This is a genomic window from Xanthobacter dioxanivorans (genome assembly GCF_016807805.1).
Lineage (GTDB): Bacteria > Pseudomonadota > Alphaproteobacteria > Rhizobiales > Xanthobacteraceae > Xanthobacter > Xanthobacter dioxanivorans.
This window is the reverse complement of the sequence record NZ_CP063362.1, coordinates 6,005,579-6,060,114: the sequence shown is the minus strand read 5'-3', so window position 1 is coordinate 6,060,114 and position 54,536 is coordinate 6,005,579. Positions and strand designations below refer to the sequence as shown.

Here is a 54,536-nt window from a genome sequence, read left to right as displayed (position 1 = left end):
TCGTGGCCGATGTCGTTCCGGATCTTCGTCTGACGCCGACGGCACAGGCGCGGGTCGATCCCGCCGAGCCTCTGGCAACGGCGCCGATCGGCTGGCGCATGGTGACGCTTCTGGGCGTCGTGGCGTTGCTGGACCTCGGCCGCTCCTCGATGAGGGGCCGCCCGGCCTTCACACTGGACCAGATGGTGGCCTGGACCGAGGAGCCGCGCCCGCGGGTGAAGGAGCGACCCGCGCCGATGGCGGCTTCCTCGTGTGCGAAACCCCCGGGCCGATCGGATGCGGACGATCTGGCGCTTGCCCGGTCCATCCTGGCCCGTGCGGAATGGAGTGCCGCTCAGGGGCAGGATCCGCGCCCGCAGCGCCGAACTCTCAACACCCTGTCCAACAAGGCCCTGGCCCGGCGGCCTCGGGCCGATGCCCCGGCTCCGTCGGCAGTGCGGTTGGCGGCAGGGCGTGGCGCCGCCCAAGGACCGGCGCACAGCGCCACCAGGGCCGCAGAAGTCCCGCGGGTTCCCCGCGCGCGCGGGGCTATCAGGAGCCGCGGGCTTGTCGCCGGCGCCAGCGCGCTCGGAGCGGGCACGTTGCGATCTCAGGCATCGTCCCGCGGCTGCGGCACCACGCGCCCCAGCCGGCGCGCCTGGTCGAGCAGGGACTTCACCGAGGAGGCCGCCCACTGCCGCCCGCCACGGGGCGTGCGCTCGCGCATCCGCTCGAGCTGGGCGGCGATGTCGCGCAGGCTGAGATCCGGGTCGGCGATGGCGATGCCGGCGACCAGCGTCATCAGCCGGTCCTCGGGCGGGCGCCGGGGCGAGCGCTGGAGCAGTTCCGCCTCCGCCATCCGCTCCTGCACCAGCCGATGCACGGCGCGCCGCAGCTTCTCGATGGTCCAGTTCTGGCCACGATGGTTCAACACCCGCACGACGTCGTCCCAGCTGTGCTGCGGCCGCATGCGCCGCACGATCGGCAGCCAGGTCGAGGCCGAGGCGATCAGGTCGCCCACATAGACCTGCTGGCGTGCCGCCGCGGCGGCGCGGATGGCCTCTGGTCGCCGCTCGCGCAGGCCAGGGTTGCCGGCGCGCTTGCCGCGCGCCTTGGCCGCCTTCATGCCGGCTTTGGTGCGCTCGGCGATCAGGGCGCGCTCGAGCTGGGCGACGGCGCCGAGCACCTGCAGCGAGAACATGCCTTGTGGCGTCGAGGTGTCGATCGGGTCGCGCAGCGAGCGGAAGTGAGCCTGACGTCCCTCCAGGTCCTCGATCACCGCGAGCAGGTGGCTGACCGAGCGGGCGAGGCGGTCGAGCCGCACCACCACCAGGACGTCACTGGCCCGATCTCGCGCATCAGCTTGGCCCGCACCGGCCTGGTCCGCGAGGCGCCGGAGCCGTGCTCCTGGTGGATGGTGTGGCAGCCGGCGGCGCGCAGTTCGTCGACCTGGGCATCGGTCGCCTGCTCGTCGGTCGAGACCCGGGCATAGCCGACCAGGCGCCGGGCTGGCCGGGGAGGGGAGGGGTAAAGGCTGGCCATGGCGTCTCCAGGCGGCGATTCCGGCCCTTTTGTACAATCACACAGGATTGCAGCAAACGAACCTTTGCAGGCGTGTTTTATCGATCGCGTCAGAGGACCGTGAAGGCGGCCGGCGGGTTTCAGATGGACCAAGGGGTCATCTAACGTCAAAACGGCCGCCTACGGCCTTCTGTGCGGAAAAGGGGCGCTTTCAGGGACCTTGGAGGCGCGTGAGGTGGGATGGTTAGGCAAGGATATCGGTTTTGGAAAAATCGTTGCCGATAAAGAGTAGGCGCTCGTTGGAGCGCTTCGACAGGGCATAGGAAAAGCAATCGGCGAAATTCAGTGCGGCCGGGTGGCGCCCCTTACCATAAGCAAGCCAGGCCTGCGTTGCCAGGTCCGCCAGCTCCGCGTCGACCGGAATGATGTCGGCCCCAATTTTGGTGAGCCACAGGTCGATCTCAGCGAGCGCGTGCTCGCCGCGCCGGCTGACCAGGACCATTCGGGCCTCAAACACGCATGTAGCGGGGACGAGGCGAACAGGGGCGCCGACGATCGATCGCTCGAGCGCATCGGCTTCAGGCTCATTGCGCAGGATCGCAACGATGGCAGAGGTATCGATCACCATCAGTTTGGGATTCCGTGCTCGTCGAAGCCAACGATCTCCTCGTCACTCCTGGTGTCGAGCTCAGGTAACCGCGCCACCCGCTCGCGGATTGCACGCAGCTCGCCGAGAAGACGTGCTTGAGCGGTATCTCCATAGCCCATGCGGTGCAGGCGTTCGCTCAGGGCCTGGTGAATGGCGGCAGTCTTGGTGACGCCCTGGCGGCGGGCGAGCTCGTCGGCAAGGGCGACGGTCGCCGGATTTTTGATGTTCAAGGACATGGGAAGGGTTCCGAATATTCTACCTTTCAGGCCATTTCTACCCTGTTTGGCGCCCTCTGTCAATATGTCCGATAATGCAAGATTATCGGTCGTTTTTGATTTCCGACAGGGCGTGCGGTACGGGTGGATATCGGTAGCTAAAACCGCACGGCGCGGTTAGGCTGCCTCTATGGAACTCGAGCCGATTCCCACCTCTGCAGCGTCGTCGACCGTGCCGCTCGTGCCCGGCTGGGCGGTGCCGCTCAGCCCGGTGACAGACCCGGCCGAAGCCGCGTTCCTCGCCGGTTCGGCGTTGAATTCATTGGATAATCTGGTGCGCACGACGCCGCCTTGGGCCGGGGCGTGGCGGGCCCGGCTGGCGCTCGCGTGCGCCGCCGCGGCCGCGCGCCACTCCGGTCGGGCCGAGGACGAGCGCGCGCTCCGCGACGCCTGGGTGCTGCGCCAGCCGGGCCACGATCCGGGGCCGGCCGGGCGCCTTTTTGCCGGCTGGCGGCGGCTCGCCGAGCGCTCCCCGGGCGTGGACATCGCGGCGCTCCAGTCGGTGTGCGCGCTGCTGGGCGTCGGCTGGAGCGAGGGGTTGGCCGCGCTTCCGGAAGAGATCAACCACCATCTGGCGACCGGCCGGCCGGCGCCGCTGGCGGCTGCGGCGCTCGTCCGCGCCGTCGACACCGCGCAGCCCGGCGCCCGGCTGCTCGGTTGGTGGCTGGCCGACCAGGTCTTGGCGCTGCGGCTGCGCTGGCCGCTGCCGGTGCCGCTATTGATGGCCGCAGCCGCAGCCGGTGGGCTGCGCCGGGCGGGCAGGGGAGGGAGCTTTTCTCCGGAAGGAGACGGTCTCGACGCCGCCGTCTGTGTCGCCGTCGCGCACGGCGCCGCTCGCGCCTGCCGGCTGGCCGCCGAGATCGCACCGCGTGCGGCCCGCCTGGAGGCGGTGGTGCCGAAGCTGCGCGCCAAGGGCGCTGGCGACGCCGTCCGGCGACTGCTGGACGACGACGTCGTGCCCGGTACTTTGCACACCGACGCGCTGTCGCGCTGGGCCGCCCGGCGCCTGTTCGAGCGCCTTGTCGCGCTGGGGGCGGTGCGCGAGCTGTCCGGCCGATCCAGCTTCAAGCTGTTTGGTCTCTGACATGGCTCGCCGCCCGCGCACTCCGGAACCCTTCGACACCGAGCTGGCGCACCTGCCGTCGGAGCTGCGCTGGCGCGAATGGATGGGCCGCGTCGAGGCGGTGATCTTCGCCTCCCCTGAGCCGGTGCTGCGCGAGGTGCTCGCCCGCGTGGTCGGCCGCGACTGCAGCCTCGATCTTTTGATCGACGACATCCGCGCCGAATTGCGCGGCCGGCCCTACGAGCTGGTGGCGGTCGCCGGCGGCTGGCAGCACCGCACCAAAAAGAGCTTCGCAGAGGCGATTCGGGTGGCAACCGGCCTCGGGACCACCGATCCCAAGCCGCTGTCCAAGGCCGAGAGCCTGGTGCTGATGGCCATCGCCTACTTCCAGCCGATCACGCGGGGGGAACTGGGGAAATTCTTCGGCAAGGAGATTTCCCGTGACACCATCGGCCATCTCCGCGGCCTGGACTTCATCGCCACGGGCCCTCGCAGCCCGGTGCCCGGCGCACCCTACACCTACGTGACCACCAAGGGCTTTTTGAGCTATTTCGGCTTCGACACCCTGCGTGACTTGCCGGACATGGAGGCCTTGGAGGACGCCGGGTTGCTGAGCAAGGAGCGGATGCTGGCGGGAGATCTTCTGTCCTTCGGGCTTGCGGTCGAAGCCGAGGCGGATGACGCCACGTTTGACCTCGCCGATCATCCAGCGGACCCGAGCGAGGCGTGACCGGAAGACAGCCCGTGGCGCTTACCAAACACCATCGGCCTCTGGTTAGACCAGGACGCGGAGGGGGCGGCGCGATTTTATGCCGCGACGTTTCCCGACAGCTCCATCGGTGCCATCCACCACGCGCCGGCCGATTACCCGTCAAGCAAAGCGGGGGGCGGATGATACGGACGATGATCTCGCGTCCGAGGACGACGAGGGGGAGTGAGGGCGTCATGAGAACCCAGCCGTTCACCCGGCCGACGATCGTCGCGGCCAATGAGTTCCTGGCCGAGACCCATCCGGACGCACGCGCAGCTCAACCAGATGGTGCTTCGTCTGGGGCTCGAGGCGGACATCCCCGCCGAGGACACGGTCGGGATCGGCAAGAAGTGCGATCGGCTTGGTCGGACCATCCTTGACCGAGCCACTGTGCCGGTGGAGACGCTCGATGGCACGCTCTCGCTCGCCGAAGCCTTTGTGCGTGAGGCCGTGAACTTGGCCGAGGAGTCCTCGGCGAGCGTCCGTCAGAGGGATTTGCTGCGCGGGCTGGCGCGCGATGGCTATGTCGTGGTCTGGGGTGGGTGGAAGGAACCGCCTCGGCTGCGAGCCGCCTTGCCGGAGGAGGTCGATCTGCCCGCGGCGGACGACGAGGTGCGTGGATTGCTGAAGCACTTCGGCTTCACTGTGCCGCTTAGGCATCTCGACGTGGCGATTGAGGCCCATACCCGAGGAGATTGGGAAGCGGCTAACGCGCAGCTGCGGACGTCCCTCGAGGGGCTGTTCAACGATATTGCCCGCCACATCGATCCGGAAAATGCCGGACAGAGACTGGGGGACGTGAACCAACGGCAGATGCTCGCCGATCCCATCGGGTTCCTGGCGGTCGATCGCAAGGAATGGACCGCAGACGGCAAGAATTACGTCGAAGGTCTGTTCAAGATGCTCCATACCGACGGTTCCCACCCCGGCCTGTCCGACGAGGACCATTGCACATTCCGCCTGCACATCGTGCTGGTGACCGCGCGGACCTTCCTTCGACGCCTGCAGCAAGGGCGCCTGGCCTCCACGGGGTGATGGTCGGCGGCGAGGGGGCAGGGGGATCGCCCCCGGCTGCGTATAGCTTGCCTCAGAATAATACATCCCTATATTAGGATGGATTAGATCGGAGGTTCACATGGCGTCGGCGCAGACATTGACGCTCAGCGAAGCGGGCTACGTCCTGGGCCGCTCGCCGTCGACGCTCAACAAGGCGGTCGACAGTGGTGTGATCCGGGCGAAGCAGAGGCGTGTCGGCAAATCGGTACAGCGGCTGCTCGGTCCTTCTGAGCTGCGATACCTGCGGCTGGCGGATGAGCTCGACAAGGATCTGACACCGGCAGGTCGGCGCCGCCTCTACGAAGCCCTGCGCAAGCTATCGTCCGAAACTCACATCTTGCGGCTTGGACAGATCGAAATCGACCTGGCGCGGATCGACAGCGATCTGGAGGGACGGCTGACCCGTCTGCGGCGTCTTCGGGACTGGATCGGGCAAAGCGATGCGGTCTCGGATCCCCTGATCCGCGGCACCGACATCCCGGTTCATCTCGTTGCGGCCTTGGCGCGCGAGCAGACCGTGGGTGAAATTCTTGCGGATTTCCCGTCGCTCAACCGGGACCAGGTGGAGGCGGCCGTCGACTATGCCAAGGCCTATCCGAAGCGTGGCCGCCCCTATGCTTCACACAGCCTGAAGCGGACCTTGGCGGATCTCGCCGATCTTGGCGCTTTCGACGAGGGCGATGAGGCTCACCTGGTGTCGCCCAGGACGGTGCCGTGACGCTTTATCTGCTCGATGAAAACGTGCTACGCGAGTTCGGATCTCACGGCGACAAGAATGTCCGACGCTGGTCGGCGACGGTCGATGATACGAGCTTGCGCCTCAGCGCGGCAACGCTGTTCGAGAAGCGGCGGGGCGCTGAGGCACTCAAACGCCGTGATCCAGATCGCGCCGCCCGGCTGCTCGCAGGGATCGACGCTCTCGAGAAATGGTTCACCGATCGCATCCTGCCGATCGACGCTCCGGTCGTCGCGGAATGGACACGTCTGCTAGGTGAGAAAAACAAGGATCGGTGGGATCTCGCGCTGGCTGCGACTGCTCGTGTTCACGGCCTTGTGCTCGTCACGCGCAATGTGAAGGATTTCGGGGGCCGCGGCGTGCATCTTCTGAATCCGTTCAAGGATCCGCCGGAGTGGATTGACGCTTGAGGCGACGCACAATTCCGGCGACATCCACATCGTGCTGGTGACCACGCGAACGTTCCTTCGCCGGCTGCAGCAGGGCCCAGAAGCGAACCATCGAAGACACTTGGCGCCATGTCAGCGAACTCGTCCAGGCCATCGACCCAACCGAGTGCGCCAACTATCTCAAAAATGCCGGATACGCTTCAATCAAAACATGAAGCGCTCTAGGATTTCAGCCGCCGGATGCCGGCGGCGCCTGTGGTTTCCGGTCGATGATGCCGTTGAGGCATTCTGCGGGACACGCGGGACATGAGAATGCTTCGATCACAGTCTGGCGCGGTCGGAGAGGCCCATAGGCCGGCGCCTCCATGCCGCGCTCAATGTACTTCCGGACGGTCTTGCGATCGATACCGGTCTGACGAGCGATTGCCGACACCGACAGGCCTTGCCGGTGCAAATCCAGGATCATCATCAACTCCCCGAGTTTGATCACCGAAGCCTCCTCCCGCCCATCGGGAGAATGATCGATGACAACGCGCCGCCGGTCTTCCGGGGCGCGACCCGGAAGACCGGCGCAACGCCTCAAACTGGGGAAGATTCAAACGGCACTTATGGGGAGAATTGAGCCGGCAGCGACACTCCGACCGGCTCGCCTCCCAGATGGGCTGGGCGAAGAAGGGCCAGCAGGTCTGCCTCGCTCACCTGATCCGCGACGCTCAGTATGCGATCGACGCGGGAGACTTCGTGTTCGCCCCGGGGCTCAGAAAGCTCTTCGAGGATGCCTGCGGGATCGGACGACGACAAGACGGCCTCGCCGACACCACCCTGGCAGGCCACACGCGCAAGCTCGAGAAGCGGCTCGACCGGCTCCTCGCGAAGGAGCCCGCGTGCGAAGGCAAGAAGCTCCGCAAGGCGATCCTGCGCTTCCGCCAGCATCTCTGGGTGTTCCTGGAAAACCGTGAGATCGAGCCCACCAACAACGGCTCCGAGCGGGGCTTGCGGCCCGCCGCAATGATGGAGTCATTATGCTCCCCCTTTTCAAGTGTCTGGAAACATTGAGACCTGTGTTTCGGATACGGCCTGACGCGGGGGCGTCCCGCGCTTGATGGCATCGATGATCGCAGGATCCTGAAGGTCGGTGGCGCGGATCTGATGCGGGGCGCCGGGCATGACCTGCTCGGTCTTGATGATCCCACTCTGGGCGAGCTTGCGGATCCGGTGATGGGTGACGCCGAGGTTTGCGGCTGCTTCCTGCATAGTGAGCCATTGACCGTCTTTATCGGCGGAACGATAGGCACGGATACCGTTGACGCGGCGAATGGAAGAGACTCGGTGGGCGGTCCAGGTCTTGCCTTGTCCGGTCGGCAGCTTCATGCGGTTGAGCGAGGCGGCGATGTCTTGGTCCGACCATTTGGCGGCCATGCTCGCGATGACCTGCAGGGCCTGCCCGGATGTCTTGCAGCCGTGCTCGCCGGTGACCGGCTTGCGGAAGCGGATCTCGGAATGCTGGCCGCCCTTCCAGTGAATGACGAGCACGACTTCGTTGGTCGTCTGATCGACGTCGGCGATGATCTCGTCGATCAGGGTGCGGACCAGGCGTTGCCTGGTCCGCATGGTGGTCAATGGGGCTTTCCAGGCAAGGGAGAGATCCTCGGCGAGACCGACGAAATCAGGATGCTGCTCCTCGGAGGCGGCGTTGCGCAGTTCGTCGATGCGCCGCTGGCAGTCATGAACGCGCTGCAAGGCGTTCTCCCAGGCTCGTTCCAACTGGGCGGCGATCAGCCGGTTATCGGGATCGCAGGCAGCGTAACGCCGCTCGGCCAATGACGCGTCATACCGAGCCTGTTGCAGTTCGAGTTCGGCGATGCGCTGCTTCTCCTGATTGCGGTCCTTCAGCATGCGCCCGGCCTCCCTTGCGGCCTCGATCGCCGTCGGCTGCACCGCCTGCAGCATCTGTGTTGCGACAATATCATCGATGCGCCGCCCGCCCAGACTGAAGCAGCGGCGATGTCCAGCCTGTAGGTTCGGCAGGTCGCATCTGTAGACTGGACGCGCCGTGCTGGCGCGGGGACGGCCGCCGCCGCTGACATAGGCAGTCTTGAGGCGGCGGCCGCAGCGGCCGCAGCAGATGAGACCCGACAAAAGCGCCTGGCCGCCGCGGCCGGACTTGGCCTCGGCGCTGGCGCGGCCATAGGCGTTGCCAGCCAGCACCGCCTGGTTCTGCTCATACTCCGTCCAGCCGATATAGCCCTGATGGTGCTCTTTGATGAAGACGTCCCACGCTTCCATGGGGGGAATGTCCCGGTCGATGTTTAAAAAGGGCGGGCGGCGTTGCTCACCTTGAGCCGTTAGGCTCGGGGTGTCGAATCCTCGAAGGAAAGCAACGCCATGAAGAAGCCTACCACATCGGCAGCGGTGACGCCGTCTGCGCTTGTCGAGGACGCTGTGGACGAAGTCCGCGCCAGCTTCGAACGCCTGTGCCTGACGGCCGGGCTGGCCACTCTCGCCGGCATGATGGAAGAGGATGCGGCTCGGCTCTGCGGCCCTCGCCATGGCCGCGGTGGTGATCGGGAGGCACATCGCTGGGGCAGAGCCAAGGGAAAGATCGGCTTTCACGGCGGCAAGGTCGAAGTCGAGCGCCCTCGCGTCCGCGCCCGTGACGGCGGCGAGATGGCGCTGCCGAGCTGGGCGGCGGCGGTCGACGAGGACCTGCTCGGCCAATGGGCGCTCAATCTGATGCTGATGAACGTGTCGACCCGCAAGTTCGGCCGCGCCGTCCGCCTGCCCGGCGGCGACATCCCCGTCGAGCGGGGAGCCGGCGTGACCAGATCGGCGGTGTCGCGTCGCTTCGTGGCGCTGTCGGCCGAGAAGATGAAGGCGTGGATGGCCGCCGACCTCTCCGCGCTGGATCTGCTGGTCATCCAGATCGACGGCATTCACATCGATCAGGACCTGATCCTGCTGGCGGCGGTTGGCGTCGACGGCAAGGGCGACAAGCACCCGCTCGGGGTGATGGAAGGGGCGAGCGAGAATGCTGCCGTCTGCCAGGCCCTGCTCGACAACATGGTCGGCCGCGGCCTCGATCCCGCCGTCTGTCGCCTGTTCATCATCGACGGCTCGCGTGCCCTGGCGAAGGCGATCCGCAACAGCTTCGGGCGAAGTGCGCCGATCCAGCGCTGTCAGGTCCATTATGCCGATGTCCGGATTATGCCGACCTCCGGCGTGGAACCGGCTTGGACGGCGGCGATCGCTGCGTAGGACGCGGCATAATCAGAGCGCCTCCAGGAACGCGAGCAGCTTGTCGGTCGGGTGGAAACGCCCGGGCTTGGTATCGGCCGGCGTCGTCCGGGCCAGCGCGCGCTCTTTGATCGTCAGGTCCGCGTGCAAATATATTTGGGTGGTCTCCACGCTCTCATGTCCGAGCCAGAGAGCGATCACCGAAGTGTCGACCCCGGCTTGCAGCAATCGCATCGCTGCGGAATGCCGCAAAACGTGCATGGTGACCGACTTCTGCGTCAGCGTCGGACAGGCTTTGCTGGCGATTTGCATGTATTTGGCGAGCCTGTGTTCCAGCGCATCGCGGCTGAGCGCCTTGCCGGAGCACGTCACAAAGAGAGGCGCCTCAGGTTGCCCGGCGCGCTCGGTGAGCCAGCCGCGCAAGGTGACGACCACCCCCGATGTGAGCGGCGTGATCCGCTCCTTTCGGCCCTTTCCGCGGCAACTGACATGCGCGCCGGCGCCAAGATGGGCGTCGGCGCAATGGAGGCCGATCAGTTCCGAAGCTCGCAATCCGGTCTGCGCGGCGAGGCTGAAGAGCGCGTGGTCGCGCCTGCCGGTCCAGGTCGTCGTGTCGGGAGCGGCAAGCAATGCGGCGATTTCCGGTTCGGTCAGAAAGGTCACGAGCCTTCGGTCAAAGCGCTTGGGTGGAATGGCGAGAACGCGTTCGATGAGAGCGGAACGATCTGGATGGCGAAGGGCGGCGTATCGAAACAGCGAACGGATGGCGGCAAGCCGGGCGTTGCGGGTTCGGGCGCCATTCTTGCGCCGTTCCTGGAGATCATCGAGGAAAGCGCCGATCAGCGGAGCGTCGAGGTCATCGATTTCCAGCCTGAATGGTTCCTTGCCCTTCTTGTCGGCGGCAAAGACCAGCAACAATCTCAACGTGTCTCGATAGGCTGCGAGCGTATTCGGGCTGACCTGACGCTGACGAACCAGGCGGTCCGTGAAGAACGCTTGCAAGGTGATGGCCAGCGCAGTCATGCCTCACCTCCGAGGCGGCGTTCCAACCGGTCGCCTGCGAGCTTCAGCAACTCGGGGGAGGCCGACAAATACCAATATGTGTGAGCCGGATTGATGTGGCCGAGATAGGTCGACAGGATCGCCAACCTGGCGCCAGGATCATTGCCATCACGATAGGCGTCGAGAATGGTGTTGACCGCGAAGCCGTGCCGAAGATCATGCAGCCGCGGTCGGCATTTTGCCGAGCGCGGGATGATGCCGACGCGACGCACGAGCTGTTGAAAGGTTTTCTGCACGTTCACGTACAGCAGCCTTGTGCCCCGCGGTGAAAGGAATATGGCTGGCGCTCTCGCCGCATTGCGCGGCCTATCGGCTCGATTCAAGTGAGCGCCGAGCGCGGCGACCACGCTTGGATGCAAGGGCAGTTCGCGGGATTTGCCGAACTTTCCGTGGCGGATGGTGAGCAGACCGTCGATAGGATCGAAGTCTTGCTGATCCAGGCTGATCGCCTCCCCGATCCGCATGCCGGTGCTGGCCAGCAAGCCGATCAATGTCCGATAGGTCGCTTGCCGATGCGAGCCGCGCAATATCGTGGTCGTCGCCATCAGCGTCGAGATTTCTTTCGCCGAGTAGAGGTATGGCGTCGCCCGGTGAGATCGTCCGCCGGGCAGGATATTTGCTGGAGGCGTCTCGGTGGCGGAATCGATCCCGCGCAGATGCATGGCGAACCGACGCACGTCCGAAAGCCGCCTGGATTGCCAACTCGGATCGGCATTGGCCGGCGCCGTCGCCCAGGCGATAGCCGCCTCAATGGTCAGATGCTCTTCTCCGCGTTCTTCGACGAAGGTGAGGAACTGAGCGAGAAGCTTTTCGGCCCGGACCAGCCTGTAACCGAGGATGCGCCGCACGGACAAATAGTCGGCGAGCGCCTGACGGAGAGCGCTCATGCGGCGTCTCCCGGCCAGGCGCGAGCGATCATCCGCAGGGTTTCGCGGTCGATCTTGGCATAAATCGCCGTTGTCAGCGCGCTGCGGTGGCGCAGGAGTTGGCCCACTTCCGGCAAGGACGCTCCCGCGCGCAACATCTGCATGGCGGTCGTGTGTCTGAGCCTATGTGCGTGGATACGCCCGAGTCCCGCCTTTTGGCCGGCATCGGCGACGACATTGCTCACGCCACATGAGGTGAGATGTCGATGAGGCGCTTTGATCCTGACAAAAACCGTTCGACCCTGGGCGCTGGGAGGTCGGGCGCTTTGCAGATATTCCGCCACCGCTTCGCCGACGTCGGGAGGCAACGGGAGCCGCTCGATGGAATTCCCCTTGCCGCGCACGACAATCTCGCCGGCTCGCCAATCGATGTCATCCAACTGAAGCTTCGCCACTTCGCCGGCGCGCATGCCCAGGCGGACCAACATCGTCAATATGGCGACATCCCGACAGCCACGGCGCGTATGGCTGTCGCATGACGCCAGAAGACATTGGATTTGGTCGGGAGCCAATCCCTTGGGCAGCCCGACCAATCGCCGCCCCGCAACCGACGGCACGGCCGAGGACAGGGACTCCGCGATGACGCCTTCGAGATGCAGAAAGCCCAAGAAGGATCGAAGCGCCGTCACTGTCAGTTTCGCCGCTCCTCGACTCAAGCGGGGACAATGGGCGGTCACGAACGCAATGCACGGGAGCGGATGCGGGCCGCCGGCGATCTGGGTGATGACGTGCGCGTCACCGTCGAGCGGGGGCAAAGAGACTTCGCCGCCGGCGACCGGATCATGTTCCTGCAGAACGAGCGCGGCCTTGGCGTGAAGAACGGCACGCTCGGCACCATCGACCAGGTCAGCGGACGGTCGATGTCGGTGCGCACCGACGATGGGCGCGGCGTCTCGTTCGACCTGAAGGATTACGACCGGATCGACCACGGCTATGCGGCGACCATCCACAAGGCGCAGGGCATGACCGTGGACCGCACCCATGTTCTGGCGACGCCGGGGCTGGACGCCCACGCCAGCTATGTCGCCCTGTCGCGGCATCGCGACGGCGTGGACCTGCATTATGGCCGCGACGATTTTGCCGGTCCGGACAAGCTCATCAACGTCTTGTCGCGCGACCGGGCCAAGGACATGGCGAGCGACTACGAACCGGCCCGCGACTACGCCGAACGGCGCGGCATCACCTTCCGCGCGCGGATGGAACGGGTTGTCGAGATCGTCAGGCAGGTTCCCGAAAAGGTGCGCGGCATGTTCGACGGCCTGCGCCTGCCCGCGAAGGGAGCGCTTGGCACCGACGCCAGGGAGCAGCCGGAAAGGGAAAAGGATGCGGCCCGGCCGGAAAGGGAGAACGCGGGTGTGCAGGCACGGCGGGACGCGGCAGCGCCAGACCGGGAGATTGCCGACGACCCGGAGGCGGGGCTACGCCGCGCCCGCACCGAAGCGCTCAAGCGTCATGCCCGCGCCGTCGATACCATCTTCAGCGCCGAGGATGCCGGCCGCACGGCAAGCCCCGGGCAGTGGAAGGAACTGACCGAGGCCCGCAAAGCCTTCGATGATGTGCGGCCCCATGGCTGGGAGGATGCCGAGGCGGCCTATGCGAAAGACCCCGACCTTGCCCGCGAGGCCGGCACGGGCAAGGTCAACCGCGCCATCTGCGCGCTTCAGCTGGAGACCCAAATCCGCACCGATCCGGCCCGCCGCGCCGACCGCTTCGTGCAGCGCTGGCGCAAGCTCGACCAGACCAGCCAGCGCCAATACGCGGCAGGCGACATGTCCGGCTACAAGGCCACCCGATCCATGATGGGAGACATGGCGAAAAGTCTCGAGCGCGACCCGCAGCTGGAATCCCTGCTCGCCGGCCGCAAGCAGGACCTCGAGGTCGTCCTTCAGCTTGCCCGCATCATCGGCCGCCGCATGGCGCGCGAGGATTTTGCCGCGCGCACCACCAAAGCCGCCAATGACAACGCGCCGAAATCCGGCGACGAGCAGGACGGTGGGGACACATGATGCGGCGCCCAAAATGTCTTGACAATGTCAGGCATTTTGGCAGGATGTGTTCAGGAGAGAGCATCGTGGCCCCACGCATCACCCGCACCGAAAAGCTCGATCTCCGCCTGACGGCGGAGGCCAAGCATACCCTGACGGCCGCCGCGCAAGCGCAACGTCGCTCGCTGAGCGAGTTCGTGCTTGAAAGCGCGCTCGGCCGGGCTGAGGAAGCTCTTGCCGACCGTCGCGTTTTCCAGCTTCCCCGGAGAAGTGGAAAGCCTTCATCACCGCCCTGGACGCCCCGCCGCGTGATCTGCCGCGTCTGCGCAAGCTGCTGAACGAGCCGAGCGTCTTTTCGGACGATAAGCGCGCGTGACGGGCTTTGGGATCGAGAAGTTGCATCGCCGCCATGCCGTCGAGGCATTCGATTGCGGCGAAGACGCACTCAATCGTTTTCTGATCCGCTTCGCCCTTCCGAACCAGATGGCGAATGCGTCGCAGACCTATGTCGGCATCGCGGGCGACGACGCTATCGTGGGTTTTTACACGCTCGTTGTCGGTGAGGTTCGCTACGAGGGAGCGCCCGAGCGGCTGACCAAGGGGCTGGCCCGGCATCCTGTGCCGGTCATGTTGCTGGCCCGGCTTGGAGTAGGCACGAAGTGGCACAGCAAGGGGATCGGCGCTGGGCTGTTGCGTGACGCCGTCCTGCGCACGCTGCAAGTGGCCGACATTGCCGGTGTTCGCGCGCTCGTGGTTCACGCCAAGAACGACGCGGCGCGTTCGCTTTATGAGCGGTTTGACTTCCAGCCATCTCCCACCGATCCGCTGCATCTGTTCGCGCTCATCAAGGATTTGAGGAACCTTTAAACAAGAAGGACACCGCCATGCCCCGCGTTGTGCTCTACGCCCGTTATTCCTCCGACAACCAGCGCGATGCTTCCATCGAAGACCAGTTGCGCCAGTGCCGGGAGCGTGCGACGCGCGAAGGCTGGACCGTGGTGGACAGCTATTCCGACCGGGCCATTTCCGGAGCCTCTTTGGTCCGTGCCGGCATCCAGAAGCTTCTGGCCGACGCGCAGGCCGGGCGTTTCGACAGGGTGCTGTCGGAGGCGCTGAACCGCATCAGCCGCGACCAGGAGGATGTCGCCGCCATGTTCATCCTGCTCGCACAGAACGATGAATGGGCCGTCCAGCGCTGCCGCTACATGACCCTGGAAAGCGTCTCGGCCTTGGGCGATGATCCCCTCGTCAGCCTGCCCATCCTGGCCGCCTGACCGATCCGGCCTCGCCGGAGAGCGCGGTGATCACGCCGCCGAAGCTACACCACGGGATGGGACACGATCCTGGGGGCGGGTTCGGGAATTCTCGGGCCAACGGAAATGATGTTCTTAATATGTTCTGTCCGTTTTCGTTTTTGAGCAGCTATGAGGTCATTGGCTCATCTTACGGCTCGAGCGCTGCCCGTTCGCGTAGGCATAGAGAAGGAGGCCGACCATCATCCTCGGCGCGAACGGCGGCGCCCCGGAACCGCGCTTGCGGTAGTGCGCCTCGAATGTTGACAGATCCATCAGGCCGACGGCATCAAGGAGAAGATGGACAAGGTCCGTGTCCGGTAGCCAGTCCGCCATGTCCACCGGCAGAAGAAACCGCGGCCTGCGACCCGGCTCGCGGTAGAAATTCGCCATCTCTTCCCCCTCACGTTGCCTGTTCCAAGGGAATCAGCACGCCGTCATTGGCGCAAGCGGAGAGCGTCGGTCGAGGTGGCGATTCTGCAACAGCCTCTCTAAGCCTGGATATTGTAGGCCTCGTAGCAGTCTTCCCTGAGCCGCGCCGCGTCGTCCGGCACGAACGGGAAGCGCGGGATGTCGCGCCTGAGCGGCACCGCAGCGGCAGGCGGGCGGAAGGCGATTGCCCTGGGGGAGCGAGGGGAAAGTCTCCTCGCTCCCCGTATCAGGCTGTAGAATTTGGATTGGGACGAAATGTATTGACATTGTAATGGCAAATCTTCAATGTCCGGCTCCTGAAATAGGAGCGTTCCGATGGTGCAATCAGCCCGCTCGGAGAGTGGCCGCAAACGTGATGCTGCTCGGAAAGATGATCTCATCCAGATCCGCGCCTCGGCGGGGACGAAGGCGATCCTAAGTCGGGCCGCGAGCTTGCGCGGACAGAAGCTGTCGGAATTCATGCTGGACAGCGCCCGTCGGGAAGCGGAGGAAGCCATTCTCGACCAGCGCAGCTTCTTTCTTGATGATGCGGCGCATGTGGCCTTCCTCGCGCTGCTCGATGCTCCGGCCAAGCCGGCCGAGGAACTTCGTACGCGGTTGAAGCGCAAGCCCGTCTGGGAGCGTTGATGCCTGCCGGCAAGGGAGAGGGAAGCCAACAGCGGCCCCAAGGACTACGCGTTCGTCCTCCAGAACGGCTGACCGGTGATCACGATGTCGGGGCGTTCCGAAACGGCAGGCATCCGTCTCTCGATGACTGGCTGCGGGATCGAGCCCTTGCCAGCGAAGGGATGTCGGCGCGGACCTATGTCGTTTGCGACAGGGACACCCCAAAGCGCGTCGCCGGCTATTGTGCCATCTCAACTGCCATGGAAGAGCGGATCGCCCTGCCGAGTGCCAAGCTGCGCCGGGGTATGCCGGAGCAAATTCCCTTGCTGCTGATCGGTCGTCTGGCAGTCGATCAAGCATACCAGGGAATGGGGCTTGGCACCGACCTGCTCGCAGATGCACTACGGCGCTGCCTGGCCGCGACCGAGATCGCCGGCGTTCGAGCTGTCGTAGCTCACGCGATCGACGATGCGGCCGTGAGCTTTTACCGGCGGCACGGATTTATTCTCTCCCCGCTCGGCGAACGGACCATGCTGATGCCGACCGAGACGCTACGGGGACTATTTTCGGAAGCGTGACGAACAACCGCCGATTGAGAGACACCGCCTCGATCGTGCCGATGACGACCTCGGCGGCTTTGGATCAGCCGTTCGGCCTTGTCGGCGTCATTCAGTTCCCACGCCTGTCGCAACGTTTTGCGGACACTGGCGTGAAGGGGCTTGGCAAGACGATCCGTGATGTTGCGGATCGCCTTGGTCAGCGCCGGAGTCGGAGCCCAAGAGGCTTTCAGCAAAGGTGCCCCGCTCCGGGCGCTCCAGGGCATAGGCTCATCGGCCGTCAACATCACGCTGCTCGGCACGATGCTGACATATGCGAAGCTCCTCGCGCCGATCATGGGCCGGCGCGAGGAGGCATGCATCTATTCAGCGCTCACTTCATGGCGTCGGAAAGGGAATCGCGGATGGATTGATAGGTCTCTACGACACGCGTGCGCACATCCTCGTAGGCCTGCTTCGCCTTGTCCCAGGAACTCGCGCCGGCCTTCTTCAGGCTGGCCGCCCGCGTCTTGAGCTCCTCGACCTTCTTCTCCAGTGCCGCGATCTGCTGGTCGACGGCCGCGCGCTGGTCCTGGGCGAGCTTGGCGGCATCGGCCTTGAGTTGTGCGATGGTGCTTTCCAATGCCTTCTGGCGGCCTTCGACCTGAGCGAGAAGCACCGCCTTGCGCGTGTCGAAATCGGCGTGGACCTCATCCAGATAGGTATCGACCTCCTTCTGGAAGGTCTTCCAGGTGTCGTCCAGGGACTTGCGGGCGTCGGTGATCTGTGCCGCCGTCCACGTGCGGCTGTTGTCGAGCATTGCCTCGGCCTTGGCCCGATAGGCGTTGCGCGTCTCCTGCAGCTGTTTGACGGCCGCATCCGCCTTCGCCTTCAGGGCGCCCTTGAGCTCGGCCGCATTTTCTTCCACGACCAAGACGCTGGCATCCAGTTCGGCAAGCCGCTCCTGCGACCAGGCGATGGCCTGTCGGGTCAGGGACGGATCGGCCGGCACAGTCGTGGAGGAGGGGGCGGCCGCCGGAGCGGGTGCCGGTTTCACCTCAGGAGCCGCGCCCTGTGCTGGCTCGGCCGCCGGAGCAGGGGTGGTCGCGAGGTCTTCTGCGTGGGCGGTGGCCGCCGACAGGATCGCGATCCAGCCGAACAGCGCGGCACCCATCTTCCAGGCGCGAAAGGGCATCGTATTTCTCCCTGATATTGTCGACGTTTGCGTCAAATGGAACGGGGCGCCGAAAGCCGCGCGCCGCCGGGCGCGCGGATCAGAACAGCTTCGCCAGTGCTTCGGTGATCTTTTTGACAGTCTTTTCGTGAACCGCCTTCGTCTCGGCGATGCCAGCCTTGATCGCCTGCCAGGTCTCTTCGCCCGCGCTCGGTGCCTGGCCGAGCTTCACCTTGGCCTTCTCTGCTCCTTCGCTGAGTCGTGTCATGGCGGCATCGAATTCGATGCTCGCCTTCTCGACGGCGGCTTCAGCCTGCGCCTTCAGACCGTTCAGCGCGCGCTCCCAGGACTTGCGCTGGGCTTCGGCGCCGCAGCTCTCGCCGTCCACTGGAGGATCAACCCGATGAACATGGACCGCAGACGCATGCTCCTGCTCGCAGGCGCGACGCTGCTTACACCGACGACCGCCAGCGCCGCCGGCCAACCTTTGGTCACGGTCTACAAGGATCCGTCCTGCGCCTGTTGCGGGGCCTGGGCCGACCACATTGCGAAGGCCGGCTTTTCCACGAAGATAGTCGAGGAGCCAAGGATGAACGCAATCAAAGTTCGCTTTGGAATTCCCTCGGCGCTTTGGTCCTGCCACACGGCCGAGGTCGAAAACTTCCTTCTCGAAGGCCACGTTCCAGCCACGGCTTTGATCCGGCTCCTGGCTGCGCGTCCGTCCGCACGCGGCATCGCCGTTGCCGGCATGCCAGTGGGATCGCCCGGCATGGACGTTGCCGGGATGGAACCCGAGACCTACGACGTGATGGCTTTTGGTTCCGAAACGCCGAGCTTGTTCATGCGCTTCCGCCGCGCCCGCCCGATTCCGAACTGAGCGCACAGGCATGGACAAACAATCGGGGAGCATTCGGAAGGCAGGCCGGCTAACCAGCATGGTCCTGATCGCACGCCCTGCACCGGGCTATTCCGTCGTCCGGAGAGCCTGTTGCCGAATGGCCTCAGGCTTCGGTTTGAAGCGACCTGCTAACGGTGGGGGCGGTTCCCGCCCGTCCTTTCCGGCCCCCGGGCTCAGTTGAGCAGCCATTTCCCGCTCTTCCTGCCCCGGCGGACGGACTCCGAGTGCAGTTTCCTGAGGTTGTGCACGGCGCAGTGGAGGCTCCATTCGCCCCGGGCCTCCTCTTCGCCCCGCATCACGAAGCCGTCCGCGCCCTGGGTCTCCCTTCATCTGGCCGAATACCGGCTCCACGGTCTGCCCGCGCAGCCGGTACAGGGCCCTGCCACGCTTGGTCAGCAGTTTGCGGTCCATCCGCTCGCGGGTGCTCAGGTTTCCGGGCATCCGGCCCCGGGGCGGCGGCGCGGCGCGCATCGCCTTGCGCTGCTTCCAGTCCTTGGTGGTGGCGATCAGGTACTCGCAGTCCGCCGTCTCCAGCGCCGCGTTGTCCTCCGACCAGTAGCCCGCCTCCATGGGCGCCGTCCCGATGCGGGCGTCCTCGCCCATCTCCAGCCCCACCGAGCGCGTCTTTCTCGAAACCCTGAGGCACGGCGGCGGCCGTCAGGTCTTCCCGTTCGTGAACCGGGGCGAGTTCATCGAGAGCGCGCACGACATTCCCGAGCCCCATGCCTTTTCAGCGGAGCTGCGCCTGGGCCTCACCGACGGCGAGGAGGAGGCCCATGCCCTGGTGTTCGACGAGAATGACCACGCCCACATAAATCTCGGCGACGAGGACGACGCCCACGCACGCGCCCACGCCGCCGATATCCGCAATCGCTTTGGCGGCCGCTCGGTGACGACTTGGCAGATCATTATCTTCGGACTGACGGGTGGGCTGATCCCGTGCCCGGCGGCAATCACCGTGCTGCTGATCTGCATGCAGCTGAAGGCCTTCAGCCTCGGCTTCGTGCTGGTCCTGTGCTTCAGCATCGAAGCGCGGTCGCTCGGCGTGCGCCCTATGCCTGCGCCAACTTCGTATGGCGAAGCACGCCGGCTGGGATAAAAGGGCTTGTCCGCGGAGCAGCCGTCGCGCTCGCGGGAATGAAGGCGGTGGTGAGGGTGGCGTGATGCAGGACGCGGACGGGGCTCAGCCGGAAAGCCGCCTGAAGGCTGCAGGTCCGCGTCCCGCCATCCCGAGGACCGTCTGGGCCCTCGGCTTCGTCAGCATGTTCATGGACATCTCATCCGAGATGATCCACGCGCTGCTGCCGCTCTTCCTGACCGGCACGCTCGGTGCGAGCGTCGCCATGGTGGGCCTGATCGAGGGCGTCGGGGAATCCACGGCGCAGATCGCGAAGGTCTTCTCGGGCTATTTGTCGGACCGCTTCGGTCGGCGCAAGCCGCTGATCCTGCTGGGTTACGGGCTCGGCGCCGCATCCAAGCCGTTCTTTGCCCTGGCCGGCGCGCCGGCGATGGTGTTCGCCGCGCGCTTCGCCGACCGTGTCGGCAAGGGCATCCGGGGCGCGCCCCGCGATGCGCTTGTGGCCGACGTCACCCCGCCCGGGATCCGCGGACGTGCCTATGGCTTGCGCCAGGCCCTCGACACGGTGGGCGCCTTCGTCGGACCGCTGCTCGCCGTCGCGCTGATGGCGCTGTTCGCCGACGACATGCGGGCCGTCTTCTGGGTCGCCCTCATTCCCGGCGCTCTTGCCGTGCTCTGCGTCGTCCTCGGTGTCGAGGACAGGTCCGTGGGCACGGTTGGAACAGGCCGGCCTCCACCGGTGCGGATCGCGGATCTCAGGCGCCTCGAACGTCCCTTCCTTGTCGTCGTGGCCATCGGTGTCGTCTTCACGCTCGCGCGCTTCAGCGAGGCCTTCCTCGTCCTGAAGGCCCACGACGAGGGACTGCCGCTGGCGCTCGCTCCGTTCGTGCTCGTCGCGATGAATGTCGTCTATTCCCTCGGCGCCTATCCCGCCGGCGCCTGGTCGGATCAGGCGCCGCCGGAGCGGCTTTTGCTCAGCGGCCTCGCCGTGCTGGCGGCGGCCGATCTCACCCTCGCCTTCGTGCCGGGCCTCTGGGGGGCGTTCCTCGGCATCGGCCTGTGGGGCGCGCACATGGCGCTCACCCAAGGCCTCCTCGCCAAGCTCGTGGCCCAGAACGCCCCGGCGGCGCTGCGCGGCTCGGCCTTCGGCCTGTTCAATCTCGCCACCGGCCTCGCGACGCTCGCGGCGAGCCTTGCCGCCGGGCTGCTGTGGGACATCAGCGGCGCCCGGGCGACGTTCATCGCCGGCGCCGTCTTCGCCCTCCTCGCATCCGCGCTCGTGATCACCTTCGATCTCAGCCGGAAGTCCTGAGGCGGTCCCGCCGACCATCGTCGCCGGAGGCGTGCTGGTCCTGTCCGACAGAAGGGGTGGGCAGGCTTGGCCTGCCCTGCCCACCCCTTCCGTGCTCGGGACACACTCTCATCGACCGAGATACTTGAGGAGCGCTGCGATCCCGAGGACGACCAGGACCAGGATCAGGAGGCCGAACAGCCACATCCCCCACATGCCGGAACCCGTCATTCCGTCGAAATTCATCATGGTTCCCTCCCTGGAGCCGGATCCGTCTCTGCAAGGACGCGTCAGCCGAGCGGCGTGCGCCGCAGGCGCAGGGCATTGGCGATGACGCTGACCGATGACAGCGCCATGGCCGCGGCGGCGATGATGGGCGACAGCAGAAGCCCGAACAGGGGATAGAGCACGCCGGCCGCCACCGGTATGCCAGCCGCATTGTAGATGAAGGCGAAGAACAGGTTCTGGCGGATGTTGCTCATGGTGGCGTGGCTCAACTGCCGGGCGCGGGCGATGCCCTGAAGATCGCCTTTCAGCAGCGTCACGCCGGCGCTCTCGATGGCGACGTCGGTGCCCGTCCCCATGGCGACGCCCACATCGGCCGCCGCAAGCGCGGGCGCATCGTTCACGCCGTCGCCGGCCATGGCGACGATCCGCCCTTCCTGGCGCAGCCGGGCAACCACCTGCGCCTTGTTCTCCGGCAGGACCTCCGCCTCCACCTCGTCGATGCCGAGGCGGCGCGCCACCGCCTGCGCCGTCGTCCTGTTGTCGCCGGTGAGCATGACGACGCGGACGCCGGCTGCCCTGAGGGCCGCCAGGGCGGCAGGCGTCGTCGCCTTGACCGGATCGGCGATGGCGATGAGGCCGCCGACGCGCCCGTCGACGGCGACGAAGATCACGGTGGCGCCGTCGCCGCGCAGCGCCTCGGCCTCGGCCGAAAGGGCCGAAAGGTCCACGCCCGCCTCGCCCATGATGCGATGGCTGCCGATGACGAGCTTGCGGCCGTCCACGCTCCCGGTCACACCCTTGCCCACGGGACTATCGAAATCCCGGGCCTCGCCGAGAGGCAGGCCCCGCTCCTCCGCCGCGGCCACGATGGCCGCTGCGAGCGGGTGCTCGCTCGCCCGCTCGAGCGTCGCCGCAAGCCGCAGAAGCGCGTCCTCTTTCAGTCCGCCGGTTGTCTTCAGGGCAACCACCTTCGGCTTGCCTTCCGTCAGGGTGCCGGTCTTGTCCACCACCAGCGTGTCCACCTTCTCGAACCGCTCCAGCGCCTCGGCATTCTTGATGAGCACGCCCATGGATGCACCACGGCCGACGCCCACCATGATGGACATGGGCGTCGCCAGCCCGAGCGCGCAGGGACAGGCGATGATGAGCACCGCCACGGCGGCGATCAGCCCGTGGGCGAAGCGCGGCTCCGGTCCGAAGACGCCCCACGCCGCGAAGGCGAGGACCGCGATGGCGATCACCACCGGCACGAACCAGCCGGAGACCTCGTCGGCGAGGCGCTGGATCGGCGCGCGCGAGCGTTGTGCCTCCGCCACCATGTGGACGATCTGCGCCAGCATGGTGTCCCGCCCCACCTTGCCGGCGCGCATGACGAAGCCGCCGCTCTGGTTGAGCGTGCCGCCGATGACCTTCGCGCCGACGTCCTTGGTGACCGGCATGGACTCGCCGGTGATCATGGATTCGTCCACCGAGGAGCGCCCCTCGACCAGCTCGCCGTCCACCGGCACCTTCTCGCCGGGGCGCACCCGCAGGCGGTCGCCGACCACGACCTGTTCCAGCGCCACGTCCTCGTCCGTGCCGTCGCTGCGCATGCGCCGCGCCGTCTTGGGCGCGAGGTCGAGCAGCGCGCGGATGGCGCCGCCGGTCTGCTCGCGGGCGCGCAGTTCCAGCACCTGCCCCAGCAGCACCAGCACGGTGATGACGGCGGCGGCCTCGAAATAGATGGCCACCGAGCCGTCGGTGGCGCGGAAGGTGGCGGGGAAGATCTGCGGCGCGAAGGTCGCCACCACGCTGTAGGCCCAGGCGACGCCCGTGCCCATGGCGATCAGCGTGAACATGTTGAGGCGGCGCGTGACCAGAGATTGCCACGCGCGGGTGAAGAACGGCCATCCCGCCCAGAGCACCACCGGCGTTGCCAGCAGGAACTGGATCCAGTTGGACGCCTGCGCCCCGAGCAGCATGTGGAGGTTGGTGAGGTGCCCGCCCATCTCCAGAGCCAGGACCGGCACGGCAAGGACGAGGCCGACCCAGAAGCGCCGCGTCATGTCGAGAAGCTCGGCGCTGGGGCCGGTCTCGCCTGTCGTCACCTCCGGTTCGAGCGTCATGCCGCAGATCGGGCAGTTGCCCGGCCCCATCTGCCGGATCTGGGGGTGCATGGGGCAGGTATAGATCACCCCCTTCGGCTGCTCCCTGGCGGGGCGCGGCTGAGCTTCCGTGGCCACATAGGTGGTGGGTGCCGCCTCGAATGTGTCGTGGCATTTCGCGGAGCAGAAGAAATAGGTCTTGCCGCCGTATTCCGACCGGAACCCGGCGGTGGCTGGGTTCACCTCCATCCCGCAAACGGGGTCCTTGACCGTCTCCGCGGGCGAGCTTCCGGTCCCGATGTGCGGGTGATCCACAGGGGCATGATGATGATGGCCGGCGTGCGCGTCATGCTCAGTCATGAGGACCGTCTCCGGAGGAAGGGACGTATGGGGATGAAATTGCGATATGAGGGAGAAAGGCGGGAACGCGACGGGCGTAGTCGTCCCACAGGGGCCCGAACTCGGCGCGGGCAGCCGCTTCTTCCTGCCGCGCCAGCCGGACATAGACCCAGACCAGGATCGGGAAGATGGCGAGCGTGACCAGCGTCGGCCACTGCAGCAGGAAGCCGAACATGATGACGACGAAGGCGGCGTACTGGGGATGCCGGAGGCGGGCGTACGGGCCTTCGGTCGCAAGGCGATGATCGCGCTGGGCCGCATAAAGCACGTTCCAGCTCACCGCGAGCAGCCAGAAGCCGCCGAAGATCAGAATGGTGCTGAGGATGTGGAACGGCCCGAAATGGGGATTCACGCGCCATCCGAACAGGGTCTCGAGCAGATGGCCGGCGTCGTGGGACCAGAAATCGACGCCGGGGAACTGCCGGCCGAGCCATCCCGACAGGAGGTAGATGGTTAGCGGAAACCCATACATCTCGGTGAACAGGGCGACGACGAAGGCTGAGAACGCCCCGAGGGTGCGCCAGTCCCGCGGCGTCCTGAGCCGGGTGAAGCTCGCGGCGAACAGGATGAAGACCACCGAGTTGAGGATGACGAGGCCCCAAAGGCCGTAGGCCGGCGTTTCGGTCATCGGACATCCCCTTCGGGCCCCGGCCCCGGCCTGCTCCGTGAGTGTCCCGCATGGTGGCCATGGCCGTGATGCATGAACATGTGCATCAGCGGGCAGGCGAGCAGCAGGAGGAAGGGCAGGTATCCCAGCGCATGGGCACGATGCTCCGAGAGCAACAGGAAGCCCGCCGCGAGAAGAAAGCCGATGGCAACGATGCCACCGGGCGAGCGCCAGAACCCCCGGTGAGGGGGATGTGCGCCGTTGTCGTTGCCGAGTCGCGGCATATGGCTGGTGTCGTCATGCAAAGACATATGATCCTCCCGCCTGCTCGAGGCGGACCGGCCGCGTTCATGCCGATCCGCCCAAGGGCTCGATCCTCACCTGGACTCGACGCTCACATGGTCACGACGCTCACATGGGCCCCATTCCGCCCGGCATCATGAGCTGGTCCGCCGTGCGCTTCTGTGCCTCGTCGAACGACGCGTAGAGCGGCCCGAGCACGGCCTTGAGGCGCCGTACCGCTTCGAGACGGGCGACAAGCATGCGCTCGTGACCGTCGATCCGCTGCAGCACGGTCGGGGCGCCGCCGCCCTGCGCGGCCATCATCATCTCCTGCATGTCGCCCATCATGGCGCGGTTGGCCTTGAGCGCCTCCGTGAACGCACTCCACAGGGGCTGCTGGGCGTCGGTGATCTTCAGTTCGGCCTTCAGGAAGGCGATGCGCCCTGTGATCCGGCCGGGATCCATCATCTGGCCCATCCCCATGGCGCCGGCGGCGGCTCCGCCCATCATTCCCATGCCGGCCCCTGTGTTTCCGCCTCCCATCATGCCCATGCCGCCCTGACCCATCATCCCCATCATGCCTTGAGGACCACCGGGGGCCGGGGCGGCTTGAGGCGGCTGCGGCGTGGGCGTGACCGCCAAGGGCGCCGTGGGTTGGGGCGCAGCAGGCTGGGCCTCCGGCGGATGGTGCGCATCCTCGGCGAAGCCCGGCGTAGCAAGCAGCAGCGCGCTGGCGAGCATCAGATTATGAAACGTCGTCATGGTCAGTTCCCTCTTGTTGCTGCGGCGCGGCTGATGCCCGCCGCCTGGAAATCCAAACCGCTCCGTGTGTCTTGCGGCCTTGTGTCCTCGCCCCTGTCCTGTGGTTCCATATCGACCGGGCGGGTACTGCCCGCGCCGCTGTAGAGCTCGTCGAAGGCGCGCTCCCACACCGCGTCCCGCAGGCGCCGTCCCTGTGCGATCGCCTCGGTGACACGGGAGAAGATGTGTTCCTCCTGCTCCTTGAAGGGATTGTCCGGTGCGGCCGGATGCCGGTCCGCAGCGAGTTGCGTCGCAAGCCAGCGGACACCGTGCATCCAGGGCAGGAAGCCTTCCGACAGGAGGTGCCGGCTCGTGCGCATGGGATGCAGCGTCTCCAGCAGCGCCGCAGACCATGGCGTCGTCAGTGTCTGCACCCAGGGGCTAACGAAAGTGCTGTAGAAGGCTTCGTTGCGCTCGGAGAGGTCGCGCACGCGCTCGAAGGCATCGTCCTGCCGGGGGAAGCGGATGTCGCAGACCTCACGCGCCTCGAAGTGGACGGCGTAGCCACCGTCGCGGCAATCGGGATCGCCCGAGGGATTGTTGATCTTCATCTCGTAGAGGCCGGGCGGAAGGGCCTCGATCCGCAGCAGGCTCTGCAGGATCGCCCGGTGCTCGAGCCGCGCGACCTTGGCGGAAACGAAGATGCCGAGATGCCCGACATGGCGGTTGACGAGATAGACGATGCGCTGGCCCGCCGCCTTCAGGTCGTCGGTGTCCCGGTACACGACCGGTATCCAGCCAAGCGCTTGATGGGGCGGGGTGATGTCGTCGCCATAGGAGGCGAAGATCACGAGCGGGTTGCGGATGCGCCTGAGGTCCGCGTGGCACCCCGCGCAGATGCGCAGGCGCCCCTCCTCAAGCCGGTTGCCGACGAAGAGGTTCTCGACGATGGCGAGGATCTCCTCGCGGCTCAGGAAGTAGTAGCCGCCCCACCAGCGCTCGAAGGCGAGGAACCGCTCCCTCTCCGTGTCCATGTGGGCATAGAGGTTCGCGTACTTCTCCCACACCGCCTCGGGCTTCAGCCCCTCGAAGTTCTGCACCAGGAAGGCGCCGTCGAAGCGGCCGTCCCCGAGGTCGGCGAGGAAGTGCGTCAGCCACGCGCCGCCCTCGAAGCCCGCCGCGATGCGCATCGGGTTGATGCCGCTCTCGCCGGCCCAGTAGGACAAAGGGGTCCCGTTGAGAACGACGGGACCCGTCAGCCCCGCGCAGTCCGCGGCGAGCAGCGTCACCGCCCAGCCGGCCTGGCAATTCCCGTAGAGCACGGGCGCGGCGCCGGAATGGCGGCGTGACACCTCCTCGACGAACCGCCGCAGCACGTGAAGCACGTCGGCGAGCGTCTGCCCTGCGGCAGGCTCGGGATAGAAGGTGACGAAATAGACGGGATGCCCCTGATGCAGGGCGAGGCCGACCTCGGAGTCCTGCCTGAAGCCGCCGATCCCCGGTCCGTGACCGGCCCGCGGATCGAGGATCACCACCGGCGGCTTGGCAGCGTCCAGGCAATCGTCCAGGCATTGATCTCCGACGCGGGTCACGCGCAGGAGCGCATAATTTGCCGGACGCTCAAACCGGCGGGCATCGAGCAGGACTTCATAGTCGAAGTCGAGCAGCGGCGGCTTTCCGGCGCGCTCGTGCGCCAGCATGTTGTCGGCCCTTTGGCGAAGCGTGTCCCAGAACTGGATCCAACGCTCGGCCGCGTCCCTGCCATAGGACAGGGCATCGCGAGCGAAAGTTCCTGGGTCGCTGGAGAAGGCGCCCGCTTGGGCATTGCGGGTTTGCTGCGAGGCTCCGGTGCCCGTCGGTCCGGATTGCCCGAGCGCAGCCGTGCCGGCCATAGGCTCGGCAAGCGTGTCGCGACCATACATGGAAAGGTCCTCGTTTCCCCATCGACACAAGGCCGACGCTGATGTCGGGGCATCTTCCGGCGCGTCGACGCACCGGCCCCCTCAAGGGGTGCCGCTTCGCGCGTCCGCCTCACGCCTGAAATGCGTTGAGACCGCTATCAGCTCTGGAAACGCGGGGGATCGAGGCCGGGCAAAACCGCCAGGCCGTCTGCGGCCTGGTTGGCGAGATCAAAGGGCTCTCGCACAAAGGTCAGATCCAGAACGTGCAGGTCCGCGCCGTCGGCCACGGGCACATAGACACTGCAGGAGACGCTGCAGCACTTTCCGTGGTCAGCGGGTTGGGTCGGCTCGTCCGAATGATGATCCGCGGGATCGGGCGAAGCGATCTGGTGCGGATGATCCACCATAACGCTGTATGCCGGATCCTCGTCGTCGTGGCACGGCGCGGAATAGGCGCTGGCGATGGGCCCGAACAGCATGGCCAGCGCCACCAAGATCGCTGGTAGCACTTTCATCCACCCCGCTGCGGACCTGAGCCTGATCATATGCCTCATCGCCTCACCGGCGAACTATGCCTCATCATAGGTGCGCATGAAAGGACCGCTTTGAGCAGGATCAATGTGCGCGCCGACGAGGTCGCGGGCGCATTGGTTCCCGCTGAACCCCGATCAGGCGGGTCGACACGTTCATCAGCATCAGATTGAGCGCCCATTGGCCGAGAAGATCCTCGTCGAGCGCCGGCGTCCAACTCGGCAGGGGCATCTCACCGCCGTCACGGGCACGAACGGGAGGGCGCTCGACTTCGGCCTTGCCGCCGTGAAAGACGATCTTTCCCTTGGCTCTGCCCCAACGATGAGCCTCCCGATCGCCACCGCGACCATGGCGAGGGCCGCAGAGCCGAGCCGCATCCTCTTCCATCATACCGGTGAGAGTGGCCTGCCCGGCCGTCAGGCAAAGGCGTTCGAAGCTGTTTTTGGGATCAGATCAAAAGTTGCGGCAGGACCGCAACGAGGGCCAGTGCCAAGGCCATGATCAAAACGTAGGGGAGGGTGCCTGAAATGATCCGGCCGAGAGAAACCTCAGGAACCACGCCCTTCACCACGAACAGATTGAGCCCCACGGGCGGCGTGATGAGCGCCATCTCCATGTTGATCATCAAGATCACGCCGAACCACACCTTGTCCCACCCGAATGTCTCGATGATGGGGATGATGATGGGCGTGGTGATGACGATGATGGACAAGGTCTCCAGGAAGCAGCCCAGGAAGAGCAGCAGCAGATTGATGGCGATGAAGACCAGCCACGGCGGCAGGTTCGCGCCGGCCACCGCCCGCGAGAGCGTGGGCGCCACATCGGTGGTGGTGAGGGCATAGCCGAACAGCATGGCGCCCGCGATGATGGCCAGCACCATGATGCTGCCGCGGCCCGTCTCCATGAGGATCAGACGGCACTTGCGCCAATCCAGCTCGCGATAGAGCCCGAAGGCCAGGAGCAGGCTGACGGCGACGCCGATGGCCGCCGTCTCCGTGGGCGTGGCTATGCCCGTATAGATGGAGCCCAGGATGATGGCGATGAGCGCCGCCACCGGCAGGATCTCCACCAGGGCCCGCGCCCGGTCCGAAAGGCTGATCGGCCCCATGTGCGCGCTCTGGGCCAAGGCGGAGACCCGCGCGCGGGCCAGCCACATCTGGTAGGCGCCGAACAGCAGCGCCAGCAGCAGGCCCGGCAGGATGCCCGCCATGAACAGCTTGCCGACGGATTCCTCCGCAATGACGCCGTAGACGACCATGGGGATGGACGGCGGAATGAGGATGCCGAGCGTTCCCCCCGCGGCGACCGCCCCGCAGGCATCGGATTCGCGATAGCCGAAGCGCCGCATCTCGCTGACAGAGAAGCGACCGATGGCGGCGGCCGTGGCCACGCTGGAGCCGGAGATGGCGGCCATCACCGCGCAGGCGATGGTGGTGGCCACCGCAAGGCTTCCGGGCAGCCCCGCAGACAGGGTGGCGATGGCCGAATAGAGCCGCGCGCCCATGCCGGAGGCGGCGATGATGGCACCCATGAGAATGTAGAGCGGCACCGCCGTGAGCGTGAAGTTGGTGACCGAATCCCAGATGGTGCTGGGCACCAGGCCCAGCGCCGACCAATCCCCGCCCCCGCCATGAGCAGCGTGGAGATGGCGATGGCGAACAGCGCGAAGGCCACCGGCACGCCCACCAGCATGAGGCCCATGAGGCCGCCGAACATGAAGACCGCGGTCGCTGTCACGATGGCACCTCGCGATGGGCCGCCTGCGCGCGCGGGCGCATGGAGCAGAGCCGTCCGAGCAGCCTCGCCGCCTGGAAGGCGAACAGGAGAACGCTGCCGGCAAGGAAGGTGAGGTAGGGAATCCAGAGCGGGACGGAGAGCATGCTCACGGAACGTTCGCCGCTGGTGAAGGCATCGTGCCAATAGCCCCAGCTCAAGGCCACCAGCACGCCGGCCAGCAGTAGCACCGCAAGATCGCAGAATAAGCGCAACCGGCTGGCCGCCCGCCCCTTCAGGCTCACCAGGAGAAAATCGACCTCCACATGGGCGCCCTGGTAAAGCGCGGCGCCCATGCCCACGAAGACGATGTAGCCGATGAGATAGGCCGAGACCTCTTCCACCCAGATCACGGAATAGCCGAGAACCGAGCGCATGAAGACCTCGTAGCACACCGACGCGGCGATGACGCCGGCCGCGAGGCCCGCGCTCGCGACGACCAACCCCGCGAGGCGCTCGATAAAAGGGGGCGCCGTCGACGCCCCCTCCCCTTGTGGATTGGCCGGCCGGCCGGTGTCCTGGCTCATGGCTTCACGGCTCACGACTTGCCGGCGAGCATCATGTCCAGGATGGGCGCCGCCTGCGGGAAGTCCGCCTTGAACTTCTCGTGGCTGCGCTTGAAGAAGGGCTGCCAGCTGTCCCACTCCTTGAGGGACATCTTGGTGACCTTCACGCCGTGATCGGCGAACTCCTTCGCGATCCGCGCGTCCTCCTCCTTGGCGCCGGCGAGGCTGCCGGGCTCGAGGCTGGCGCCCACCTCCATGAGGATCTTCTGCTGCGCGGGCGTCAGCTTCTCCCACGTCTTCATGCTGATGGCGATGGGCTCGATGGTGAAGTAGACCGAATATTCCTCCGGCGAGGTGTAGGCCTTGGAGACCTCATAGAGGCGGAAGGCGCCGAACGAGGAGGAGGAGGTCCACATGGCGTCCAAGAGGCCGAGCTGCATGGCGTTGTAGTTGTCGGACGAGGGCATGGACACCGGGGTCGCCCCCGCATCATGCAGCGCCGCCTCCATATACTTGCCGGCGGCCCTCACCTTCTTGCCCTTCACGTCGTCCGGCCCATGAACGGGCGCGCCCGAGGAGGCGACGCCGCCGGAGATCTGGATCCAGGAGAGGGTCTTGAAGCCGTAGGCCTCGGCCTTGGCCTCAATCTTCTTCCACGCGTCCGACTTGCGGAAGGCGAAGACGTCGTCATGGGTCTTCCAGATGCCGGGCATCAGGATGAGGTTCATCTCGGGGATGGCGCCGGCTGCATAGATGTAGGGATAGACGGCGAGGTCCACGGTTCCGGTCTTCAGGGCGACATGGGTGTTGGAGGCCTTGGCCAAGGACTGGGCGGGATAGAAGGTGATCTTGATCTCACCGTTGGTGCGCTTCTCCACCTCGCTGGCGAACTTGACGGCGGCCGCCACCACATAGTCCTTCTCGTCCTGCGGCCATTGGTGGGCGAGCTTGAGGGTAATGGGCTCGGCCTTCGCCGCGAGTGGCGCGGCGAGCGGAAGGCCCGCGAGCAGGACTGCGGCAAGAGTGCCCCTGAGCAACGTCTTGGACATGACATCCTCCCTCCTTGCAGACGCCGGCTTTTTTCCAGCATTGCGTCTGATTGCCTTCCTTGGAGCGTGATCCCCGTCGGGAAAGTCCGCGCATAGCGCGAACCGCGTCGCGGATGTCTTTGCGCTCCCCATGATCACATAGCGAAGTCCTCGACTTGAACTTTGGGCCGCCGATCAGTTTTGCGGCATCCTCCTGCGGCGCGATCAGCTTGTGCGGGCGCCGCTCTAGACACAACGTCCGCCATCCACCGTGAGCACGGCACCCGTCACCATATCGGCCTCGTCCGAACATAGGAAAAGGGCGGCGTTGGCGATGTCCTGCGGGGTCGAGAACCGGCCCCAGGGGATGACGGACGTGAAAGCGCGACGGCGCTCAGGAGTGTCCTCGCCCATGAAAGTGGTGAGCAGCGGCGTATCGCCCGCCACCGGCGCGAGCGCGTTCACGCGGATGCGGTCGGGCGCGAGCTCCACCGCCATGGATTTGGAGATCACCTCTGCCGCGCCCTTGGAGCCGTTGTACCAGGTGAGCCCCGGCCGCGGCCGCACGGCGCCCGTCGAGGTGATGTTGAGGAAGACGCCCCCGCCATGGGCCCGGAAGTGGGGCACGACCGCCTTCGCCATCTGGAAGATCGACTTCACATTGACCGCGAACACGCGGTCGAACTCTTCTTCCGATACGTCCAGCAGGGATTGGTTGCGGTGGGTGACGCCGGCATTGTTGACGACGATATGAAGCTGTCCTGCGCGCTCGAGGACTTCCTTGACCGCCTCGTCCACGCTCTCGGCCTTCCTCACGTCCGCCGTCACGGCGAATGCGCTCCCGCCGATCGCCGCTGCAGCCTCCCGCACCTTGTCGGGATGGATGTCGAGGAGCGCAACCAGTGCCCCTTCGCGGGCAAAAGTCTCGGCGATGCCGAAGCCAAACCCCTGCGCCGCGCCGGTCACAAGTGCGGCTTTGCCCTTCAGACGCATGTCGTCCTCCTCATTCCCTTGGATGTAGCGTTCAGCCATGTTTGATGGCGATGGTCTTGAGAGAGCCGAAGCCGCGGAGCGCCTCCATCCCTTTCTCGCGACCGTGTCCGGATCCCTTCACTCCGCCGAAGGGGAGCTCGACACCGCCCCCGCGCCAAAATTGTTGATGTAGACCTGTCCCACGCGCAGCTTGTGGGCGAGACGCATGGCGCGGCCGATATCGGCGGTCCAGACGCCGGCAACGAGCCCGAACTCGGTGCTGTTGGCGATGCGCATGGCGTCCGCCTCGTCCTTCGCACGGATGGCGACGAGAACCGGCCCGAAGATTTCCTCCTGCGCGAGCCGGTGGTCCGGCGGCACGTCGCCGATAAGGGTCGGCTTCACATAGAAGCCGTCCGGCGGCAGGTTGGAGGCGAAACTGCCTTCGGCGAGGATGCGCAGGCCGTCCCGGCGGGCGAGATCGAGATAGGACGCGACCCGCGCATGCTGCTGCGGGTTGACGAGCGGCCCGAGGTCGAGGTCCTGGTCTCCGGTACCGACCCTGAGCGCGCGGAAACGCTCGGTAAGCTCGGCGGTGAAGCGGTCGTAGACCGTATCCTCAATGACGACGCGCGAGCCGGCGGAGCAGGTCTGGCCGGCATTCTGGGTGATGGCGCGTGTGATGACGTTTGCCGCCTCGGCGCAGTCAGCGTCGGCGAACACGACCTGCGGTGATTTTCCGCCCAGCTCCAGGGTCACCGGAATGACGTTCTTCGCCGCAGCGGCCTGGATGAGAATGCCCACCTCGCGCGAGCCGGTGAAGCTGATATGGTGGATGCCCGGATGGGCGGCGAGCGCTGCGCCGGCCTCCTCGCCGAGCCCCGTCACCACGTTGAGGGCGCCCTTGGGGAAGCCCGCCTCGGCGGCCAGCTCCGCGAGGGCGAGGGCGGTGAGCGAGGTGTCCTCGGCCGGCTTGAGAACCACCGCATTGCCCATGGCGAGCGCCGGGGCGACCGCGCGGCCGTTCATCTGCAGGGGATAGTTCCACGGCGTGATGATGCCGACGACGCCGTGCGGCTCGTAGACGGTGGCGACCGTATAGCCGTTGAAGAAGGGAATCGTGTCGCCGTGGACCTTGTCGGCGGCGCCGCCATAATATTCGAAATAGCGGGCGCAGACCTTCACGTCGTTGCGGGCGAGCGACAAGGGCTTGCCGACGTCCTCGCTTTCCATTCGGGCGAGCCGCTCCGCGTCGCGGCCGATGAGGTTGGCGAGCCGGCTGAGGAGGCGGCCGCGCGCGGCCGCCTCCAGGGCACCCCATTCGCCCGCCATGGCGGCTTCGGCGGCGCAGACGGCCTGCCCGATCTCGGCGCTGCCGCCGCGGGCAATCTCCCCGATCACGCGCCCGTCGGAAGGGTTGATCACCGGAAGCGTCGCCGGCGCGCCCATCCAGGCGCCACCGATAAAGTGCTGGTGCGCGTTCATCCTCGCCTCTCCCATGCGGCGGGGCTGGTCCCTGCCTGTGTCGTGGACGGGTCCGGCGGCGCGCCCATCCAGGCGGCGCCGATAAAGTGCTGGTGTGCGTTCATCCTCGCCTCTCCTATGCGGCGGGGCTGGTCCCCGCCTGTGTCGTGGACGGGCCCGGCGGCGGGACGGCTGAGGCCAGCCATCCTTCCGCTCTCCCGCTCGTCCACCTGTCATCTGGCCGGGCTGGCCTTTGCCTCCGTGACGAGCGGGCAGCCACCTTCGGACAGGGGACGGGTGACCTCCTCCGGCGGTATCCTTAAGATGAGCTTATAATAGTCCCATGGGTACTTTGATTCTTCCGGCGCCTTGATCTGGAACAGGTAATAGTCCCGCATCACCCGTCCATCCGCCCGGATGTAGCCGTCCTTGATGAGGGCGTCGCTGATCCGCATCTCCTTCATGGCCTCGGAGACCTTCCTTGCGTCGGTGGATCCGACCTTCTCTACGGCCTTGAGATAATGCAGGACGGAGCTGTACACCGAGGCCTGCAGCGTTCCGGGCGCCTTGCCTCCGATCCTCGCCATGAAGCGCTTGGACCAAGCGCGGCTGCTGTCGTCGAGATCCCAGTAGAACGGCTCGGTCAGGACCGTGCCCTGCGCAATCTTCAGCCCCATGGCATGGACGTCGGTGATGAAGAGCAGGGTGGCCGCGAGCCGGGTGCCGCCGGCGCTCAGGCCGAACTCGCTCGCCTGCTTGATCGCCTGGGTGGTGTCCCCGGCCGCATTGGCGAGCCCGATGACATCGGCCTTGGATGACTGGGCCTGCAGCAGGAACGAGGAGAAGTCCTGCGTGTTGAGTGGATGGCGCGCGGAGCCGAGCACGGTTCCGCCCGCCTTCTTGACGGCCGCCATGGTGTCGCGCTCCAAATTGTGGCCGAATACGTAGTCCGCCGTCAGGAAGAACCATCTCTTGCCGCCCGACTGGACCACGGCGCGGCCGACGCTCGTCCCCATGATATAGGTGTCGTGCGGCCATTGGGACGCCAGCGGCGAGCACGCCTTGCCGGTGAAGTCGGAGGCGGCGCCGGAGGAGTTCAGGAATATCCTGTCCTTCTCCAGCGTGAGCGCCTGGATGGCCAGGCCGATGGAAGAGACCGGGACATCGACGATGGCGTCCACGCCCTCGCTGTCGATCCACCGGCGCGCGATGGCGAGGCCCACGTCGGGCTTGGTCTGGTGATCGGCGGAGACGAGCTCGATGGGCTTGCCGAGCGCCTTGCCGCCGAAATCCTCCACCGCGAGCTGGGCGGCGATGAGCGCGCCCGCGCCGGATATGTCGGAGTAGATCCCGGCCATATCGGACAGGACCCCGATCTTGACCGCCCCATTTCCGGCCGCAGCCGGACCAATTCCCGCGCTCGCGAGCAGAGCGAGCGCCATGACCATGCGCTTCATCTTCATAATTCCTCCCCCTATTAGAGGACGTCTTATTGACCTGCGGTGCCGCTCGGCAGCAGTCTAATTGCGCGCCTGTTTTCCGGCGTTTGGCGCGATGGTTCGACTTCAGGCGGCCCCTTCTTCGGCGAGGCCGGACAGGACCGTGGCGTAAAGGTCGGGAAGCGGCTCCTCGAACGCCTCCTGCGGCAGATCCGCGAGGATCCGCGTGAGCTGGCGCCAGACGAGGCCCTTGATCCTCTGGCGCGCCCGCCGGCGCCGCGCGCCGTCACCGTCCGCGGCCTGGCGTGCCGCGGCGGCCTCGATGGCGTCGTCGAGGGCGGCGATATTTTCCCCCGCATCGGCGCGCACGCGCAGCACCGCCGGCGGATCGCCAGGGGAGGTCAGGGCGAGCGTCGCCTTCAGCTCCGCCTCCACCTTGGCGGCGTCGGGCTGGTCGGCCTTGTTGATCACATAGATGTCGGCGGTCTCCAGGATGCCGGCTTTCATGGCCTGGATCTGGTCGCCGGCGCCGGGGGAGAGCACGAGAAGCTCCACCTCCACCAGCTCGCGCACGGCGAACTCCGACTGGCCGACGCCCACGGTCTCCAGGATGATCTCGTCGAAGCCGAAATCATCGAACACGGCGAGGATCTCGGGCAGGTTGTCGGCCAGGCCATCGGTGGCGCTGCGGCTGGCGATGGAGCGGATGAAGACGCGCGGATCGTCCACCAGGGCATCCATGCGGATGCGGTCGCCCAGGATGGAGCCGCCGGTCTTGGGGCTGGTGGGATCGATGGCGACGATGGCGACCCGGCCGGCGCGGGCCAGGCGATGGCGGGCCAGTGCGGCAATGAGCGTGCTCTTGCCGGCACCCGGCGGGCCGGTCACGCCGATGCGGCGGGCCAGGTGCCCGCCTTCGCCACGGGATGCCTTGAGGATGTCCGCCACCGCGGCATCGGCGGCGCGCGACAGCGCCCGGCCCAGCGCGCGCCGATCCAGCATCGGGGTGCGCGGGGCCACGTTCATGCCGCGTGCCCTCCATCGGCGAGGTCGTCATGCTCGCCCAGCAGGGGCGGCGGCGCGAAATGCTCCTTGGCCCCCATCACCTTGATGGGATTGCCCACCATGCGGATGGTGGCACCGCCGCAATCCACGTGGGCGACCATGTTCCGCGCGGCGGTATGCGCGCTGGCGAGCGCCTGCTCCAGGGTCTCGACGCCGGCCGCCACCACGCCCAGCGCCGACAGGCGCCGCACCAGGTCGTCCGTCCCCTCGCCCTTCAGCGCTGCCTCGATCTCGCCAGCACCAGGTCGCGGTTGGCTCGGCGTGCATCCATGGTGGAGAAGCGCGGATCGGTCAGCCAGTGCCCCTGCCCCAGCTCCTGGGCGAACCGGCGCCAGAAGTCGTCATGGGTGATGAAGAGCGCGATCCAGCCGTCGCGGGTGGGGAAGATCTGCGCGGGGACGATGTAGGGGTGGGCGGATCGATCCATGCGCCGCGCCGGCTCGCGGGCATTGAGCCAGGCGCCGGCGATGTAGTTGAGCTGGGAGAGCATGACGTCGTACATGGCGATGTCCACCTGCCCGCCCTTGCCTTCGAGCAGCTTCGCCACGAGCCCCAGCGCCCCCATGATGCCGGCGGAATTGTCCACGGCCGAATAGCCGGTCTTCACCGGCGGGCCGTCGGGCTCGCCGGTCAGCGCCATGATGCCGGTGAGCGCCTGGATGACGTAGTCGTAGGCGGGCCGCTCCGCATAGGGGCTGTCGAGGCCGTAGCCGGTGAGAGCGACGCAGACGATCCGCGGGTTCCAGCGCTTCAGGTGCGTGTAGGTGAGCCCCAGCTTGCGGATGGCGGAGGGCCGCAGGTTGGTGAGCAGCGCATGGGAGCCGGCCACCAGGTCGCCCAGCTTGCGCTGCCCCTCGCCGCTGGCGAGGTCGAGCACGATGCTCTTCTTGTTGCGGTTGAGGCTGGCGAAATAGGCGTTATGGCCGCCGATGGTGTGGGGGCTGATGCGCCGGCCGATATCACCCTCGGGCGGCTCCACCTTGATGACGTCTGCCCCCAGATCCGCCAGCAGCATGGTGCTGTACGGGCCCATGAGCATGTGCCCGACCTCGATGATGCGGATTCCGGTGAGGGGCCCGCTCATGCCGGATTTTCCTGAAGGCCCGCGGCTACCTCGGCGACCACGTCGTCGAGCTTCATGTCGGCGGTGAAGACCGCCTTGACGCCGAGCTCGAGCAAAGCCGGCACATCCTCCGCGGGAATGGTGCCCCCACGAAGACGGGAATGGCCGAGGCCCCCTCCTGCGCCAGCGCAGCGATGGACTCGGCCACCAATTCCTTGTGGCTGCCGGAGAGAATGGACAGGCCCACCGCGTCCACGTCCTCGTCCACCGCCACGCGGGCGATGAAGCCGGGGCTCTTGCGCAGGCCCGTATAGATCACCTCCGCGCCCGCATCGCGCAGCGCCAGGGCGATCACCTTGGCGCCCACGTCGTGGCCGTCGAGGCCGGGCTTGGCCACCAGGATGCGTTTGCCCTTGAGCAGAGCGGTGGAAGCAGCGGGGGTTTCGAGGATGTCGCTCATAGCCGGATGGGCTCCTGGAACTCGCCCCAGCAGGCCTTGAGCCGCGCCACCATCTCACCGACGGTGGCGTAGGCGTGGCAGCATTCGACGAGGTACGGCATGATGTTCTCACCGTCGTCGGCGGCCGCGGCGCCGAGCCGGTCGAGGGCGCGGGAGACGGCGGCATTGTCGCGCCGGTCCATCACCGCCTCGTACTTCTCCACCACGCGGCGGCTCGCCTTGGGGTCGATGCGGAACACCTCCACGGCGCCGCGGTCCTCGTCCTCCTTGCGGAAGACGTTGAGCCCCACCACCGGGAAGGCGCCGGAATCGATCTGCCGCTTGCGCTCGTGGGCGCGCTGGGCGACGCGCATCTGCAGCCATCCGTCCTCGATGGCCTTGACCGCGCCGCCATAGGCTTCCACCTCGTCCATGCGCTCGCGGATGCGCTTCTCCATCTCGTCGGTGAGCCACTCCACGTAGTGGGAGCCGCCCAGGGCATCGACGCTGCGCGCCACGCCGCTTTCCAGCGCCACGATCTGCTGGGTGCGCAGGGCGATCTCGGCGGAGGTCTCGGTGGGGATCTGGAACGCCTCGTCATAGGCGCAGGTGAAGATGGACTGGGCACCGGAGAGCACGGCCGCCACCGTCTCGATGGCGACCCGCACGATGTTGTTCTGCGGCTGCGGCGCCACCAGTGAGGAGCCGCCGCACACCACGCCGAAGCGGAACATCTGTGCCTTCGGATCGGTGACGCCGTAACGCGTCTTCATGATCTCCGCCCAGATGCGCCGGCCGGCGCGGAACTTCGCCACCTCCTCGAACAGGTCCATGTGCACGTAGAAGAAGAAGGAGAGGCGCTTGGCGAACTTCTCCGCATTGCCGCCGCGCCGCAGCAGCTCGTCCACATAGGCGAGGCCGTTGGCCAGTGTGTAGGCCATCTCCTCCACCGCGTTGCAGCCGGCATCGCGCATGTGGGCGCCGGCGATGGAGATGGGGTTGAAGCGCGGCGTCGTCCTGTTGGCGTAGAGGATGGAATCCGCGGTGAGCCGCATGGAGGGCCGCACCGGGAAGATCCAGGTGCCCCGCGCCACATATTCCTTCAGGATGTCGTTCTGGATGGTGCCCGTGAGCAGCGCCGGATCTATGCCGCGCCGCTCAGCGCAGGCCACATACATGGCGTAGATGAGCGCCGCCGTGCCGTTGATGGTGAAGGAGGTGGAGATCTTCGCAAGGTCGATGCCGTCGAACAGGATCTCCATCTCGGAGAGGTTCGACAGGGAGACGCCCACCTTGCCGATCTCCGAGCGCGCCATGGGATCGCTGGGGTCGTAGCCGCACTGGGTGGGCAGGTCGAGGGCAACGGACAGGCCCGTCTGCCCCTCGCGCAGCAGGAACTGGTACCGCGCGTTGGATTCCTCGGCGGTGCCGAAGCCGGAATATTGCCGCATGGTCCAGGCGCGACCGCGGAAGCCGTCGGGAAAGATGCCGCGGGTGAAGGGATAGTCCCCCGGCAGCTCCGGGGCGCCGTGGGGCACCATGTCCGCGGTGACGACGCGGGGCGCTTCGACGCCCGACGGGGTCACCGGCGAGATGCCGCGCGGCGCCTCGGCGTCGAGATCCTGCTTCTGCTTGAGGGCGGTCATGGCTTCTCTCAGCTCCTGCGGGCCAGCAAGCGGTCGGCGGCGGCCCAGTGTTCCTCGCTCGTCCAGGCGCGGATGAAGCGCGCCCGTTCCTCCTCGCCCACGGCGGCGCAGCGCGCCGGGTCCATGGCGGCACGCGCCACGGCCTTGATGTCGCGCGCCAGCGCCGGCGGACGCTCCAGGATCGGCGTGAGGAAGCGAGAGACGAGGACCTCCAGGGGCTCGTTCTCCCCCGCCACGGCATCGAACAGGCCCTGCGCCTCGGCCTCCGGCGCCTTGAAGACGCGGGCGGACAGCATCATGCCCATGGCCTTGCGCGGACCAATGGCGGCCTGAAGATCGGCGACGCCGCCGAACCCTGTGGTGATGGCGAGTTGCGCCTGCACGAAGCCGATGGCGGCATGGCCTGCGGCGAGGCGGAAATCGCACGCCATGGCCAGCTCCGCGCCCCCGCCCAGGGCAACGCCATTGAGCGCCGCCACCACGGGCAGGGGGAAGCGCCGCACCGCATCGAGGGCCGCGCGGCCCGCATCGAACAGGGCTCCGGCCTGCGCCTCCGAGCGATGGTCGTTCAGCTCCTTCAGGTCGCCCCCGGCGGCGAAGGCCCGCTCGCCCGCGCCGGTGAGGACGGCGACGCTGAGATCCGGCACCTCGGCGAAGCGGGTGAAAACCATCTCCAGCTCGTGCAGGGTCTCCAGGCTCAGGGCGTTGCGCGCCTGGGGCCGGTCGATGACCACGTCGAGACGGGCGCCGGTCACCGCCACCCGTAATTGGTGCGTCTGCGCGTTCATGATGCGACCGCCTTGATGGTTCCGACCGTATCGAGCAGGCGGTCGGCCAAGGTCTCCATGGATTGTTCCATCCGGTAGCTGGGACCGGCGATGGCAACGCCAACAGTCATCCCCTCCAGCTCCATGGGCGCGGCGAGCGCGGTCACATCCACCATGTTCTCCCCGCGGGTCATGAAGTAGCCCCGCGCCCGGCCCGCCTTGAGATCCGCCTTCAGCCGGTCCCGGTCCGTGATGGTGTTCGGCGTGATCGCCGGGAGGAGTGCCTTGGCCGCGAGGGTGTCCACGCCGTCGTCCGGAGCGAGGGACAATAAGGCCTTGCCGATGGAACTCGAATGCAACGGCTTGAAGTCGCCAGGGCTCGCCGAATAGCGGATGGTTTGCGGCCCTTCGAGCACTTCCAGATAGAGCACCTGGTCGTTCTGGCGGGTGCCCACGATCACCGTCTCGCTCACCGCATCGCGCAGCCGCTCGAGATGGGGCAGGAGGCGCTGGAGGTAGGGGTCCTTCGCCACGATGGCGGTGGAGAGCGTATGAAGCTTGCGGGTGGGATAAAACCCGCGCCGCCGGCTCACCGCATAAAGATAGCCCCGCTCCAGCAGGGTCTGGACCAACCCGTAGCAGCTCGACAACGGGACATCGATGGACGGCGCGATCTCCGTCAGCAGGAGCGGGCGCCCCTCGGCGCCAAACGCCTCGAAAATCTGAAGGGCCCGGGAGGCGGATCGGACAGCGCTCATTTATTTCATATATCCAAAATTTAATTTGCGATATTGAAATGGAATTAGACGATATTGTCAACTGGCCGGCGGCGGTGCGCCAGGGCAATTGGGTGAATCTCCGCGTGACAATTCCCGCGAAGGCTGAATCTGTCGATGTCCTGTGTCCTCTTGACTCGCGGAGGACAAGAACGAAGGGGCAGGCCGAGACGCAAGCCGAGCGTGCATTTGACCAAGTGGTTGGGTGGCTGGAGTATTTCGAGCCCCTGGAAGATCCGCGCCAGGTCGGCAAGGTGTGGTATCGGCTCGACGAGGTGTTGCTCCTGTGCTTGGTCGCCGTCCTCGCCGCCGCCGAGAGCTGGGTGGAGATCGCCGAGTTCGGCTAGAAGAAGCTGGAGCCTCTGCGCCGCTTCCGGCCATTCGCGAATGGCACGCCGTCGCACGACCAGCTGGGCGACCTGTTCGCGGCTCTCGATGCCGAGCAGTTCCAGAGCTGCTTCATCGCGTGGGTCGGCTCCCTCACCAAGTTCGGCCCCGATATCGTCGCTGTCGATGGCAAGACGCTGCGGCGCGCCTATCAGGAAGGCGGGGGCAAGGCGCCGATCCACATGATCTCGGCGTGGTCGAGCCGGCAGCTGCTGGTGCTGGACCAGGCCAAGGTGGCGGAGAAGTCCAACGAGATCACCGCCATCCCTGAGCTCTTGAACCTGCTGACGCTAAACGGGGCGATCGTCACCATCGACGGCATGGGCTGCCAGAAGGAGATCGCGAGGCCAGCTCTCCCTCCAGTTGGAGCCATGGCATATCGTCCGCTGCGGGTGTGGTCCGCACGGACGATATGCCTTCGCCGATGACGACCTCAAGCCTTCGAGGTCACGCCTTCAGGCTCAACGTCCTTCATGAAGTTGGGGTCGTTGTAGTGGTAAAGGTCGTCCAGGTAGGGCACGAAGAAGTCGTAGAAGGAGCGCGAGTCGTACTTCGCCTTTTCGCCCGGGCCGATGCACGACGGGATCGGGCCTACGTTGGCGTCGTCGTCCGGGTAGAAGAAGAAGACCACCCCGTAGCGCTTCATCGGTGGGTTGACGACACGGTGTGGCGTGGCAATGAAGCGGTCGTTTGACAGGCGGTTGAGAACCTGCCCGGTGTTCACGATCAATGCGCCCTTGACGTAGCTGACCTTGAGCCACTCCTTCGAGGGTGTCATGACCTCCAGCCCTGGCACCGGCGTCATCGGCAGCAGCGTCAGGAAGCTGCCGTCAGAGTGCGGCGCGAGCGCGTACTGGCCTTCTTCCATCCCCTCTTCGGGGTGATAGTAGGCGCAGCGCAGGTAGTACTCCGGCGTCTTGAACATGCTCTCGAAGTAGTCGGCGGGAAGACCCAACGCACGCGCATAGATAGGCAGCAGCTTGAGGGCGAGCTGCTCCATTGCGGTCACGTACGCGTCCAACGCCTTCTTGAATTCGGGCAGGCTGTCGGGCCACTGGTTCAGCCCACGGTGTCGCACATTGGCCAACACTTTCGGGTCGTCGGCGTTGCGGTTGCGCATGAACACCCAAGCGGCATTGGTGTCCTTCTTGGTATTGACCGCGATCTTCTCCATGATCGCGCACGATTTCAGGATTGAGGACTTGGGCGGGAGATAGCCCTGGTGGTGGAAACCGACCCGGTGCTTGAGCTTTTCCTCCATCGGAATTTCGAACAGCTTCTCGGTCTGGCGGAACGCTTCATCGATCAGGGACTGCGGGATGCCGTGGTTGACGATCGCAAAGAAGCCTAGGTTTTCCTGGATAAACTTCACATCCGAGGCCAGTTGCTCGAGCGCGCCAGGCGCATCCGCCAGATAGGGGCCTAAGTCGAGCACCGGCAGATCCTTGCAGTCCGCAATCGACGCCCGAACGCCTGCCGAGGCTGTCACTTTGCTGTCGGTTTTCTCACTCGCTGATGTCGGCATGTTTCGTCTCCCTAGCTAATTGTTTCGTCTCCTTAGCTGGTGGGCCCACTTGTCCAAACAGATGGGAACCATCTGTTTGGGTCGGACCACTAGCCTCCAGCTCAGCGAGCACCAGGGAGCGCTCGCCAGCGTCTTCTCCGCCGAGAGTGAGGTCACGTCGGGCACGGGGCTCTTTCGCGGCCTGCCGCGTGCCGCCACTGGGAAGGTCAGGGTGGACTCCACCTTGGACGCGAAAGCCGGGTCGCCCGGAATTGTCTGGACCTCCTTGTAGTATTCCTCGGGCACCTTGGATGCGGATCGGATAGCGCTCATTTATTTCATATATACGAAATTAATTTCGTATTATTAAAGCAATCGGTGGGCAATATGTCAACTGGCCGGCTGCGGTGTGCCAGGACAATCGGGTGAATCTCCGCGTGACAAATCCCTCGAAGGCTGAATCTGTGAGTCAAACCGCCGCTTCCCGTTTTTTTTGGTCACCCGAAGCGGCCTCGAAAGGCTCATGCCATTCAATGTCATTGAATCCGCAGTCCTGGTTGTGGACACAGAATCCATCAATGCTCAGCCGAAGAATATATTCAGGTAGTTTTGCGTTTACGACCATATGAAAATGTGCGAAGGCTTGATTCAGCTTTGATCAAGTCCGATGGTAACGCGCTGGATTTCCTGAACTGACCAGCGGATCAGTGAGTTTTCGTCTTTGTTCTGACTTTTGTTTTTTGGAGACGGCGCTTTGTTCGCGTGTTTTGAAGGGTTTCGGACGCCGGCCCGATCACGACAGTGGGCGCAGGCACGCGGGCCGTCGTCGGAAAGCCTCCAGGGGAGGAAACCGCGGTCCGACGAGCACGACGGTAGAGGTCGTCGCGGTGCTATGGCGATTTGAGGCCGGTGTCGTCGTGGGAGATGCCGAAACACAATTTGAAGGGATCGAAGGTGGATGAGGGGTTTCGGCGCGGTTGCGCTGGGCGACTTGATGCGGTTCGGTGGTCGGCAACGGCCGTGGCCGCCCGCGTTCGGCTGTGGCGAGGCGATTTTGCCGTGCAGCCAGACCAGCGGGCGCAAATCTTTTATGCAATGTTGGCGAGCCCGATCTTCACTCTGGCTCTGGCGAGGCCGATGGTTCGCACGACGAGCCCCATCAGCCCCTTCTGATGCACACGACGTGCTCGACCTGGGAGCGGACTTTCGATTTCTGAGCGTTGGCCTGCGCGTGCGCTCGGTCATCGGCTTGCCCTGGGGCTTCTTGCGGTGAATGCGCGACACGAATCCGACCGGCCGGAGGCGGGGCCATGCCCAGATTGCTTGGACATGCCGGGCCGGAATAGGCGAGATAGGGGACCTGCAATCACGGAGGCAAGTCCGCCCATGCCGCGGACGAAGATCCAGGAGTTCGCCTTTCTCGCCACCCTCGTGCTCGTGACGGTGGCGTTCCTCTGGCTGCTATGGCCTTATTACGGCGCGATCTTGTGGGCAGTCATCCTGGCGATCCTGTTCGATCCGCTCCAACGCTGGCTTGAGAGGTGGCTCGGTGGCCGGCGCAACCTCGCGGCTACCTTCAGTGTCCTGGCCTGCATCTGCGTCGTCGTCATTCCAGGCACGCTGATCCTCGCCGCCCTCGCCAACGAAGCCGCCGGCCTCTACACCCGCATCGGCACGCGCGAATTCGATCCGGGTACAATGCTCGCGCAACTCCAGGGGGTGCTGCCGTCCTTCGTCCGGGAGGCCCTTGCCGCGCTCGATCTCGGCGACATGGCTCAGCTCCAGACCCGGCTGACGTCGTTCCTGCTTGAATTCAGCCAGACCGTCGCCAACAGGGCGATCATCATCGGGCAGAACACGGCTCAGTTCGTCATCAGCCTTGGGGTGATGCTGTACCTGCTGTTCTTCCTGTTCCGCGACGGCGTGGTCCTTGCTGCCAGTCTCCGCAAAGCCAGCCCTCTCGGCGAGCGTGAAACCGACCAGCTGCTCGAGAAGTTCACCTCTGTGGTGAAGGCCACGGTCAAGGGCAATGTCACCATCGCCGCAATCCAGGGCGCCACCGGCGGAGTGACTTTCTGGATGCTGGGTATACAGCCCGCGCTCTTGTGGGGCGTCCTGATGGCCGTCCTGTCACTTCTGCCCGCTGTGGGCTCCGGACTGGTCTGGGTGCCGGCGGCCGCCTATCTGCTGCTGACCGGCGCCTATCTGAAGGGCGCCATCCTGCTCGCGATCGGCACGCTGGTGATCAGCACGGTGGACAACTTCCTGCGGCCAGCTTTGGTGGGGAAGGGCACCATGCTGCCGGACTACGCCGTGCTCATTTCCACGGTGGGCGGCCTCTCGCTGATCGGCATGAATGGATTTGTCCTTGGCCCGCTGATCGTCGCCCTGTTCGTTGCCGCCTGGTCGCTCTTCTCGGATGCCAAGATGCAACCCTCATGAGCTGTCGCCGCTTGCCGTGCAAACCGCATCTGTCTGCTCCGAAGCGTCCTAACGCCGGGCAAACACCCACCTTTGCCCGTCCATCCCGCGCGCCAGTTCCCCGCGGACGGTCAGATGACGCAAGTGCGCCAGAGCCTCGCTGAGCCCGAAACCGGTCTGATCGAGCGGCAGAGGCCGGAACAGGACCTCCAGCGTCTCCATCACCGTGCGCGGCTCGATGCAAAAGTCCATGAGCCGTTCCAGCCGCTCGTCGTGATGCGCCTTGAGCGCGGCGATCCGCCCATGGAGGCCGTGGAACGGGTCGCCGTGGGAAGGCAGGACCAGAGTGCCTTCGGGCAGCGCCTCGAACTGAAGGAGCGATTCCAGGAACGCGCCGAGCGGATCGGCGCATGGGTCCGAAGGGTGCGTCCCAATGTGCGGCGAGATTCGTGCGAGAATCTGGTCCGCCGCGATCAGCAGGTCTCTCTCCGCGCAATAGAGGCAGATCATCTCCGGCGCGTGGCCTTCGCCGATCATCACCCGCCACGCGCTGCCGCCGAGCGTCAGTTCGTCCCCTTCCTTCACTCGCATATAGCGCCGGGGAAGCGGCCCGACCCATTTGGGATAAAGCATGCCCCGGCGTTCCACCAGGTCCAGGAACGGCTGGGGCGCGCCGCACAGCCGGTTGTGGGCCACGAGCTGAGGAATCACCTCCACGGGATCCTCGTTGAGGAGCAGGCGCGCCTGCATCCACTCCAGGCGGCTCATGTGGATGTCGGCGCCAGTGCGGGCATGGAGCCAACCCACCAGCCCCACATGGTCCGGATGGAAATGGGTCCCGAGGAGCCGCGCCACGGGCCGTCCGCCGAGCAGCGGATCAGCCAGCACCCGCGCGAAAAGCGCCCGCGTCGGGGCGTCGTCAATGCCGGAATCGATCAGGGTCCATCCGTCCGGCCCCGAGAGCAGCCAGGCGTTGACCTCGCTCGGCGGAAAGGGCAGCGGCACACGCACGCGCAGAAGGCCGGGTGCAACCTCGCTCAGATCATTTGCGACGGCTTCATGCAGGCCGGTGGTCATGCTTGCTCCCCATATCGCACGCTTTCCCATTCCCGGACCGAGGCGGCCCATTCACCGGCCGCATGTGAGAGGTCCGTGCGGTCCGCATGGACGGTCGCTTTGCGCAGGCTCTTGCGATCGAGCTGCCCTCAGCTTGATCCGGTCGCCGCCCCGCTCACGACCCGAATTGATTGCATCAGAATTAATTTCTGACACATTATGTGCTCATGAACAACCAACAAGCAAGCCGTCGGCGGCTCACCTCCGGCCTGTTGCAGGCGGGCCGGCAATGGCGGCGGCTGACGGCAGCCGCGCTCGCGGCCGATGACATTTCGGAGGCCTGCGCCTCGCCCCTGGTGTGGCTGAGGCGCCTCGGCGGCGGCGTGCGTCAGGTGACCCTTGCGGCACACGTGGGCATCGAAGGCACGTCCCTCGTCCGCTTGCTCGACCAGCTCTGTGAAGCCGGTCTGGTGGTGCGCCGGGACGATCCGGAGGACCGTCGCGCCAAGACCCTGTGGCTTACTGCGGAGGGCGAGCAGCTCGCGGAGCGCATCGAGGGCGCCATCGCCAGGCTGCGGTCCCGCATCTTCGCAGAGATCAGCGAAGCGGATGTCGAGGCGACCCTCCGGGTGCTTGAGGCCCTTGAGCACGCCCATACCCGGCTCCAGCAGAACCCCAGTCTCCTGGAGGCGGACTCTTGAAGCTTCCCTCTGCTCGCGACTGGCTGTTCTCCACCAAGGCCTTCACCGCCGCCATGCTGGCGCTCTACGTGGCCCTGGCCATGGACCTGCCGCGCCCCTATTGGGCCATGACCACAGTCTATGTGGTGTCCCACCCGCTCACCGGCGCCACGACCTCCAAGGCGCTCTATCGCATGTTCGGTACCCTCATCGGCGCCACCGGCGCGGTGGTGCTCGTGCCGGCGTTCGTGAGCGCCCCCGAGCTTCTGAGCCTCGCCGTCGCCGCCTGGGTCGGGGGGCTGCTCTACCTCGCCCTACTCGATCGCACGCCCCGCAGCTATGTGTTCATGCTGGCGGCCTACACTCTGCCCATCATCGCTTTGCCGACGGTCACCGCGCCGGAGACCATCTTTGACGTGGCTCTCGCTCGCAGCGAAGAGATCATCCTCGGAATCCTGTGCGCGAGCCTCGTGGGCGCGCTCGTCTTCCCGGTGAGCGTCGGGCCGGCCTTCGCCGCGCGCGTCGGCGGCTGGCTGCGCGATGCCGGCGCCTGGGCCGGCGAGGTGCTGCGTGGCGAGGTGACGGATGAGGCCGTGCCCCTGGTCCGACAGAAGCTCGCCGCAGACGTCGCGGCGCTCGACGCGCTCATCCTGCAACTGGCACACGATCCCGAGGCGCGCGCCTTCGCCCGCGAAGCCGGAGAGCTCCGCGGTCGCCTGCTGCTGCTCCTGCCGGTACTGTCCTCCCTCAACGACCGGATGCGCGCAATCACCCGCGAGGAAGCGATGGGCAGCGCGCGGGACGATCTTGTCGCCCTCGCCCGCGAAATCGCGGACTGGATCGGGGGCGCTCCCGACACGCCGGAGCGGTTGCGCGCACGGATCGCTGAGCTGACTCCGAATCCCGGCACCCGCAGTGACTGGCCCAGTCTCCTTCACGCGAACCTCTGCGCCCGGCTCAAAGAGCTTGTCGATCTCTGGCAGGACTGCCTCGCGTTGCGCCGGCAGGTGGTTGGAGACCCTGCTGCGGGACACTGGGCGCCGGCGCTGCATCACCGGCCCATCCTCGGCACCGCACGCCATCACGATCAGGGCCTGCTGCTGTTCTCCACCGCTTTCGCCGGGCTCGCGACCCTGACGGCGAGCCTGATCTGGATCGCGAGCGGATGGCCCGGCGGCGCCAATTTCGTGGCCATGGCGGCGGTCGCCTGCTGCTTCTTCGGCGCCCAGGACCGGCCAGCCCCGTTCCTCTGGATGATGGTGGTCTGGGGCACCGCGGCCCAGCTGATCGCCGGGATCCTTCTGTTCACGGTGGTGCCCCGGGTCCACGATTTCGCGATGCTCGTGCTGGTGCTCGCGCCGCCGTTCCTGCTGGTTGGGGCGCTCATTCCCCGCCCGGAACTCGGTATCGTGACACTTTTGCTCGCCGCAACGGGTTCGGGCTCCCTCTCGGTCCAGAGCCACTACAATGCGGATTTCACCGTTTATGTGAATGAAAGCCTGGCGGTGACCGGCGGCTTCCTGTTCGCCTGGATCTGGGCGTTGGCGACCAAACCCTTCGGTGCCGAGATCACCGCCCGCCGCCTCGTGCGCTCCGGCTGGGCGGACCTTGCCGCCTGCGCCGCCGGCACCCGCCTGCAGGACCACCGCGTGCTGGTGAGCCGCACCCTCGACCGCCTCGGTCTGCTCGTTCCCCGCCTCGCCTCGGGTGCCATCGACGACGGCCTCGCCACGGACGGGCTCAGAGACTTGCGCATCGGCTACAATGTCCTCGACCTCCAGCGCGATCGCCGCGCGCTGCCTGGTGCCGCGAAGGACACCATCAATGCCGTCCTCGCCGGAGTGGCCGGGCATTTCCGAACGCAGCAGAAGGCCGGCGCGGTGCTGCTGCCGCCCGCCGGCCTTCTGACCCATGTGGACGAGGCGATCCGTGCCGTGCTTGCCCAGCGCGCCGGGCAAGCGGCGGACAATGCCCTGCAGGCGCTGGTCGGCCTCAGGCAGGCTCTGTTCCCCGGGGCGACGGCGCCCCTCCTGCCGCCGGCACGGGGCGCCGTCGCCCCGTCTTTGCTCGCGGCCGAGTGAGACACGCGAGGAGACCCCAATTGCCCGCGGAACTCGACATCTTCGGCGTCTACGTGCCGACCTTTCTCCTCCTCGCGCTCGCTGCCATGGCGGTTACGCGGCTCCTTTCCCGCATCGTCAGCCAGGTGGGGCTTGGCCGCCTCATCTGGCACCGGGCGCTGTTCGACCTCGCCCTGTTCGTGCTCGTGACCGGCGCGGGATATGTCCTTCTCCAACGGATCGCATGATGAAGATCGATGTCGCGAAGTGGGTCCGCATATGCGTCACCCTCATTGTGGTCGCGGGAGCCGTTCTCGTGGGCCGCGCGCTCTGGGACACCTACATGAACGCCCCCTGGACGCGGGACGCCCGCGTGCGCGCCGATGTGGTCGGCATCGCTCCCGACGTCTCCGGTCTCGTGAGCGAGGTGCTGGTCCGCGACAATGCCGCGGTGAAGAAGGGCGACGCCCTGTTCCGGGTGGACCGCGAGCGCTTCGCCATCGCCCTGAAGCAGGCGGAGGCTGCGGTGGAGGGCCGCGCCGCGACGCTGGAGCAGGCCAAGCGCGACCTCGCACGCTACACGCAGTTGCGCGAGCGGCAGGTGGTCTCGCCGCAGAACACCGAGCAGGCCCAGACCGCCCTCGCCCAGGCCGACGCGGCCTACCAGCAGGCGGTGAGCGAGCGCGCCCTCGCCCGGCTCAACCTCGAGCGCTCGGAGATCAAGGCGCCAGCCAACGGCATCGTCACCAATCTGGAGCTGCGGCGGGGCGACTACGTCTCCACCGGCAAGGCGGTGGTGGCCCTGGTGGATACGGATTCGCTTCGGGTCGAGGGCTATTTCGAGGAGACCAAGCTTCCGCGCATCCATGTGGGCGATCCCGTCACGATCCGCCTGATGGGCGAGCCGACCCTGCTGCGCGGTCGGGTGCAGAGCGTCGCGGCGGCCATCGAGGACCGCGAGCGCACGGCCGGTTCCGGCCTTCTCGCCAACATCAATCCCACCTTCAATTGGGTGCGCCTTGCCCAGCGGGTGCCGGTGCGCATCGCCCTGGAGGAGGTCCCGCCCGGCATCCGCCTCGTGGCCGGCCTCACCGCCACCGTGGAGATCGAGCCGGGCATGGCAGCCGCAACCAAAAAGACCGCGCACGCGGAGCCGTCGGACGCCCAATCCGTGCGCGCCGCGCGACCGGCTCAATGAGAGCGCTGCGCCGCCCGCGGACGGACCGTCTTGGGGGCCGCTCCGCGCTCTGCCGTGACGCCAGGACGAAATGCAATGAATGCTCCACTGAGTGCTCCGCCGGCATCAGAACAGCTGAAAGGGGGTGAGCCGCCCCACCGGAGGGCGCCGCTCTGGCTGCTGGCGCTCCTGGCCTTTTCCGGCACCCTTGCCATGCATGTCTTCGTGCCGGCATTGCCTATCGCCCAGGCCGATCTCGGCGGCGGGATGGCGGCCATGCAACTCACCATCAGCCTCTACATCCTCGGCCTCGCCGGCGGACAGCTCGTCTACGGGCCTCTCGCCGACCGGTTCGGGCGCCGGCCCGTCCTGCTGGCGGGGCTCTCCCTCTACACCGTCGCCGGCCTCGCAGCGATGCTGGCGCCGAGCGTCAACGCCCTCATCGCCGCCCGGCTGTTCCAGGCGCTGGGCGGCTGCGCCGGCCTCGTGCTGGCGCGCGCCATCGTGCGCGATACCTCGGCGCCGGCGGACACCACCCGGCGCCTCGCCTTGATGAATCTCATGATCACCGTCGGTCCGGGCGCGGCGCCGCTGGTGGGCGGCCTTCTCGCCGATGCGGCGGGATGGCGCTCCATCTTTCTCGCCCTGACCCTGCTCGGCGTGGTCAACCTCCTGCTCACTTGGCGTCTTCTCCCAGAGACCGGACGGGCAACCGAAGGCGCCGCCAGCGGGCTGATGGAGGGCTATGGCCAGTTGTTACGGGCGCCGGCCTTCTGGGGCTATGCGGTGGGCGGCGGCTGCGCCACCACCTCCCTCTATGGATTCGTCGCGGCGGCCCCCTTCATCTTGGTCGGCGAACTGCACCAGCCCACGGCCCGCGTCGGGGGCTACATCGCCCTGCTGGTTCTGGGCGTGTGGGTGGGCAGCGTATTCGCGAGCCGGCTCATCGCCCGTGTTTCCGTCGGCCGCCTGCTGGTGGGCGCCAATGGGGTCAGCGTGGCAGCCGCGCTCGTGCTGCTCGCCGTCGTGCTGTCGGATCAGCTCACCGTGCCCCTGGCCATCGCCACCGTGTTCATATTTTCCGTGGGCGTGGGCACCGCGGCCCCTGCCGCGCTGGCAGAGGCCCTCAGCGTCAATCCCCGCGTTGCCGGCTCCGCGTCGGGCCTCTATGGCGCCATCCAGATGGCGGTCGGCGCCCTGTGTACGGCCTTGGCCGGCATCGGATCCGACCCCGCGCTCGCCGCCGCTCTCGTGCTTGCCGGCTCCGGCATCATCGCCCAAGCGGCTTTTTGGTTGGCCGGGCGACCAAGACGCACGGCGTCGTAGAGCAGGTGCAGAATGCGACGAATGGGCCTCACAGGGTAAGATCCATGGATATCAAGACGATCGCTGTTCTCTTTGACAATGATCCGTCACGCGAAACGCGGATGGACTACGCCACCAATCTCGCACGGCGCCATGGCGCACATCTCGTCGGAATATTCCTGCTTCCCCCGGACATCGGCGGGGGCTGGCTGCCTCCCATGTCCGCGGGCAAGCGGCGATCGCTAACCTTCTGCACCATCAACAAGCCCGCAGGGACGACATGATCCGCAACGCGCGGGAGGTCTTCGAAAAGCACGCCGCCCGGCGGGATGTGCGTTGCGAGTTCCGTGTCCACGCGCCTCACGGAGAGGACGAACGCCGCATCGGCGCCCTGCACGCCGATCTCGTCGTCGCTGCGCCTCCGAAGGAGTCATGGCTCGACGAGGGGCCGCCGGCCGATGTCGTGCAGCTTGCGACGGGCGTTCCCTTCCTGCTCGTGCCGGAGAGCTGGCGCAACACGAAACCGCCCCAGCGCATTCTTATCGGCTGGAATGCAAGCCGAGAATCGCGCCGGGCCATCGGCGACTCCCTGCCTCTGCTGGCGCTCGCGTCATCGGTGACGGTGCTTATCGTGGATCCGCAGGCGACCATCCCCGCGGGAGAGGAGCCGGGGGTGGAGGTGGCCATGTTCCTGCTGCGCCACGGTGTCCGCCTGACCGTCGATCCCGTCCAGTCACATGGGCGAGCGATCCCGGAGGTCATCCTGGAATACGCTGTGTCCAATGCCCATGACATGATCGTGCTCGGCGCTTACAGCCATGCCCGCGTCCGGGAGATCGTGCTCGGCGGCGTAACGCGTTCGCTCCTGGCGCAGTCGCCGATCCCTTTGCTCATTTCCCATTGAGCAGCAGGAAATCCGGGCAAGGGTGTGAGTGGGGCTGATGCGAGACAATTCATTGGACCGCCGGAAGTTAGAGTTTCCGGCCTCGTATCAACATCAATAGTCGGCAGGATCATTCGCCCGCCGCCTATCGCGTATTTACAAGGTTGGCCCAGGCGATCGGCATTGCTTCATTGGTTTGTTTTTTTGGCCTTCCAGAGTCTTCCAATGGCGACGATCTCGCCAGCGATGCCGCGGCGGAACAGGGAGACGGCGACGACGAAGATCACGCCCTGGATCACCAGCACCCACTCGCCGAGGCCTGCGAGGTAGTTCTGCATGGTCACGATGACCGCCGCCCCCACCACCGGGCCGAGGATGGTGCCCATGCCGCCCACCAGCGTCATCAGGATCACCTCGCCCGACATCTGCCACGCCACGTCGGTCAGCGAGGCCAGTTGGAACACCAGCACCTTGGTCGATCCCGCAAGTCCGGCCAGAGCGGCCGACAGCACGAAGGCGAGCAGCTTGTACTGGTTCACCCTGTAGCCGAGCGAGATTGCCCGCGGCTCGTTCTCGCGGATCGCCTTCAGGACCTGCCCGAACGGGGAGTGGATGGTGCGGTAGACCACCAGGAACCCGAACAGGAAGATCGCCAGGACCAAATAGTAAAGATGGCTGTCCTTGGTGATGTCGATGAAGCCGAGGAGCGCACGGCGCGGCACCGCCTGGAGGCCGTCCTCGCCGCCGGTGAACTTGGCCTGTAGGCAGAAGAAGAAGAACATCTGCGCCAGCGCCAGCGTCACCATGGCGAAGTAGATGCCTTGGCGACGGACGGCGAGCAGGCCGACGAGGAAGCTCAGCACGGTCGAGAACAGCACGCCGGCGAGGATGCCCAACTCCGGCGTGAATCCCAGCACCTTGATGGCGTGGGCAGAGATGTACGCCGAACCGCCGAAGAACATCGCATGGCCGAACGACAAGAGCCCCGTGTAGCCCAGCATCAGGTTGAAGGCGCACGCGAACAGCGCGAAGCACATCACCTTCATCAGGAACACGGGATAGACCGCGAATGGTGCGGCGAGGAGCAACGCGACAGCGACAAGCCCGAGCACCAGTGTCATCGGGAACCTGGATGAGGTCGCGGAGGTGGTGACGGGCGCTGTGGTGGAGGAAGACGTTGTCATTGATGCGCCCTCACTTGGCCGTGCCGAACAGGCCGGCGGGTTTCACCATGAGCACCAGCGCCATGATGACGAAGATGACGGTGGAGGAGGCCTCGGGATAGAACACCTTGGTCAGGCCCTCGGTCACCCCGAGGCCGAAGCCAGTGAGGATGGCCCCCAGGATGGAGCCCATGCCGCCGATCACCACCACGGCGAACACCACGATGATGAGGTTGGAGCCCATGGTGGGGCTCACCTGATAGGCGGGGGCGGCGAGCACGCCGGCGAGCGCCGCGAGGCCCACGCCGAAGCCGTAGGTCAGGGTGATCATGCGCGGCACGTCGATGCCGAAGGCCTGCACCAGGTCCGGCCGCTCGGTGGCGGCGCGCAGGTACGAGCCGAGCTTGGTGCGCTCGATGATGAACCAGGTGGCGAGGCACACCACGAGGGAGGCCACCACCACGAAGGCGCGGTAGTTGGGCAGGAACATGAAGCCGAGGTTGGTGCCGCCCGGCAGGGGGTTGTTGTAGGGCAGGCCGGAGGAGCCGTACTGCCGGCGGAACAGGCCCTCGATGATGAGGGCGAGGCCGAAGGTGAGCAGCATGCCGTAGAGGTGGTCGAGATGGTAGAGGCGGCGCAGCAAGGTGCGCTCGATCACCATGCCGATGAGCGCCACCATCACCGGCGCCACGACGAGCGCCCCCAGAAGGGTACGCCCAGGTAGTTGAGCAGCATCCAGGCCCCGAAGGCGCCCATCATGTACTGCGCGCCGTGGGTGAAGTTGATCACGTTGAGCAGGCCGAAGATCACCGCCAGCCCAAGGCTCAGCATGGCGTAGAAGGACCCGTTGATGAGCCCGAGCAGCAGCTGCCCGAACAGGGCCTGAGGAGGTATTCCAAGAAGTTCGATCATGACTTGCCCTCAGACGCCGAGGAAGGCTTCGAGACGCGCGGCGTTCTCAGCGATCTTGTCGTTCTCCACCATGTCCACCACCCGGCCGTGCTCCACCACATAGTGGCGGTCGGCGACGGTGGAGGCGAAGTGGAAGTTCTGCTCCACCAGCAGCACCGTGAACCCCTTGTTCTTGAGGTTCCGGATGATCTGGCCGATGTGCTGCACGATCACCGGGGCCAAGCCCTCAGACGGCTCGTCCAGCAACAGGAGCTTCGCCCCAGTGCGCAGGATGCGAGCGATAGCGAGCATCTGCTGCTCGCCGCCGGACAGCTTGGTGCCCTGGCTGTTGCGCCGCTCCTCCA

Annotated in this window: 52 protein-coding genes and 13 pseudogenes (1 of these 65 cut by a window edge); 27 read left to right on the top strand and 38 right to left on the bottom strand. The window is 66.2% G+C overall.

Annotation, left to right across the window (positions count from 1 at the left end):
* Window positions 1-589 precede the first annotated feature (589 nt).
* The 3 genes and pseudogenes from EZH22_RS28305 to EZH22_RS28295 form a co-directional block, all read right to left on the bottom strand.
* A pseudogene (locus EZH22_RS28305) lies at window positions 590-1,521 on the bottom strand (recombinase family protein).
* Window positions 1,522-1,744: 223 nt separating this feature from the next.
* Window positions 1,745-2,128, bottom strand: a complete 384-nt coding sequence (locus tag EZH22_RS28300) for a type II toxin-antitoxin system VapC family toxin (RefSeq protein ID WP_203193642.1) — start codon at window positions 2,126-2,128, stop codon at window positions 1,745-1,747.
* On the bottom strand, window positions 2,128-2,385 hold the full coding sequence (locus EZH22_RS28295) for a type II toxin-antitoxin system VapB family antitoxin (protein WP_011992919.1): 258 nt from the start codon (window positions 2,383-2,385) through the stop codon (window positions 2,128-2,130). The genes EZH22_RS28300 and EZH22_RS28295 overlap by 1 nt, the downstream gene beginning before the upstream one ends.
* Before the next feature lie 169 nt (window positions 2,386-2,554).
* Between EZH22_RS28295 and EZH22_RS28290 the strand changes: the two genes are divergently transcribed.
* The 7 genes and pseudogenes from EZH22_RS28290 to EZH22_RS32135 form a co-directional block, all read left to right on the top strand.
* Window positions 2,555-3,508, top strand: coding sequence for a DUF1403 family protein (locus EZH22_RS28290; protein WP_203193641.1), 954 nt, complete (start codon window positions 2,555-2,557; stop codon window positions 3,506-3,508).
* Window position 3,509: 1 nt separating this feature from the next.
* On the top strand, window positions 3,510-4,217 hold the full coding sequence (gene scpB, locus EZH22_RS28285; protein WP_203193640.1) for an SMC-Scp complex subunit ScpB: 708 nt from the start codon (window positions 3,510-3,512) through the stop codon (window positions 4,215-4,217).
* Window positions 4,218-4,250: 33 nt separating this feature from the next.
* A pseudogene (locus EZH22_RS28280) lies at window positions 4,251-4,373 on the top strand (VOC family protein); the annotation flags it as partial.
* A 150-nt stretch (window positions 4,374-4,523) separates the two neighbouring features.
* On the top strand, window positions 4,524-5,273 hold the full coding sequence (locus EZH22_RS28275) for a hypothetical protein (RefSeq protein ID WP_231711194.1): 750 nt from the start codon (window positions 4,524-4,526) through the stop codon (window positions 5,271-5,273).
* Between the two features lie 100 nt (window positions 5,274-5,373).
* Window positions 5,374-6,012, top strand: a complete 639-nt coding sequence (locus EZH22_RS28270) for a DUF433 domain-containing protein (protein WP_203193639.1) — start codon at window positions 5,374-5,376, stop codon at window positions 6,010-6,012.
* Window positions 6,009-6,440: a type II toxin-antitoxin system VapC family toxin gene (locus EZH22_RS28265; protein ID WP_203193638.1), complete on the top strand. Its 432-nt coding sequence runs from the start codon at window positions 6,009-6,011 to the stop codon at window positions 6,438-6,440. Before EZH22_RS28270 ends, EZH22_RS28265 begins: the two co-directional genes overlap by 4 nt.
* A 71-nt stretch (window positions 6,441-6,511) precedes the next feature.
* Window positions 6,512-6,634, top strand: a pseudogene (locus EZH22_RS32135) (IS630 family transposase); the annotation flags it as partial.
* Between the two features lie 95 nt (window positions 6,635-6,729).
* Here the strand turns inward: EZH22_RS32135 and EZH22_RS28260 are convergent.
* A pseudogene (locus EZH22_RS28260) lies at window positions 6,730-6,909 on the bottom strand (helix-turn-helix domain-containing protein); the annotation flags it as partial.
* 128 nt (window positions 6,910-7,037) lie between these two features.
* On the opposite strand from EZH22_RS28260, the gene EZH22_RS28255 reads away from it, so the two are divergent.
* Window positions 7,038-7,475, top strand: coding sequence for an IS66 family transposase (locus EZH22_RS28255; protein ID WP_203193637.1), 438 nt, complete (start codon window positions 7,038-7,040; stop codon window positions 7,473-7,475).
* Here the strand turns inward: EZH22_RS28255 and EZH22_RS28250 are convergent.
* Window positions 7,455-8,705, bottom strand: coding sequence for a recombinase zinc beta ribbon domain-containing protein (locus tag EZH22_RS28250; RefSeq protein ID WP_203193636.1), 1,251 nt, complete (start codon window positions 8,703-8,705; stop codon window positions 7,455-7,457). The genes EZH22_RS28255 and EZH22_RS28250 overlap by 21 nt on opposite strands.
* 99 nt (window positions 8,706-8,804) lie before the next feature.
* Here EZH22_RS28250 and EZH22_RS28245 point away from each other — a divergent pair.
* A pseudogene (locus EZH22_RS28245) lies at window positions 8,805-9,611 on the top strand (transposase); the annotation flags it as partial.
* A 75-nt stretch (window positions 9,612-9,686) separates the two neighbouring features.
* Here EZH22_RS28245 and EZH22_RS28240 read toward each other — a convergent pair.
* From EZH22_RS28240 to EZH22_RS32130, 3 genes are read right to left on the bottom strand one after another with little or no spacing between them, the layout of a single operon-like run.
* A complete protein-coding gene (locus EZH22_RS28240) occupies window positions 9,687-10,676 on the bottom strand; it encodes a tyrosine-type recombinase/integrase (protein ID WP_203193635.1) in 990 nt (329 codons plus the stop codon).
* Entirely contained in the window at window positions 10,673-11,602 is a 930-nt protein-coding gene (locus EZH22_RS28235; protein WP_203193634.1) for a tyrosine-type recombinase/integrase, read from the bottom strand. The genes EZH22_RS28240 and EZH22_RS28235 overlap by 4 nt, the downstream gene beginning before the upstream one ends.
* Window positions 11,599-12,198: a site-specific integrase gene (locus EZH22_RS32130; RefSeq protein WP_231711193.1), complete on the bottom strand. Its 600-nt coding sequence runs from the start codon at window positions 12,196-12,198 to the stop codon at window positions 11,599-11,601. The genes EZH22_RS28235 and EZH22_RS32130 overlap by 4 nt, the downstream gene beginning before the upstream one ends.
* A gap of 129 nt (window positions 12,199-12,327) precedes the next feature.
* Between EZH22_RS32130 and EZH22_RS28225 the strand changes: the two are divergent.
* The 4 genes and pseudogenes from EZH22_RS28225 to EZH22_RS28210 all read left to right on the top strand — a co-directional run.
* Window positions 12,328-13,647 (top strand): annotated as a pseudogene (locus EZH22_RS28225) (Ti-type conjugative transfer relaxase TraA); the annotation flags it as partial.
* Window positions 13,644-14,002 (top strand): annotated as a pseudogene (locus EZH22_RS28220) (type II toxin-antitoxin system TacA family antitoxin). The pseudogenes EZH22_RS28225 and EZH22_RS28220, both read left to right, overlap by 4 nt.
* On the top strand, window positions 13,999-14,493 hold the full coding sequence (locus EZH22_RS28215; protein ID WP_203193631.1) for a GNAT family N-acetyltransferase: 495 nt from the start codon (window positions 13,999-14,001) through the stop codon (window positions 14,491-14,493). Before EZH22_RS28220 ends, EZH22_RS28215 begins: the two are co-directional and overlap by 4 nt.
* 17 nt (window positions 14,494-14,510) lie before the next feature.
* Window positions 14,511-14,900: a recombinase family protein gene (locus EZH22_RS28210; RefSeq protein ID WP_203193630.1), complete on the top strand. Its 390-nt coding sequence runs from the start codon at window positions 14,511-14,513 to the stop codon at window positions 14,898-14,900.
* Window positions 14,901-15,056: 156 nt separating this feature from the next.
* Here the strand turns inward: EZH22_RS28210 and EZH22_RS28205 are convergent, their stop codons facing one another.
* Window positions 15,057-15,311 carry a transposase gene (locus tag EZH22_RS28205; protein ID WP_203193629.1) on the bottom strand — a complete coding sequence of 85 codons (255 nt, stop codon included), beginning with the start codon at window positions 15,309-15,311 and terminating at the stop codon, window positions 15,057-15,059.
* Window positions 15,312-15,665: 354 nt separating this feature from the next.
* Between EZH22_RS28205 and EZH22_RS28200 the strand changes: the two genes are divergently transcribed.
* Window positions 15,666-15,977, top strand: a complete 312-nt coding sequence (locus EZH22_RS28200; protein ID WP_203193628.1) for a type II toxin-antitoxin system TacA family antitoxin — start codon at window positions 15,666-15,668, stop codon at window positions 15,975-15,977.
* Window positions 15,977-16,534 carry a GNAT family N-acetyltransferase gene (locus tag EZH22_RS28195; protein ID WP_203193627.1) on the top strand — a complete coding sequence of 186 codons (558 nt, stop codon included), beginning with the start codon at window positions 15,977-15,979 and terminating at the stop codon, window positions 16,532-16,534. Before EZH22_RS28200 ends, EZH22_RS28195 begins: the two co-directional genes overlap by 1 nt.
* A gap of 352 nt (window positions 16,535-16,886) precedes the next feature.
* Here the strand turns inward: EZH22_RS28195 and EZH22_RS28190 are convergent, their stop codons facing one another.
* Entirely contained in the window at window positions 16,887-17,687 is an 801-nt protein-coding gene (locus EZH22_RS28190; protein ID WP_203193626.1) for a coiled-coil domain-containing protein, read from the bottom strand.
* A 79-nt stretch (window positions 17,688-17,766) separates the two neighbouring features.
* Window positions 17,767-18,054, bottom strand: coding sequence for a sll1863 family stress response protein (locus tag EZH22_RS28185; RefSeq protein WP_203193625.1), 288 nt, complete (start codon window positions 18,052-18,054; stop codon window positions 17,767-17,769).
* Between the two features lie 15 nt (window positions 18,055-18,069).
* Here EZH22_RS28185 and EZH22_RS28180 point away from each other — a divergent pair, with 15 nt between their 5' ends.
* On the top strand, window positions 18,070-18,543 hold the full coding sequence (locus EZH22_RS28180) for a DUF411 domain-containing protein (protein WP_203193624.1): 474 nt from the start codon (window positions 18,070-18,072) through the stop codon (window positions 18,541-18,543).
* An 87-nt stretch (window positions 18,544-18,630) separates the two neighbouring features.
* Here EZH22_RS28180 and EZH22_RS28175 read toward each other — a convergent pair whose 3' ends face one another.
* A complete protein-coding gene (locus EZH22_RS28175) occupies window positions 18,631-19,134 on the bottom strand; it encodes a hypothetical protein (protein ID WP_210352031.1) in 504 nt (167 codons plus the stop codon).
* 28 nt (window positions 19,135-19,162) lie between these two features.
* Between EZH22_RS28175 and EZH22_RS32480 the strand changes: the two are divergent.
* Both EZH22_RS32480 and EZH22_RS28165 read left to right on the top strand, forming a co-directional pair.
* Window positions 19,163-19,591, top strand: a pseudogene (locus EZH22_RS32480) (HoxN/HupN/NixA family nickel/cobalt transporter); the annotation flags it as partial.
* Window positions 19,592-19,727: 136 nt separating this feature from the next.
* A complete protein-coding gene (locus EZH22_RS28165) occupies window positions 19,728-20,954 on the top strand; it encodes an MFS transporter (protein WP_203196811.1) in 1,227 nt (408 codons plus the stop codon).
* A gap of 269 nt (window positions 20,955-21,223) precedes the next feature.
* Here the strand turns inward: EZH22_RS28165 and EZH22_RS28160 are convergent, their stop codons facing one another.
* From EZH22_RS28160 to EZH22_RS28070, 20 genes and pseudogenes are all read right to left on the bottom strand, one after another.
* Complete coding sequence (locus EZH22_RS28160; protein WP_203193622.1) at window positions 21,224-23,605, bottom strand: heavy metal translocating P-type ATPase; 2,382 nt, start codon at window positions 23,603-23,605, stop codon at window positions 21,224-21,226.
* Window positions 23,598-24,272: a methyltransferase family protein gene (locus tag EZH22_RS28155; protein WP_203193621.1), complete on the bottom strand. Its 675-nt coding sequence runs from the start codon at window positions 24,270-24,272 to the stop codon at window positions 23,598-23,600. The genes EZH22_RS28160 and EZH22_RS28155 overlap by 8 nt, the downstream gene beginning before the upstream one ends.
* Window positions 24,269-24,562, bottom strand: a complete 294-nt coding sequence (locus EZH22_RS28150) for a DUF2933 domain-containing protein (RefSeq protein WP_011993020.1) — start codon at window positions 24,560-24,562, stop codon at window positions 24,269-24,271. Before EZH22_RS28150 ends, EZH22_RS28155 begins: the two co-directional genes overlap by 4 nt.
* 100 nt (window positions 24,563-24,662) lie before the next feature.
* Window positions 24,663-25,295, bottom strand: coding sequence for a Spy/CpxP family protein refolding chaperone (locus EZH22_RS28145; protein WP_011993019.1), 633 nt, complete (start codon window positions 25,293-25,295; stop codon window positions 24,663-24,665).
* Between the two features lie 2 nt (window positions 25,296-25,297).
* Window positions 25,298-27,196, bottom strand: coding sequence for a DUF3141 domain-containing protein (locus EZH22_RS28140; protein ID WP_203193620.1), 1,899 nt, complete (start codon window positions 27,194-27,196; stop codon window positions 25,298-25,300).
* Between the two features lie 137 nt (window positions 27,197-27,333).
* Complete coding sequence (locus tag EZH22_RS28135) at window positions 27,334-27,690, bottom strand: hypothetical protein (RefSeq protein WP_231711191.1); 357 nt, start codon at window positions 27,688-27,690, stop codon at window positions 27,334-27,336.
* Window positions 27,691-27,838: 148 nt separating this feature from the next.
* A pseudogene (locus EZH22_RS32125) lies at window positions 27,839-28,144 on the bottom strand (IS256 family transposase); the annotation flags it as partial.
* A gap of 10 nt (window positions 28,145-28,154) precedes the next feature.
* Window positions 28,155-29,303: a TRAP transporter large permease gene (locus tag EZH22_RS28130; protein ID WP_203193618.1), complete on the bottom strand. Its 1,149-nt coding sequence runs from the start codon at window positions 29,301-29,303 to the stop codon at window positions 28,155-28,157.
* A 136-nt stretch (window positions 29,304-29,439) separates the two neighbouring features.
* Entirely contained in the window at window positions 29,440-30,006 is a 567-nt protein-coding gene (locus tag EZH22_RS28125) for a TRAP transporter small permease (protein WP_203193617.1), read from the bottom strand.
* Between the two features lie 11 nt (window positions 30,007-30,017).
* A complete protein-coding gene (gene dctP / locus EZH22_RS28120; RefSeq protein ID WP_203193616.1) occupies window positions 30,018-31,034 on the bottom strand; it encodes a TRAP transporter substrate-binding protein DctP in 1,017 nt (338 codons plus the stop codon).
* A 225-nt stretch (window positions 31,035-31,259) separates the two neighbouring features.
* The gene (locus EZH22_RS28115; protein WP_203193615.1) at window positions 31,260-32,006 is read right to left on the bottom strand and encodes a glucose 1-dehydrogenase; all 747 of its coding nucleotides are present in this window, start codon (window positions 32,004-32,006) and stop codon (window positions 31,260-31,262) included.
* Between the two features lie 31 nt (window positions 32,007-32,037).
* A pseudogene (locus EZH22_RS28110) lies at window positions 32,038-33,485 on the bottom strand (aldehyde dehydrogenase family protein).
* Between the two features lie 197 nt (window positions 33,486-33,682).
* The gene (locus tag EZH22_RS28105) at window positions 33,683-34,906 is read right to left on the bottom strand and encodes an ABC transporter substrate-binding protein (protein WP_231711190.1); all 1,224 of its coding nucleotides are present in this window, start codon (window positions 34,904-34,906) and stop codon (window positions 33,683-33,685) included.
* A 108-nt stretch (window positions 34,907-35,014) separates the two neighbouring features.
* The gene (locus EZH22_RS28100; RefSeq protein ID WP_203193613.1) at window positions 35,015-35,914 is read right to left on the bottom strand and encodes an ArgK/MeaB family GTPase; all 900 of its coding nucleotides are present in this window, start codon (window positions 35,912-35,914) and stop codon (window positions 35,015-35,017) included.
* The gene (locus EZH22_RS32475) at window positions 35,911-36,144 is read right to left on the bottom strand and encodes a CoA transferase (protein ID WP_203193612.1); all 234 of its coding nucleotides are present in this window, start codon (window positions 36,142-36,144) and stop codon (window positions 35,911-35,913) included. Before EZH22_RS32475 ends, EZH22_RS28100 begins: the two co-directional genes overlap by 4 nt.
* A 23-nt stretch (window positions 36,145-36,167) precedes the next feature.
* Window positions 36,168-37,037 carry a CaiB/BaiF CoA transferase family protein gene (locus EZH22_RS28090; RefSeq protein ID WP_203193611.1) on the bottom strand — a complete coding sequence of 290 codons (870 nt, stop codon included), beginning with the start codon at window positions 37,035-37,037 and terminating at the stop codon, window positions 36,168-36,170.
* A gap of 52 nt (window positions 37,038-37,089) precedes the next feature.
* The gene (locus EZH22_RS28085) at window positions 37,090-37,476 is read right to left on the bottom strand and encodes a cobalamin-dependent protein (protein WP_231711189.1); all 387 of its coding nucleotides are present in this window, start codon (window positions 37,474-37,476) and stop codon (window positions 37,090-37,092) included.
* Window positions 37,473-39,101 (bottom strand): acyl-CoA mutase large subunit family protein, encoded by a 1,629-nt coding sequence (locus tag EZH22_RS28080; RefSeq protein WP_203193610.1) that lies wholly within the window; start codon window positions 39,099-39,101, stop codon window positions 37,473-37,475. Before EZH22_RS28080 ends, EZH22_RS28085 begins: the two co-directional genes overlap by 4 nt.
* A gap of 8 nt (window positions 39,102-39,109) precedes the next feature.
* The gene (locus EZH22_RS28075; protein ID WP_203193609.1) at window positions 39,110-39,889 is read right to left on the bottom strand and encodes an enoyl-CoA hydratase/isomerase family protein; all 780 of its coding nucleotides are present in this window, start codon (window positions 39,887-39,889) and stop codon (window positions 39,110-39,112) included.
* A complete protein-coding gene (locus EZH22_RS28070; protein ID WP_203193608.1) occupies window positions 39,886-40,626 on the bottom strand; it encodes an IclR family transcriptional regulator in 741 nt (246 codons plus the stop codon). Before EZH22_RS28070 ends, EZH22_RS28075 begins: the two co-directional genes overlap by 4 nt.
* Window positions 40,627-40,844: 218 nt before the next feature.
* Between EZH22_RS28070 and EZH22_RS28060 the strand changes: the two are divergent.
* Window positions 40,845-41,375: pseudogene (locus tag EZH22_RS28060) on the top strand (ISAs1 family transposase); the annotation flags it as partial.
* Between the two features lie 89 nt (window positions 41,376-41,464).
* Here EZH22_RS28060 and EZH22_RS28055 read toward each other — a convergent pair.
* Both EZH22_RS28055 and EZH22_RS28050 read right to left on the bottom strand, forming a co-directional pair.
* Window positions 41,465-42,556 (bottom strand): isopenicillin N synthase family dioxygenase, encoded by a 1,092-nt coding sequence (locus EZH22_RS28055; protein WP_203193606.1) that lies wholly within the window; start codon window positions 42,554-42,556, stop codon window positions 41,465-41,467.
* Window positions 42,557-43,623: 1,067 nt separating this feature from the next.
* A pseudogene (locus EZH22_RS28050) lies at window positions 43,624-43,825 on the bottom strand (IS5/IS1182 family transposase); the annotation flags it as partial.
* Between the two features lie 96 nt (window positions 43,826-43,921).
* On the opposite strand from EZH22_RS28050, the gene EZH22_RS28045 reads away from it, so the two are divergent.
* On the top strand, window positions 43,922-44,977 hold the full coding sequence (locus EZH22_RS28045; RefSeq protein WP_203193605.1) for an AI-2E family transporter: 1,056 nt from the start codon (window positions 43,922-43,924) through the stop codon (window positions 44,975-44,977).
* A gap of 48 nt (window positions 44,978-45,025) precedes the next feature.
* On the opposite strand, the gene EZH22_RS28040 is transcribed toward EZH22_RS28045, so the two are convergent.
* Window positions 45,026-46,033, bottom strand: coding sequence for an MBL fold metallo-hydrolase (locus EZH22_RS28040; protein WP_203193604.1), 1,008 nt, complete (start codon window positions 46,031-46,033; stop codon window positions 45,026-45,028).
* Between the two features lie 206 nt (window positions 46,034-46,239).
* On the opposite strand from EZH22_RS28040, the gene EZH22_RS28035 reads away from it, so the two are divergent.
* From EZH22_RS28035 to EZH22_RS28005, 7 genes are all read left to right on the top strand, one after another.
* A complete protein-coding gene (locus EZH22_RS28035; protein WP_203193603.1) occupies window positions 46,240-46,713 on the top strand; it encodes a MarR family winged helix-turn-helix transcriptional regulator in 474 nt (157 codons plus the stop codon).
* Complete coding sequence (locus tag EZH22_RS28030) at window positions 46,710-48,773, top strand: FUSC family protein (protein WP_203193602.1); 2,064 nt, start codon at window positions 46,710-46,712, stop codon at window positions 48,771-48,773. The genes EZH22_RS28035 and EZH22_RS28030 overlap by 4 nt, the downstream gene beginning before the upstream one ends.
* A 20-nt stretch (window positions 48,774-48,793) precedes the next feature.
* A complete protein-coding gene (locus tag EZH22_RS28025) occupies window positions 48,794-49,000 on the top strand; it encodes a DUF1656 domain-containing protein (RefSeq protein WP_203193601.1) in 207 nt (68 codons plus the stop codon).
* Window positions 48,997-49,950 carry an efflux RND transporter periplasmic adaptor subunit gene (locus EZH22_RS28020; RefSeq protein ID WP_203193600.1) on the top strand — a complete coding sequence of 318 codons (954 nt, stop codon included), beginning with the start codon at window positions 48,997-48,999 and terminating at the stop codon, window positions 49,948-49,950. Before EZH22_RS28025 ends, EZH22_RS28020 begins: the two co-directional genes overlap by 4 nt.
* Window positions 49,951-50,025: 75 nt before the next feature.
* On the top strand, window positions 50,026-51,255 hold the full coding sequence (locus tag EZH22_RS28015; protein WP_203193599.1) for a multidrug effflux MFS transporter: 1,230 nt from the start codon (window positions 50,026-50,028) through the stop codon (window positions 51,253-51,255).
* Window positions 51,256-51,299: 44 nt separating this feature from the next.
* Window positions 51,300-51,518 (top strand): hypothetical protein, encoded by a 219-nt coding sequence (locus EZH22_RS28010; RefSeq protein ID WP_203193598.1) that lies wholly within the window; start codon window positions 51,300-51,302, stop codon window positions 51,516-51,518.
* Complete coding sequence (locus EZH22_RS28005) at window positions 51,515-52,138, top strand: universal stress protein (RefSeq protein ID WP_203193597.1); 624 nt, start codon at window positions 51,515-51,517, stop codon at window positions 52,136-52,138. The genes EZH22_RS28010 and EZH22_RS28005 overlap by 4 nt, the downstream gene beginning before the upstream one ends.
* 167 nt (window positions 52,139-52,305) lie before the next feature.
* Here EZH22_RS28005 and EZH22_RS28000 read toward each other — a convergent pair whose 3' ends face one another.
* The 3 genes and pseudogenes from EZH22_RS28000 to EZH22_RS27990 form a co-directional block, all read right to left on the bottom strand.
* The gene (locus EZH22_RS28000) at window positions 52,306-53,301 is read right to left on the bottom strand and encodes a branched-chain amino acid ABC transporter permease (RefSeq protein WP_203193596.1); all 996 of its coding nucleotides are present in this window, start codon (window positions 53,299-53,301) and stop codon (window positions 52,306-52,308) included.
* A 10-nt stretch (window positions 53,302-53,311) separates the two neighbouring features.
* Window positions 53,312-54,192 (bottom strand): annotated as a pseudogene (locus EZH22_RS27995) (branched-chain amino acid ABC transporter permease).
* A gap of 9 nt (window positions 54,193-54,201) precedes the next feature.
* A protein-coding gene (locus tag EZH22_RS27990) for an ABC transporter ATP-binding protein (RefSeq protein ID WP_203193595.1) crosses the window boundary here: on the bottom strand, window positions 54,202-54,536 show its 3' end. 385 nt of this gene lie beyond the right edge of the window; the window shows 335 of its 720 coding nt (coding positions 386-720); its start codon lies beyond the right edge, outside the window — the gene reads right to left on this strand; its stop codon occupies window positions 54,202-54,204.

What these genes read in the sequence shown, in the direction of transcription:
- EZH22_RS28115 (WP_203193615.1), bottom strand. Translation starts at nt 32,006, where the DNA reads ATGCGTCTGAAGGGCAAAGCCGCACTTGTGACCGGCGCGGCGCAGGGG.
- EZH22_RS28160 (WP_203193622.1), bottom strand. Translation starts at nt 23,605, where the DNA reads ATGACTGAGCATGACGCGCACGCCGGCCATCATCATCATGCCCCTGTG.
- EZH22_RS28165 (WP_203196811.1), top strand. Translation starts at nt 19,728, where the DNA reads ATGCAGGACGCGGACGGGGCTCAGCCGGAAAGCCGCCTGAAGGCTGCA.
- EZH22_RS28205 (WP_203193629.1), bottom strand. Translation starts at nt 15,311, where the DNA reads ATGGCGAATTTCTACCGCGAGCCGGGTCGCAGGCCGCGGTTTCTTCTG.
- EZH22_RS28005 (WP_203193597.1), top strand. Translation starts at nt 51,515, where the DNA reads ATGATCCGCAACGCGCGGGAGGTCTTCGAAAAGCACGCCGCCCGGCGG.
- EZH22_RS28135 (WP_231711191.1), bottom strand. Translation starts at nt 27,690, where the DNA reads ATGAAAGTGCTACCAGCGATCTTGGTGGCGCTGGCCATGCTGTTCGGG.
- EZH22_RS28180 (WP_203193624.1), top strand. Translation starts at nt 18,070, where the DNA reads ATGAACATGGACCGCAGACGCATGCTCCTGCTCGCAGGCGCGACGCTG.
- EZH22_RS28075 (WP_203193609.1), bottom strand. Translation starts at nt 39,889, where the DNA reads ATGAACGCGCAGACGCACCAATTACGGGTGGCGGTGACCGGCGCCCGT.
- EZH22_RS28240 (WP_203193635.1), bottom strand. Translation starts at nt 10,676, where the DNA reads ATGACTGCGCTGGCCATCACCTTGCAAGCGTTCTTCACGGACCGCCTG.
- EZH22_RS28015 (WP_203193599.1), top strand. Translation starts at nt 50,026, where the DNA reads ATGAATGCTCCACTGAGTGCTCCGCCGGCATCAGAACAGCTGAAAGGG.
- EZH22_RS28150 (WP_011993020.1), bottom strand. Translation starts at nt 24,562, where the DNA reads ATGTCTTTGCATGACGACACCAGCCATATGCCGCGACTCGGCAACGAC.
- EZH22_RS28250 (WP_203193636.1), bottom strand. Translation starts at nt 8,705, where the DNA reads ATGGAAGCGTGGGACGTCTTCATCAAAGAGCACCATCAGGGCTATATC.
- EZH22_RS28055 (WP_203193606.1), bottom strand. Translation starts at nt 42,556, where the DNA reads ATGCCGACATCAGCGAGTGAGAAAACCGACAGCAAAGTGACAGCCTCG.
- EZH22_RS28080 (WP_203193610.1), bottom strand. Translation starts at nt 39,101, where the DNA reads ATGACCGCCCTCAAGCAGAAGCAGGATCTCGACGCCGAGGCGCCGCGC.
- EZH22_RS28140 (WP_203193620.1), bottom strand. Translation starts at nt 27,196, where the DNA reads ATGTATGGTCGCGACACGCTTGCCGAGCCTATGGCCGGCACGGCTGCG.
- EZH22_RS28010 (WP_203193598.1), top strand. Translation starts at nt 51,300, where the DNA reads ATGGATATCAAGACGATCGCTGTTCTCTTTGACAATGATCCGTCACGC.
- EZH22_RS28200 (WP_203193628.1), top strand. Translation starts at nt 15,666, where the DNA reads ATGGTGCAATCAGCCCGCTCGGAGAGTGGCCGCAAACGTGATGCTGCT.
- EZH22_RS28295 (WP_011992919.1), bottom strand. Translation starts at nt 2,385, where the DNA reads ATGTCCTTGAACATCAAAAATCCGGCGACCGTCGCCCTTGCCGACGAG.
- dctP (WP_203193616.1), bottom strand. Translation starts at nt 31,034, where the DNA reads ATGTCCAAGACGTTGCTCAGGGGCACTCTTGCCGCAGTCCTGCTCGCG.
- EZH22_RS28125 (WP_203193617.1), bottom strand. Translation starts at nt 30,006, where the DNA reads ATGAGCCAGGACACCGGCCGGCCGGCCAATCCACAAGGGGAGGGGGCG.
- EZH22_RS28190 (WP_203193626.1), bottom strand. Translation starts at nt 17,687, where the DNA reads ATGCCCTTTCGCGCCTGGAAGATGGGTGCCGCGCTGTTCGGCTGGATC.
- EZH22_RS28210 (WP_203193630.1), top strand. Translation starts at nt 14,511, where the DNA reads ATGCCCCGCGTTGTGCTCTACGCCCGTTATTCCTCCGACAACCAGCGC.
- scpB (WP_203193640.1), top strand. Translation starts at nt 3,510, where the DNA reads ATGGCTCGCCGCCCGCGCACTCCGGAACCCTTCGACACCGAGCTGGCG.
- EZH22_RS28000 (WP_203193596.1), bottom strand. Translation starts at nt 53,301, where the DNA reads ATGACAACGTCTTCCTCCACCACAGCGCCCGTCACCACCTCCGCGACC.
- EZH22_RS28175 (WP_210352031.1), bottom strand. Translation starts at nt 19,134, where the DNA reads ATGGAGGCGGGCTACTGGTCGGAGGACAACGCGGCGCTGGAGACGGCG.
- EZH22_RS28300 (WP_203193642.1), bottom strand. Translation starts at nt 2,128, where the DNA reads ATGGTGATCGATACCTCTGCCATCGTTGCGATCCTGCGCAATGAGCCT.
- EZH22_RS28020 (WP_203193600.1), top strand. Translation starts at nt 48,997, where the DNA reads ATGATGAAGATCGATGTCGCGAAGTGGGTCCGCATATGCGTCACCCTC.
- EZH22_RS28155 (WP_203193621.1), bottom strand. Translation starts at nt 24,272, where the DNA reads ATGACCGAAACGCCGGCCTACGGCCTTTGGGGCCTCGTCATCCTCAAC.
- EZH22_RS28045 (WP_203193605.1), top strand. Translation starts at nt 43,922, where the DNA reads ATGCCGCGGACGAAGATCCAGGAGTTCGCCTTTCTCGCCACCCTCGTG.
- EZH22_RS28195 (WP_203193627.1), top strand. Translation starts at nt 15,977, where the DNA reads ATGCCTGCCGGCAAGGGAGAGGGAAGCCAACAGCGGCCCCAAGGACTA.
- EZH22_RS28290 (WP_203193641.1), top strand. Translation starts at nt 2,555, where the DNA reads ATGGAACTCGAGCCGATTCCCACCTCTGCAGCGTCGTCGACCGTGCCG.
- EZH22_RS28040 (WP_203193604.1), bottom strand. Translation starts at nt 46,033, where the DNA reads ATGACCACCGGCCTGCATGAAGCCGTCGCAAATGATCTGAGCGAGGTT.
- EZH22_RS28090 (WP_203193611.1), bottom strand. Translation starts at nt 37,037, where the DNA reads ATGAGCGGGCCCCTCACCGGAATCCGCATCATCGAGGTCGGGCACATG.
- EZH22_RS28270 (WP_203193639.1), top strand. Translation starts at nt 5,374, where the DNA reads ATGGCGTCGGCGCAGACATTGACGCTCAGCGAAGCGGGCTACGTCCTG.
- EZH22_RS28235 (WP_203193634.1), bottom strand. Translation starts at nt 11,602, where the DNA reads ATGAGCGCTCTCCGTCAGGCGCTCGCCGACTATTTGTCCGTGCGGCGC.
- EZH22_RS28105 (WP_231711190.1), bottom strand. Translation starts at nt 34,906, where the DNA reads ATGAAGCGCATGGTCATGGCGCTCGCTCTGCTCGCGAGCGCGGGAATT.
- EZH22_RS28085 (WP_231711189.1), bottom strand. Translation starts at nt 37,476, where the DNA reads ATGAGCGACATCCTCGAAACCCCCGCTGCTTCCACCGCTCTGCTCAAG.
- EZH22_RS28070 (WP_203193608.1), bottom strand. Translation starts at nt 40,626, where the DNA reads ATGAGCGCTGTCCGATCCGCCTCCCGGGCCCTTCAGATTTTCGAGGCG.
- EZH22_RS28035 (WP_203193603.1), top strand. Translation starts at nt 46,240, where the DNA reads ATGAACAACCAACAAGCAAGCCGTCGGCGGCTCACCTCCGGCCTGTTG.
- EZH22_RS28100 (WP_203193613.1), bottom strand. Translation starts at nt 35,914, where the DNA reads ATGAACGTGGCCCCGCGCACCCCGATGCTGGATCGGCGCGCGCTGGGC.
- EZH22_RS28275 (WP_231711194.1), top strand. Translation starts at nt 4,524, where the DNA reads ATGGTGCTTCGTCTGGGGCTCGAGGCGGACATCCCCGCCGAGGACACG.
- EZH22_RS28145 (WP_011993019.1), bottom strand. Translation starts at nt 25,295, where the DNA reads ATGACGACGTTTCATAATCTGATGCTCGCCAGCGCGCTGCTGCTTGCT.